Genomic DNA, 55,679 nt, shown 5'->3' on the forward strand with positions numbered 1-55,679 from the left:
GCCTGCGCTGTGGCAAGTGCAAGCCGGTGTGCTCCACCCATGTGCCGCGCGCCAACCTCTTGTACAGCCCTCGCAACAAGATCCTCGGCGTCGGCCTGCTGACCGAGGCCTTCCTGTACGAGGAGCAGACCCGCCGCGGCGTCAGCCTCAAACATTTTGAAGAACTGTCCGACGTGGCCGACCATTGCACGGTGTGCCACCGCTGCGTCAAACCCTGCCCTGTCAAGATCGATTTCGGCGACGTGTCGGTGGCGATGCGCAACTTCCTGCGCAAGTCCGGCCAGAAGAAGTTCAATCCCGGCACCGCGCTGGGCATGGCCTTCCTCACCGCCAAGGACCCGGCCACGGTCAAAACCCTGCGCGCCGGCCTGGTCGGCGTCGCTTACAAGGCGCAGCGGCTGGGCAACCAGGTCGGCAAGCGGCTGGGCTTATTGGGCGGACAAAAGAAACAGCCGCCGTCCACCGTCGGCCCGGCGCCGATCAAGCAGCAAGTGATCCACTTCATCAACCGGCCGATGCCGGGCGGCCTGCCCAAGAAAACCGCCCGCGCGCTCTTGGACGTGGAAGATCCGCACGTGGTGCCCGTGATCCGCAACCCCAAGGCCGCGGAAGACGCCGAAGCGGTGTTCTACTTCCCCGGCTGCGGTTCGGAACGCTTGTTCAGCCAAGTGGGCCTCGCCACCCAGGCCATGCTGTGGCACGTCGGCGCGCAGACCGTGCTGCCGCCCGGCTACCTGTGCTGCGGCTATCCGCAGACCAGCGCCGGCTACCAGGACAAGGGCGACGCCATCACCACCGAGAACCGCGTGCTGTTCCACCGCGTCGCCAACACGCTGAACTACCTGGACATCAAGACCGTGGTGGTCAGCTGCGGCACCTGCTTCGACCAGTTGGCCCACTACCGCTTCGAGGACATCTTCCCCGGCTGCCGCGTCATCGACATCCACGAATACCTGATGGAGAAAGGCGTGAAGCTGGACGGCATCCAGGGCCAGCAGTATCTGTATCACGACCCCTGCCACACGCCGATGAAGACCCACCAGCCGCTGAAGGTGGTCAACGAGCTGATGGGCGGCGGCGTGCCGCTGACCGACCGCTGCTGCGGCGAGGCCGGCACCTTCGCCGCCAGCCGGCCGGACATCGCCACCCAGGTGCGCGCGCGCAAGGAGGAAGAAATCAACAAGAACCTGGCGGCGCTGACCGGCGGCCAGCCGCCAGTCAAACCGGTGAAGATCCTGACATCCTGCCCGTCCTGTCTGCAGGGCCTGTCGCGCTACAACGACGACACCGGCACCGAGGCCGACTACATCGTGGTGGAGATCGCCCGTCACATCCTGGGCGAAAACTGGCTGCCGGAATACGTCGCCCGCGCGCGCGACGGCGGCATCGAGCGGGTGCTTTTATAAGCGCCAGCCCCGGCCGATCCGTGCACTGCTCTGGCCGGGGCCCACCCAATACAAGCACATCAACATAGTACGTCGCGATAAAATGGCGGATTGAACTGCCGCGGAAATCCGACCATGCTGCTGCGCACCGACCGCGATGCCCTGCTCTCGCCGCTGGCCACTGTCTGCGGCGTGGTGGAGCGCCGCCACACCCTGCCCATCCTGTCCCACGCCCTGCTGCAAGCCGACGGCGAAACGCTCGCCTTCACCGCCAGCGATCTGGACATCCAGGTGGAAAGCCAGCGCAAAGCCCATGCCGAACAAACCTTCCGGCTATGCGTGCCGGCGCGCAAGCTGCTAGACATCCTGCGCGCGCTGCCCGCCGGCTGCGAGCTGCAGCTGAAACAGCAGGGCAGCCAATTGCTGCTGCAGGCCGCCGGCAGCCGCTTCCAGCTGCAAACCCTGCCGGCCGAAAACTTCCCCTTGCTGGCGGCCGACGACGACGCCACAAGCGACCTGGCGCTGAGCCAAGGCGAGCTGAAGCGCAAGCTTGGCCAAATCCTCTATGCCATGGCCGACCACGACATCCGGCCCTACCTGAACGCGCTATTGCTGCAACTCGATGGCGAGGCGCTGCGGCTGATCGCCTCCGACGGCATCCGCCTAGCCTTGCAGCGCTACCCGCTGCCGCAGGCGCAAGCGCCGCGGCAAATGCTGCTGCCGCGCAAGGCCGCGCTGGAGCTGGCCAAACTGCTGGCCGATCAGGACGAAACGATAGTGCTGATGCTGGGCGCTCGCCAGCTCGACTGCCGGCTGGGCGACACGCGGCTGCGCTGCAAGCTGGTGGATGCCCGCGCGCCGGATTACCTGCGCCTGTTGCCGGACAAACATGACTGCGAACTGACCCTGCCCCGCCAGGCCTTGCTGCAAGCCGTGCAGCGGGTGGCGGTGCTGGCGCACGCCAAGATCCGCCAACTGGAGCTGGCGGTCCGCCCCGGACAGCTGGCGCTGCGCTGCCGCAACGCTGAGCGCGAAGAGGCGGAAGAGATTCTGCCCGCCGACTGGCAGGGCGAACCGCTAGACGCCAGCTTCAATCTGCAATACCTGCTGGACGTGCTGGACGTGCTGAGCCACCTTCCCGCCGAGCATCTGCGCTTCGGCCTCGGCGCGGGCCAGCGCGGCTTGCTGGTCACCAACCCAGAGGATCCGCACTTTCTGTATCTGGCGATGCCGCTGCGCGGTTGAACGACTACCTTAGGAGAACCCCATGTGCGTCATCCCGCTGCTGATTCCCGACGATTACCAGCGCATCGGCGCGCAACTGGCCGAACTGCAGCAAGACTCCGCCTACGCCTGCCGCAGCCTGGGCGACCTGTCCCGCGCGCCCGACGCCGACGAGGCCCTGGCGCAGGCCGAGGCGCAGCTGCCGATCCGCGAGCGCACGACGGAGGACGACGCCTGGCTGGCGCGCAATATCGACATGGCCGCCTGCAGCCGCGCCGGTCTAGCCATGCATATGCTGAATCAGCAAGCTTTGATCTGAAGCGCCGCGCCCAGGCGCGCCCACTCACTGGAGAATAAACATGCCCGATACCGCCCTGTTGATCATCGACGTCCAAGTCGGCGTCGTCGAAGGCGAGTTGCGCGCCGCCCGTCTCGATTCGGTGCTAGACAAGCTCAACCTCGCCATCGCCAAGGCCCGCCAGCGCGGCATGCCGGTGATTTTCGTCCAGCATGAGGAAGACGATCTGCCGCATGGCTCGGCCGCTTGGCAGCTGCATCCCAAGCTGGCGCGGCAAGACGGCGACCTGCTCGTATTCAAGCGCTACGGCGACAGCTTCTGCGAAACCGATCTGGCGCAGCTGCTGCAAGCTCACGGCGTCAGCAAGCTGTGGATAGGCGGCGCCGCCACCGATTTCTGCGTGGACAGCACGCTGCGCAACGCGGTGTCGCGCGGCTACCAGGTCACCGTCATCGGCGACGCCCACACCACGGTCAGCGCCTTCGCGCTCAGCGGCGAACAGGTGATAGACCACTTCAACGCCGCATGGGGCGCCTGCAGCGCCACCCCGCAGCCGCTGCGGGTGCTGTCGGCGGCCGAGCTGTGAATCCGGGCAGGCCATGAAAAACGGCGGGGCAAGCCCCGCCGTCTTCTCATCCGCGCCTGCTTACTTCTTCACCGCCTTGGCTTTCGCCGCGGCTGCGGCCTCCGCGCGACGCTTGGCGGCGGTGGCGACGTCCAGGCGCACCTCCGCGCTGGTCTTCAGCAGCGTAGCCTGGGCGTCGTCGCCGTCCAGCGACCAGCTGAATACGCCCCCCAGCTGTTGCGAGCGCACGTAGTCGAGCTTGCCGCGTATGGTGGCCGGATCGTCATAGCTCCAGAACTCATTGCCGTCGTAGGTCCACAGCTGCTTGGCCACCGGGCTGTTGAACTGCTTGGCGCTGCGCTTCACCAGGATGCGGTAATCCTCGATGCCCTGCTCGTAGGTGCCCTTGGCCGGGCCGGTGGCCACCTGGTACAGGCCGTCCCCCTTCGGACCGGCGGCGACGCCCGCCCAGCCGCGGCCGTAGAACGGCAGGCCGACGTTGATCTTGGCGCGCGGCACGCCGGCGTTCACCAGGGTTTTCACCGCGTCGTCGACGGTGTAATAAACCTGGTCGCCAGTCACCGGCGCGGCCGGATCGCGGTAGAGGTTGGACTGGAAGTTGGTCGGCCCCTTGGCGTCCCAGCCGCCGTGGAAGTCGTAGGTCATCACGTTGATCCAGTCGAGATAGCTGCTGTAGGCGGCCGGCTCGGTGTTGCGGATCTTGTCGACGCCTGAGCCGATGGCGGCGGTCAGGTAGTAGCGGCGCTTGTTGGCCGTGGACAGCGCGTTCAGCTGGTTGCGGAACTCGGCCATCAGCAGCGTGTAGTTCTGCTTGTCGTTGGGATCGACGGTATTGGTCGGCAGCCCGCCGCCGCCCGGGTATTCCCAATCGATGTCGAAGCCGTCGAACACGCCGAGCGCCGCCGCCTGTCCGCCGGCGTTCTCGCCCACCGGCAGATTGCCCTTGATGTAGAGGTCGATGCACGAGCTGACCATCGCCTTGCGGCCGGCGTCGGTGGCGGCGAACTTGCCGAAGTTCTTAGACCAGGTCCAGCCGCCCAGCGAGATCAGCACCTTCAGTTGCGGGTTGGCCAGCTTCAGCTTGCGCAGCTGATTGAAGTTGCCGCGCAGCGGATCGTTCCAGTTGTCGCCCTTGCCGTCCACCGACTCGTTGGCGGCGAAGGCGCGCTGATAGTCGGCCCAGGCGTCGCCTCCATCGCCATTGCCGTTCTCGGCGCGGGTCACCATGCCGCACTTGCCGTCGGCGTAGACATTGCCAAACGCGTAGTTGAGAAAGGTCAGTTGCTTGTCGCCGCCGGACTTCACCAAGTTGAAGACCTTGTAGTTGCGGTCGTAGATGCCCCACTGGGCGAAGTAGGAGCCGACATTGCGGCCCACGGTCGGGGTGGGTTCCGGCGGCACGCCGCTGCTGGGCTGGCCCGGATCTGCCGGCGAACACTCGCTGGCCGGGCGCTCCTGCCAGGCGCCCCATTGACTGCTGCCCGGCTGTTCGCCCTGGGTCCACCAGCTGGCGCGCCAGGTCTTGCCGCTGAAAGTGGCGTAATCGCCGGCGTTGTAAACCTGGGAGCTGCTCCACGGCGAGCAGCTGGGCGCGGCCCAAACCGCCTGGGTCAACGCGAAGGCGGCGCCGATAGCCAGCAGTGTGCGCGACAAGGGGAAATGCAGCATGGTGATTCTCCTCGATTCGATGATGATGCGGCGCATGCGGCGCCCTGACCCTGCAAACCCGATGCTGAACGCAGCATGTGGTATTACATTGGTATCAGAATCGAAAGTCCCACTGCAGAATACAAGGAGAAAGTAAACTACCTGTCATTTAGGTCAGATGGTCTGGAGTAGAAGCCAGGCAACAAAAAAGGAGGCTCGCGCCTCCTTTTTGCTGTTATCGAGATGGACCCGACCGTTTAGCCCGCCTTTTTAGCGTGGTGCGGCTTCTTGTGATGCTTGTGGTGATGGTGCTTTTTCGCAGCCTGGGCCTTTTGCGCGGCCGGAGCGGAGCTGGCCTTCTTGGCATGCTTCTTGTGATGATGCTTGTGGTGCGCCGGCGCGGCAGCCTTGGCGGCCGGAGCGGAAGCGTCCGCGGCGTAGGTGGCGACGGAGGTCAGGCCCAGGGCAGCGGCCAACAGGAGGGCGGTCAGTTTTTTCATGGTCAGTCTCCCGAATCCAGGTAGGGGATTGTTGTCTGGAGCGCCACTCGGCGCATCCTTGGACTCATCTTAGGCAGGCCGCCCTATTCCGTCTGTGAGTCCCATGTAAGCGGGTGTAACCAATCGTAATATCAGCGGGCGGATTCGACCTCGGCCACCGCCGGCGGTATCCGCGTCACCAGCAGCTGGTCGATGCGGTAATTGTCGATGTCCACCACTTCAAACTTGTAGCCTTCAAACTCCACGTTGTCGGTCCGTTTGGGAATCTTGCGCAGCATGTACATCATGAAGCCGGCGATGGTTTCGTAATTCTCATCATCCGGGAACGCCTCGATATCCAGCGCCCGCAGCACGTCTTCCACCGGCGTGGCGCCGTCCACCAGCCAGGAGCGCTCGTCGCGCTTGACGATCTGCTCCTCCTGGAACTGGCTGACCAGGTCGCCCATCACCGTGCTCATCACGTCGTTGAGGGTGATCACCCCCACCACCAGCGCGTATTCGTTCATCACCACCGCGAAGTCCTCGCGCGAGGCCTTGAAGCGCTCCAGCAGCTCGGACAGGGTCAGCGAATCCGGGATGATCAGCACATTGCGTATCGTCAGCTCGCGCTTCATCGACAGGCTTTGCTGGTTGATCAGCCGCATCAGGATGTCCTTGGAATCGACATAGCCGATCACCGAGTCGATCACGCCGTCGCACACCAGAAACTTGGTATGCGGATGTTCGGCGATCTTCTGCTTGATGCTGGCTTCGTCCTCATGCAGCGTGAAGTAAATGATGCTTTCGCGGGCGGTCATCGACGACGGCACTGTGCGGCTTTCCAGCTCGAACACGTTTTCGATCAAATGATGCTCGCGCTGCTGCAACACGCCCGCCTCGGCGCCAGCGTCCATCATCGCCACGATATCGGCCGAGGTGAGATCGTCCGGCCGGCCGGTGGGCACGCCGAACAGGCGGAAAAACACATTGGCCAGGCCGTTGAACAGCCACACCAGCGGGCTGCACACCCGCACGCAGAACAGCATGGGCCGCACCACCAGCAGCGCGATGCGCTCCGGCGCCACCATGCCCAGACGCTTGGGCATCAGGTCGGCGAACAACACGAACAAGGAGGTAACTGTGACGAAGGACAGGATGAAGCTCAGATGCTCCACCCATGGCGCAGGCGACACCAGATGCAGCATGGCGGAGAAATACGGCGTGAAGGCCGCCTCGCCCAGGATACCGGCCAGGATGGCCACGGCGTTCAGGCCGATCTGCACCACGGTGAAAAAGTGCCCCGGCTGTTCCTGCAGCTCCAGCACCCGCTCGGCGTTGGCATTGCCCTCCTCCGCCAGCTGGCGCAGCTTGATCTTGCGCGCGGCGGCCAGAGAGATTTCCGACACCGAGAAAAAGGCGCTGGCCGCAATCAGCAGCCCAATGACAAAAAGACTATTGGCAAAACTCACTTTGATTCCCGACTGTTTATGGTTCTGGAACGCCTGCCGGCGCTTGGCGCCGTCGACCGAACCCGATCCCGCGCCGCCCAGCCGTCATGATGGTACGGTTGGCGCGGACGCGCCTTGACGCAGATGCGCTGCCGGGCTGGATGGAGCGCCGCAACGCCCACTCTGTCAGTATAACAGACCGCCATGACTGCCCCATTGCGCATAGCGGGGGTAGAATCGACGCCACGATAGCAACAGGAAACGCATCATGGATTGTGAATTGTGTCAGGCTCCCGCCGGCGAGCTGCTGTTCGAAGACGCCTGGCTGCGGGTGCTTCTGGTCGACGAGCCCGGCTATCCCGGCTTCTGCCGCGTGATCTGGCGCGGCCATGTCGCCGAGATGACCGATCTCCCGCCCGATCAACGCCAGCACCTGATGGATTGGGTCTACCGCACCGAGACGGCGCTGCGCCGGGTGATGCGGCCGGCCAAGATCAACCTGGCCAGCCTAGGCAATATGGTGCCGCATCTGCACTGGCATGTGATTCCGCGCTTTGCCGACGACGCCCACTTCCCCAGCCCGATCTGGGCCGCGCCGCGCCGCGCCAGCGCCGATCACGGCCTGCCGGAGCTGGCCGCGCAATTGCGCGCCGCGCTGGCCGGCTGATGCCCGCTCAGGCGGTGCGGAAACGGCTGATCGCCTGATCCAGTCCATGCGCCAGCTGCGACAGCTGTTGCGCCATCTCGGACGAGGATTCGACGGACTGGCCGTTCTCCACGCCCATGCTGGCGATGCGCTCCACATTCTTGGCCGCGTCGTTGCTGGCGGTGCTCTGCTCGCGCATCGCGCCGGCGATCTCGCTGGTTTTTTCCAGCAGACCAGACGACAGCTCGCGTATCTGGGCCAACTTCTCGCTGACCTGTTCGCTCAGCGTCACGCCGCTGCCCACCCGCTTGGCGGCCTCGCGCATGCTGGTGACGGCGGTGGTGGTGTCGCCTTGCACCGCCTGGATCTTGGACGAAATCTCGCCGGTGGCCTGAGCGGTGCGCTCGGCCAGCTTGCGCACTTCGTCCGCCACCACCGCGAAGCCGCGGCCCATTTCGCCGGCGCGCGCGGCTTCAATCGCAGCGTTCAGCGCCAATAGATTGGTCTGCTCGGCGATTTCGTGGATCACCTCTACGATATTGCCGATCTCGTCGGAACGCTGGTTCAGCGAATTGATCACCGTCTCGGACTCGCCTATCACCCGCGCGATTTCCTGCATTTCCCTGGCGGCGTCGCCGGCCACCTGGCTGCCGCTGACCGCCTCCTGCATGCTGCTGCGCGCCTCGTTGGCCATTTCCACCGCGTGCTCGGCCACCAGATTGATGCTGACCGTCATCTGCTCCACCGCCGCGGCGGTAGACGATGAGGCGTCGGTCTGCTGCCGCGACGCCTCGGCGATGCGCTGCGATACCTGCGACAGCGAGGCCGCTGTGGAGTTGACTTGGTTGGAATCTTGCCGGGTGCGGTCGATGAAGGCGCGCAGATTGCCCAGCAGCTGCGCCAGCGCGCGGCCGGTTTCGCTGACCTCGTCGCGGCCATGCTGCTCTATCTTCACTGTCAGGTCGTTATGCTCGGCCGCAAAGCGCATGCGCTCCTGCATCGAATCCAGCGGCTTGGTGATGGAGCGGGTGATCACCCAGGCTAATGCCGCGCCGGCCAGCAGCACCGCCAGCAACAGCGTCAACAGGAAAGCGGCGGCGCGCTCCATCGCCGCCACCATGGCGTCTTCGGATTCTTTCGCGGTGTTGTCAGCGAGTTCGCGCAGCTTGATCAAAGTGTCCCGCGCCGCGTAGAGCTTGGGCTTGAAAGGCATGATATTGGCGTCGGCGACATTGGCCGCGGTAATTTCACCCTTTTCTATTTTCTGGTACAGCCCCGCCATGCCCTGGGCGTAGCCATCCAGGCCGGACAGCACGCCGTCGAACTCCGCCTGATGATCGCCGGCCATCGCCATGGCCTTGGCTTCGCCCACCTGATCTCGCAACTTGGCGATGCTCTTGTCCAGGGCTTGCTTATTGGTCTGGATGCTCTGATCGGTGTTCGCCGGGTTGCCTATGCTGATGAAGATATTCTTCTCGTCCTGGCGGATCTGCATCATGGTGCGTTGCATGCGGTCCAACTGATGGCGGAAGGCGATCTTTTCATTGACCAGCACCTTCAGTTCCGCCTCTAGATTATTCATCGTCCACCAGGTGCCGCCGCCCAGCACAAACATGGCGAGCAGCAAGCTGCATGCCAGCAGCAGAATGCGCTGGCCGATAGTCAAAGCGTTAAACATGGTCCATCCCCAATAATGGATTGTTTTGATTGGCGGCCCCTGAACATGGCGACAGCCTGTCATCTCAGCTTACTCTGCCAATTAAACAATCGAAATGAAGAATGTTAATGTTTTAGCACACTTGCCAGAATTCACATCCTGCCAGTAGCCTGAACGTCCAACGATTACGCTGAAAACGCCATGTACACCACGCTGATCACGCCGGAACAATTGTCCAGCCTGCCGCCTGCCGAGGTGGTGGTGCTGGACTGCCGTTTCCAGCTGGACAATCCCGACTACGGCCACGCCGCCTATGAGCAAGGGCATTTGCCCGGCGCCCACTACCTGCATCTGGACTACCACCTGTCCTCCAGCAAGAACGGCCGCAACGGCCGACATCCCTTGCCGGATGGCCAGCGGCTGGCGGTGGATCTGGGCGCGATAGGGGTGGATGCGGCAACGCAAGTGGTAGCCTACGACGACGGTCCCAGCCAATACACCGCGCGCGCCTGGTGGCTGCTGCGCTGGCTGGGACATGAGAAGGCCGCGGTGCTGGATGGAGGCCTGAAGGCTTGGCTAGCCGCCGGCCTGCCGCTGGATCAAGCGCCGCCGGCCCGCCGCTCGCGCCGCTTCGCCATCCGGCCGTCGCTGGCGGCAACCGTCGATGCCGACGCCGTGCTGGCCAATCTGCAAACGCCGGCCTTCACTGTGGTGGACGCCCGCAGCAATGAGCGCTTCCACGGCGTGGGCGAGACGATAGACCCGGTGGGCGGCCACATACCGGGCGCCGCCAACCGCTTCTTCATGAATAATCTGGACGCCGAACAGCGCTACAAGCCGGCCGCGCAATTGCGCGCGGAATGGGAGGCGCTGCTGGGCCAAGGTTTCGATCCCGCCGCCATCGTCCACCAATGCGGCTCCGGCGTCACCGCCTGCCACAATCTGCTGGCGATGGAGATCGCCGGCCTACCCGGCAGCCGGCTCTACCCCGGCTCCTGGAGCGAGTGGTGCAGCGACCCGGCGCGGCCGGTGGCGCGCTGACCTGCGCGCCATAAAGAAAGCCCGGCCTGGCCTGGCTCTCCATCGCAACCGCGCGGGGACAGGCTCACCGCTACCCCAGGATCAGCCGCTGCAGCAGGCGCTGCCCGGCCGGCCAGCTGCCCAGGCCGGCGTGGCTGCCCATGTGGCCGGCCATGCCGCCGTCGACGAATTCCGCGCCCCACAGCGCGGCCATCCGCCGCGCTTCCTCGAACTCGCAGAACGGATCATCGCGGCTGGCCACCAACAGCGCCGGCACCGGCAGCTTGCGCTCCGGCAGCGTTTCGAAGCCGGCGAAAGTCGGCAGCGGCGCGCCGTCCGGCAGTTCGCCGCTGGCGCGGGCGCGCTCGTCGGTCAGCGGAATCGCCGGCGGCGCCACCAGCAGCGCGCCCTTCACCTTGCGCTGCTCCAGCAGCGTGGCCTGCAGCAGCCAGGCGACCGTCGTATGGCAGCCCAGACTGTGGGCGGCGATCACCAGTTTCCCCGGAATCTCCGCCACCGCCGCGGCCAGACCGGCCACCCATTCGTCGCGGGTCGGGTATAGCCAGTCGCGCTGCTCCGCGCGGCGCGCCAGCGGATAGGTTTTTTCCCAGTAGCCGTGCCAGTGCGTGTCGCCGGAATTGCCCCAGCCCGGCACCGTCAGCAGCGTGACGTCATCGTCGTCCCACATCACAGCTCCCGGCGGTAGTCCACGATCAGCGGCGCGTGGTCGGAGAATTTCTCGTCCTTGTACACGCTGGCGGACTCGGCCAGCTCCATCAACGAGGGAGTGACGATGTGGTAGTCGATGCGCCAGCCCACATCCTTGGCGTAGGCCTGGCCGCGGTTGCTCCACCAGGTATAGCCCGGCGCATCCGGATACAGATTGCGCCACACGTCGCGCCAGCCGACGCGGCCCAACAGGTCGGTCATCCAGGCGCGCTCCTCCGGCAGGAAGCCGGAGTTCTTCAGATTGCCCTTCCAATTTTTCAGGTCGATCTCGTTGTGGGCGATGTTCCAGTCGCCGCAGATCACGATGTCGCGGCCGGCCGCCTTCAGCTTCTCCAGATGCGGCATGAACACATCGAGAAAATCGAACTTCACCTGCTGCCGTTCATCGCTGCTGGAGCCGGACGGCAAATACAGCGAAATGACGGACAGATTGCCTAAATCCAGTTGCAGGAAACGGCCTTCGGCATCGATCCAGTCCACGCCCAGCCCCTCCACCACCGCATCCGGCTGGTGGCGCGTATACAGACCCACGCCGCTATAGCCCTTCTTCTCTGCATAATGGAAATAGCCGGTAAGGCCGTCCGGATTGCGCATCCGGTCCGACAGATCGCCGGCCTGCGCCTTCAGTTCCTGCACGCAGACGAAGTCGGCGCGGATGGTGGCCAGCCAGTCGAAAAAGCCTTTCTTGTCCGCAGAGCGGATGCCATTCAAATTGGCGGAAACGATTCGAAGCAAGGGGGTCTCCCGTGGTATGCTTGCGGCAATTTAAGCCGCCATTCAAACAGTTAACGATTTCATCAAGGAGTAAAGATGAGCGATTTCCGTCAAGAGTTTATTCGTTTTGCGCTCGACAAGCAGGTTTTGAAGTTTGGCGAGTTCATCACTAAGGCGGGACGCAAATCGCCGTACTTCTTCAACGCCGGTCTGTTCAACGATGGCGAATCCACGCTGAAGCTGTCGCGCTTCTACGCCCAGTCCATCCTGAACAGCCAGGTTCAGTTCGACATGCTGTTCGGCCCGGCCTACAAGGGCATCATCCTGGCAGCCGCCGCCGGCATGGCGCTGGCCGAACAGGGCCGCAACGTGCCGTTCGCCTACAACCGCAAGGAGGCCAAGGACCACGGCGAAGGCGGCACGCTGGTCGGCGCGCCGCTGCAGGGCAAGGTGCTGATCATAGACGACGTGATTTCCGCCGGCACCTCGGTGCGCGAATCGGTGGAGCTGATCCGCGCCGCCGGCGCCACCCCTGCCGGCGTGGCCATCGCGCTGGACCGGATGGAGCGCGGCCAGGGCGAATTGTCCGCGGTGCAGGAAGTGGCGCAGCAACACGGCCTGCCGGTCGTGGCCATCGCCACGCTGAAAGACGTGCTGGGCTTCCTGGAAAACAGCCCGGAGCTGGCCGCCCACCTCGACGCGGTGCGCGCCTATCGCGCCCAGTACGGAGTCGACTACTGATGAAAGCGCTTGCCGGATTGCTGCTGCTGTTGTATTCGCTGGCTCACGCCGACGTGTACAAATGGGTGGACGAGTCCGGCAAGACGCATTATAGCGACGCGCCGCCGCTGCAAGGTCAAAGCCGCGGCGTGGCGCAGCTGAGCAAGCAGGGCATGGTAAAAAAGCCGGCCGAAACCGAGGCGCAGCGCCAAAGCCGCGAAGCCTCGGCCGCCGCCGCCAGGCAGCTGCTGCAAAAGCAGCAGGATGCCGCGCGCCATGACCAGGCGCTGGTGCAGAGCTACTCCACGCTGGCGGAGCTGCAGGCCGACCGCGAAAAGCAGCTCTCCGTTCTGCAGTCGGCCTATCGCGCGCTGGAGCTGCGCGCCCAGGGCCTGGCCATCCAGCAGCGCGACTTGCAGCAAGACCTGGAACAGCACAACAAGCAGCATCAAAAACCGCCCGCCGCCACGCTGCACAATCTGCAAGTGCTGCAACGCGAACAGAAAGACCTGCAGGCCCTGATGGCGTCCAAGCGCGCCGAAATCAACAACTACCAGCAGAAAATGCAGCAGGACCTACAGCGCTACCGCCAGCTCAGCGGCAAATAGCGCGGCTCGTCAGGCTTGCGCGGCGATTATTGCCCGCCTTCCTTGCGCTGCCAGGCCTGTTGCAGCGCCTGGGTAGCCTGCTGCAAGGTCTGCTGCGCGTTGCCCTGGGCCGTGGTGGCCTCGTTCAGATCGGCGCTGGCCTTGTCCAAGGCCGCCTGGGCGCCGGCGAGTTTTTGTTCGGCCAACGCCTTGGCGTCCTGCGCGTCCTTCAATCGCTTGTCGGCCGTTCGCTGCTGGCTCTCCGCCTGCTGAAACGCCATCTGCGCCGCCAGCAATTGCTCATCGACGGTTTGCGCCAGCGCGGCGCCAGACCACAGGGCCGCCAGCAACAGCCCGCTCTTCGTCAGCATCTTCATGGTTTCCCCTTCTTCGGCCAAACGGCCGCCAAGCCGACATTATGCGGCAAGCCCGCTTTTGACGACATGCTTGTATCTTCGCCGCGCATTCTTAGGGGCTGTTGAAGTGTGCTGGGTGGATTACGTTTGCGCCCGGCGCGACCGCTCACCAAACGTCAACAGCCCCTAGGGCTTCGACGGCCGGCTCAGCAGATACAGCAGCACCGACAGCTCGATCGCCGCCACCAGCCATGGCACCCAGTGCGGCGGCCTGGCCAGCAACAGGGCGACGAATCCGGCCCCCATGCCCAGCGCGGCGAAGCATTTGGCGCGCGCGGGCACGATACGCTGTTCGCGCCAGCGACGCAGGCCGGGGCCGAAGCGCGGATGGTCCAGCAGCCGCTGCTCCAGCCGCGGCGACGATTTGCTGAAACAAGCCAGCGCCAGGATCAGGAAAATGGTGGTGGGCATCACTGGCAACAGCGCGCCGATCACGCCCAGTCCGACCATCAAGACGCCGCTTAGCAGGTAAAACCAGCGCACCGCCGGATACTGCCCAGGGCTCAAGCGTACACCTGGTCCAGATGGCCATTCATGCAAGCGAAGGCCGCCACCGCGCCGGCGGTGACGCGGGCCTCCGCCGCCTCATCCAGCTGCAGGCCGTCCAGCACGGCGGTGAAAGCGCGCCAGTGGCGGGCGCGGCCATCCGGATGACCGGCCAGGTGGCGGGCGCCGCAGTGCTCGTCCAATCCGAGTTTGCCGGCCAGCTTATACAGGATGGCGGCGCCCAGCTTGGAGCCTTCCACCACATACAGCCAGCCCATCGCGGTGGCGACGTCCAGGGTTTCGCTGATCGGCGCATCCTGCAGCTGCGGCAGCGGCCGGCCCAGATAGGCCAGGTCGGCGGCGATGCTGTGGTAGCGGCGGCGCTCGGCCAAGTCCGGGAACAGCGCCGCCAGCTCGGGATTGTCATACAAAGCGTCGGCATCGCGCAGGAAGCGGTACTGCGCCTCCAGGAAGCGGCTGTAATTCTCGCGGTTGGCGAAAGGCTGATTGGCCATGATGCGCTGGTCCAGCTGGTCATGGGTGGCGTGAGTGCGGGCTTTCAGATCCTGGGTGCGGGTGGTGTCGATTACGCTGCTCATTCTGGGATTTCCTGTTGAATCGCCTCCCGCCGCCGGCGGGAAGGAAAGTGATGCGCTGGCGGAGGCAGGTCGGCCGACGCACAAAACGTAATGATAACCATTTTTATTTATTATCAAAAGCAGGAATTCGCCCGCCTCCCGCATCGCCCTGGCGCAAGGCAGGCCAGGCGGCATGAAGGCAATAGAAGCAAATCGACTCGAGAAACAGAAAAGCAAAAGGCCCGATCAGAGGATCGGGCCTGGCGCGTGAATTCTTGGTGGGTCGTGCGGGATTCGAACCTGCGACCAACGGATTAAAAGTCCGCTGCTCTACCAGCTGAGCTAACGACCCATAGGGTAATGCCGTGTCGGGGGTATGCAGGGATGGTGGTGGGTCGTGAGTGGCTCGAACACTCGACCTACGGATTAAGAGTCCGCTGCTCTACCAACTGAGCTAACGACCCATCCTAAACTGCATTGACAACAGAAATGAACTTGAATCGGCCACCCATCAGCATGGCTGATAGACGAAAGCTTGTCTGGATGGTGGGTCGTGAGTGGCTCGAACACTCGACCTACGGATTAAGAGTCCGCTGCTCTACCAACTGAGCTAACGACCCGTCCGGGACATGCTAATGCACTATATCAAGTTTTCTCTGGTGGGTCGTGCGGGATTCGAACCTGCGACCAACGGATTAAAAGTCCGCTGCTCTACCAGCTGAGCTAACGACCCAAGCGAGAGACCGCAACTATAATGAAACGCTTTATTGCAGTCAAGCCTAACGCAAAGATTTTTTTCAGCATCCCAGACTAGGCGGGAACGAAAGCGCTGCATCGACAGTCATAGGTCAACAGGAAATCAAGCTGCTCCGCCCCTTGAAACCACGCTGTCCGATACCCATGTCAGATAAGCGGGCAAGCCCGATGCAACAGGCAAGGCGATGATTTCCGGCACATCGTACGGGTGCAGCTGCAGCAGCCTCGCCTCCAGCGCCGGATAGGCGTCGCGGCGGGTCTTGATCAACAGCGGCACCTCGTCCGCCTGCTCCACCGCGCCCTGCCAGCGGTATACCGAACGGCAAGGCGCCAGAATATTGACGCAAGCGGCCAGCCGCTCGCCGACCAGCGTTGCCGCAATCTGTCCCGCCAGCTGCGAATCGGGTACATTGCAGACAACCATTAAACATTCGTCAGATGGAAAAGAATTCACGATGCGCGCACTCCCCTTGTTGTTGCTGATCTACCCGTTCGCCGAAATCGCCGCGCTGGTGGCGCTGGCCGATCACATCGGCGGACTGGCGGTATTCCTGCTGGTGCTGCTGTCCTCGCTGCTCGGCCTGTGGATGCTGCGCAACCAGAAACTCGGCGCCTTGCTGACCTTGGGCAGCGTGATGCGCCAGGGCGACAAGGTCTCGCTGTATTCTCTATTGTGGCCGCTGCGCTATGCGTTGGCCGGCCTGCTGTTCCTGCTGCCTGGCCTGCTCAGCGACATCGCCGCCATCCTGCTGCTGCTGCTGCCGCTGAAAGGACCGGATATCCAGCTGCGCACGCCCAGCGCCGGTCCCAGCGCAGCGCCGGCAGGCAACAGCGACATCATAGAAGGCGAGTACAGCCGGGTGGACGAGCAAACGCCGCCGGGCCGCCGCATTCAGTGAACACCGAACAAGGCCAGCACCGCGGCGGCGTCGAGATCGCACTGGATCTCCACCACCTTGTGCCGGTTCTTGTCGCCGGATAACAGCGAAACATCGCGCTTGGCCACGCCAAAGCGCTCCGCCAGCCAGGCCAAAAGCGCGGCGTTGGCCTTGCCGTCCACCGGCGGCGCGGCCAGGCGGATCTTCAGGCAGTCGCCATGCTCGCCAGCCGCTTCGGTCTTCTTGGCGCCAGGCTGCACATGCAGCGTCAAGCGCACGCGGCCGGCTTGGCACGACAACCAAGGTTTCATCGCCATTTCCTGTCAAAAACGGGGAGTGTAGACCAAAACGCGGCCAAGCTGCACGGCCGCCACACCGGAGAAAAGTATGGATATCGGCATCAACGAGCAAGACCGCCAACACATCGCAGATGGCCTGTCCCATCTGCTGGCCGACAGCTACACCCTGTACCTGAAAACCCATAACTTCCACTGGAACGTCACCGGGCCGATGTTCAACACCCTGCACCTGATGTTCGAGACCCAGTACAACGAGTTGTCGCTGGCGGTCGATGCCATCGCCGAGCGCATTCGCGCGCTGGGCCACTACGCGCCGGGCAGCTATGCCGACTACGCCCGCCTGACCTCCATTCCGGAAGCCGCCGGCGCGCCGCCCAAGGCAGATGACATGATCCGCCAGCTGGTGGAAGGCCACGAAACCATCTGTCGCACCGCCCGCAGCATCTTCGAAGTCGTCGAGCGCGCCAGCGACGAACCCAGCGCCGACCTGCTGACCCAGCGCCTGCAAGTCCACGAGAAAACCGCCTGGATGCTGCGCAGCCTGCTGGAAAAATAAGCGTCCGCCGCACGCCGCCCGACGCCGCGCCCCGCGCGGCGTTTTCGCGCGCGTCCGTGCTACACTCCGGCAAAGTCCGGAAACTTTACATGGCCGACCATCTGCACCGCTCTCGCCCCCTCGCGCCCAACAACCGTCCGCTGTGGCTGATGGCGGGCGTGTCGCTGCTGGCGCACGCCGCGCTGTTGAGCCTGTTTGGCGCGGCGCCGTCCGCGCCGCCTCCGGCCGCCTCCGGCCCGCTGCAGATCAGCCTGCGGCCACGGCATCTGCCTGCCCCCGCCGCGCCGGTGACCGAGCGGGTCGCTGAAGACAACCGCCCGGGTGCCGGCAATACCGTGGCCCCACGCCAGCTGATCAGCCGCAGCGATACCCCGAAACCGGCCGCCTCCCCCGCGCCGCCGCCGCAACAGCAAACCGCGCCGCTCACGCCCATCACCCGCGCGACGCCCAACGCGGCGCAGCTGGCATCGACGCCGCCAAGCGCGACGGTCAGCACCGGCTCGCTGCTGGCCCAGGTCGGGGCGCTGTCGCGCAGCGGCGACAACGCCGCGGCCGACAACGACCAGGAAAGCGGCCAGGCGGGCAGCAATCTCGGCGAAGCCGCGCGCGGCTATGCCTGGGCGCGCTACCAGGCGGACTGGCGGCTGAAGGTGGAGCGGATCGGCAATCTGAATTATCCGGACGAGGCGCGCCGCCTCGGCCTGCATGGCGCAGTGACGCTGGAGGTGACGATAGCGGCCGACGGCAGCCTGCATGGCATGCGCGTCAGCCGCTCGTCCGGCACGCCGGTCCTGGACCAGGCCGCCCAGCGCATCGTCGAACTGGCCTCGCCGTTCGCGCCGTTTCCGTCATCGCTGGCTGCGCGCAACCCGACGCTGCGCATCAGCCAGAAATTCGTTTTCACCCGCGACAATCTGTTGTCCAGCCATTGAACAAGGATGCATCATGTTTGAAGTCAACCGCAGTCTCGCGCTATTGCGCCCGCAGGCGCCGTTTCTCGCCTGGCTCAAGAGCCTGCCCGGCGCCATCGACCCGCAGCTGACGCTGGAGACGCTGGCCGCCGATTGCAACGCGCTGCTGATTCCGCCCGCGGATGACTACGACAGCGCGCGCCGCTTCGTGCTGCAAAGCTACCGCCAGCTGTTCGAGGCAGAACTCGCCGACTGGTGCGAGGACCAAAGCCTGTGGCCGCAAAACATCAGTCCGAATCTGTTCCAGCAATGGTTCAAGCTGGAAATCCATTCGGTGCTGACCGACCTGGCGCCGGAGCCGCTGGAGCGCGAAGCCTTCGTGCCGCTGGACCTGGACGGCCGCGGCGTCTAATCGCCACACACAACAAAGGGGAAACACATGGCACACCACACCCGGATCAAGGTCCGCGGCTATCATCTGGACCTGTTCGGCCACGTCAACAACGCGCGCTACCTGGAGTTTCTCGAGGAAGCGCGCTGGAACTGCTTCGAGGACAGCGGCACGCTGGCGCAATTCCTGCAAAGCGGCCTAGGCCTCGCCGTGGTCAACATCAATATCGACTACGCGCGCCCGGCCACCATGGGCGAAATGCTGCTGATTGAAACCGCCGTCAAGTCGATAGGCAACCGCAGCGCGGTGATCCACCAGCGCGTGCTGCTGGACGGCACGGACACGCTGGTCGCCCAGGCCGACGTCACCTTCGTGGTGTTCGACACCCGCGCCGGCAAGGCCGTGGTGCTGGAAGGCCCGTTGAAGGACGCGCTGGAATTGATACAGGCCCAGTCGGCCTGAAACGAAGGCGGGAACGCGAGATGAAGAAAGGTTTGCTGATCCTGGCGGCGCTGCTGATCGTGGCCGGCGTCGTCTACACCGTGCTGTTCGCGCGCCAGGCCGCGCCGGAGGTGAAACTGACCTCGCTGGCGGGCGTCACCACCAGCACCTCGGCGCTGAAAGGCAAAGTGGTGCTGGTGAACTTCTGGGCCACCAGTTGCCCGGGCTGCGTCGAGGAAATGCCGGAGATCAAGAAGCTGCATCAGGAGTACGCCGGCAAGGGGCTGAACGTGCTGGCGGTGGCGATGAGCTACGACCCGCCCAACTACGTGCAAAGCTTCGTCGCCAAGAACGAGCTGCCCTTCTTCGTCGCGCTGGATACCCAGGGCGATGTGGCCAAGGCTTTCGGCGACATCCAGCTGGCGCCCACCACTTTCCTGATCGACAAGCAGGGCAACATCATCAAGCGCTACGTCGGGGTGATGAACTTCCCCGAAGTGCGCAAGCTGATCCAGCAGCAGCTGTAATCCCCTGTAGGGCGGAAGCCCCTGACCGAGCGCGGCAAGCGTAGCGGCGCGAGGAAATCGGGGCGTTCCGCCGCCCGCCTAACCTAGCCACCTCGGCGGAACTCCCGGCTAAAAGCCGGGCTTCCGCCCTACGGCCCTTCAGATTTTGGTCCTCGGCTCCCACCGTCTAGGCAGCTTGTAATTCGTTCCCGACTGGATCTTCAGATGGACAGGAAGATAAGCGCCATAAACCGCTTTTGCTACCTGCTGTCGAAAATCACGCTTAGTCGCGTCCGGCATCGTCGGATGCCGCTGGATGGCTTCATCGATGTCATCAGCCATGGCGTACAAATCGTCCAACAAATCAACCACTGGCCTCCAACCTGCCTCATCCACACCATCCTCCAAGGCGGATTGTCCCTCGCTCTGCGCCGCTTGCGCCTGGCGGTGCAGCCTGTCCAGCTGCGCCTGGATGCTACGTTCCATCACACCGCTCTCCTTTATTCATCGTCACTAAAAAATACCAAACGAATAATAACAACAGAAAGCTGGTCAGATCACAAGTTCACGCGCCCCCGCATACCGCGCAAGCTGGATCGCGCGGCACGCGGATCTGCTTGAAGCCGCCGCCCAGCGCGTCGTACAGCGTCAGCTTGCCCAGCGCCGGCGCGATGCCGGAGAGCAGCTTGACCGCCTCCACCGCCTGCAGGCTGCCTATCACCCCTACCAAGGGCGACAGCACGCCGAAAGTGGCGCATGGGCCATCGCTGGCCTCCCCCTCGTCCGGAAACAGGCAGTGGTAGCACGGCGAGGCGGCGTCGCGGCGGTCGAACACCGCCAGCTGGCCGGAGAAGCGCACCGCCGCGCCGGACACCAGCGGCACCTTGGCGGCCATGCAGGCGCGGTTGACGGCGTGGCGGGTGGCGAAATTATCGCTGCAATCCAGCACCAGATCGTGCGCCGCCACTTCGTCCATCAATCGCTGGCCCGACAGCCGCTCGGCCATCGGCCGGACTTCAATCGATGGATTCAAGGCCAGCATGCGACGCGCCGCCGACTCGGCCTTGCCCTGCCCCAGGCTCGCCGTATCGTGCGCGATCTGGCGCTGCAAATTGGACAGTTCCACCGTGTCGTCATCGACGATGGTGATGCGGCCGACGCCGGCGCTGGCCAGGTACAAGGCAACCGGCGAACCCAATCCCCCGGCGCCGACGATCAGCGCCCGCGCCGCCAGCAGGCGGCGCTGGCCGACGATGTCGATCTCCGGCAGCAGGATGTGGCGGCTGTAGCGCAGCAGCGCCGCGTCGTCGAGATCGTGCTCGGATTCCATATGAGGCTCCCAATGCAAAACGCCAGCCCCTGGGCTGGCGTCGATAAACGATTTGCGACGAGCAAACGCCTGAAACAAGGCGCGCCGCCGCAGACAATACACATGGCGCGGCAAGGAGGCGCAACGCCGTATCGGGCGCGCTGCCTTATTCCTCGGCCACTTTGCGGGCGAACTTGATGCCCAGCTGCTTGAGCTTGCGGTACAAGTGCGTACGCTCCAGGCCCACTTTCTGCGCCACCCGGCTCATATTGCCGTTTTCCAGCGAGATGTGGTACTCGAAGTAGCGGCGCTCGAGCTGTTCGCGCAGCTCGCGCAGCGGAATGTTGAAGTCGAAGCCCGACTCTTCCACCGGCTTTTCGTGGCGGAACTGCGCCAGCACCTTGTTGACCTCGGCGGCGTCTATCTCGTCGGACTCCGCGGTCAGCGCCAGGCTCTTGATGATGCTGCGCAGCTGCTCCAGGTTGCCCGGCCAGTCGTACTGGCGCATCGCGTTCAGCGCAGCGGTGGTCAGCTTGCGGCCCGGCACCTGCTTGGACTCCACCAGTTCGACCAGAATCTGCTCGGCGATGAAGGTGATGTCCTCGGCGTGCTCGCGCAGCGGCGGAATCGGCACGATGACGCTGGACAGCGCGGTCAGCAGGCGGTTGTCGCACTCCGGGTCCACCAGCAGCTCCTGCAGCGGGCGGCTGCAGGAACAGATCAGGCGCACATTGAAGCGGTCCAGCTTGGACAGCAGGAACAGCAGGCCCTGCTGCACGCGGCGGCTGTACTGGCCGATTTCCGGCAGGTACAACACGCCGTTGTTGGCCTTCTGCAAGAGCTCCAGCGGCGCGTCGGCCAGCTGTTCCAGCTTGGCCGGCGTCACCCAGGGCGTATTGCCCTGATGGAAAAAACGCGCCACCAGCTCGAAGCCGGAACCGGACTCGCCGGTCAACAGCACCGGCGACTTGACCTTGGCCACGCGCTCCAACTGGCGCTTCAGTTCCTGGATGGGCTCGCTGCGTCCCAGCTTGTCCAGGTTCAGCGAGGTATTGGCCTGCATGTCGCCGTATTTCAGCGCGCGCTGCACCGTGGTCAGCAGCTTCTGCAGGGCGATCGGTTTCTCGAGGAAGTCGAATGCGCCGATGCGGGTGGCCTCCACCGCGGTGTCGATGCTGGCGTGGCCGGACATCATGACCACCGGCATGTTCAGCAAGCCGGACTTGGCCCACTCCTTCAGCAGGGTCACGCCGTCGCAGTCCGGCATCCAGATGTCGAGCAGCACCAGCGCGGGGCGCGTCTGGTTGCGCAACTGCCGAGCCACCTCGGCATTTTCCGCCAGGGCCACGGTATAACCTTCGTCCTGCAGGATCTCGGAGAGCAGTTCTCGAATACCGATCTCGTCGTCCACAATCAAAATATCGCTGCTACGCATTAGGCCTCCAGCAATGGCAGGGAAAGAAGGACGCGCGCGCCTTGCCGTTCGGCATTCCCCAAGATGACCTGTCCATGGTGCTCTTCCATAATCTTCTTGACCACGGCCAGTCCGAGACCGGTGCCCTTGGCTTTGCTAGTCACATAAGGCTCGAACGCGCGCCTGAGGATGTCCGGGCTAAAACCGGCCCCGTTATCCTCGACGCAGACGAGCGCGTTTCCTTCTTCTTGTCGGCTGCTAATTTGAATCATCGGGATGCCAACGTCAAGGACTGCGTCCTGGGCGTTCTGCATCAGGTTGTGCAGCACCTGGCGCAGCAGGGCGGCATCGCCCATGATCATCAGCGGCATATCGTCCAGCGCAATCTTAACAGCAGGATTGGATTCGTAAAGAGCCATCACTTCTCGAATCACCTGATTGAGATCAAGTTTGACCAGTTTGATCTTGGGCGCGCGGGCATAATCGCGGAAAGCGTCCACCATGCTCTTGAGCGCGCCCACCTGCTTGATGATGGTATCGGTGGAACGTTTCAGCATGTCGGCATCCGGGCCTTCCAGCTTGTCGGCCAGCTTCATCGCCAGCCGTTCGGCCGATAGCTGGATAGGCGTCAGCGGATTGCGGATCTCATGCGCCAGCCGCTTGGCCACCTCGCCCCAGGCCGCGTCGCGCTGGGCGCGGGCCAGTTCGGTGATGTCGTTGAACACCAGCACGTAGCCGTCGCTGGAGTGCTCCGGCAGCCGCGCGCCGCGCACCAGCAGGATGCGCTCGCCCTGGCTGGTTTCATAATTCAGCTGAGTCTGCCAATCGGTTTCGACGTCGCTGTCGGCGTGCTGCATCACGGTTTCCACCAACGACGTCACCGCCGGCATTTCCCTGCCCCACTCCGGGAAACGATGCTCCGCCAGACGGCCGAACTCCACCCCCAGAATGCGCGAGGCGCTGCTATTGGCGGCGCGGATCTGCCAGTTGCCGCCAAAGGCGATGACGCCGGCCGACAGGTTGGCCAGTATGCTTTCCAGATAAAGCTTGCCGCCTTCCAGCTCGCCGCGGCTTTTTTCCGCCTGCTGCCGCGCCTCTTCCAATTGCTGCGTCATGCGGTTGAACAGCGTGGTCAGCATGCCCAGCTCGTCGCGCCGATACACCGGATGGCGCTTGGAGAAGTCGCCCTGCGCCACGGCGCGGGTGCCGGCGGCCAGCTCGGACAGCGGCGCGGACAAACGCTCGGACAGGAACAAGGCGAAGGCCAGCGCGGCCGTCAGCGCCAGCAGCACCGCCAACGCCAGCGTCAGCATGTAGAAAGTGCGCAAGCCATGACGCGCCAACAGCAGCTGGCGGTATTCGGAACGGGCGCTCTCGATCTGCTCGGCGTCGCGGCTGATGTCGGCCGGCGCGGCCTGGCTCAATTGCAGCACCCGGGTTTCCTCGCCCGGCGTGCGGTAGGCCACCAGCACCCGTAGCGACAGCCCGCTGTTGCCATCGTTTTCTATGGTTTGCTGCGGATGTTGCAAACGCACGCCGCGCAAGGCTTCATGCGTCAGCGGCATTGGCTTGCCGGCGCCGGAAAACGCCACCATCTGGCCGCTGCCGCGGTTGAATACGGCGATCTCTGTCAAACCCAGTTGATCGCGCAAGCGGTTCAGCCGGTTCTGCAATTGCCCATCCGGCAGCGCCGCCACTTCTTCCTGCACCAGCCGTCCCTTGCGGCCGACATCGTCCAGCACGTAATTCAGCGCGCTGCGGCCCAGCACCAGGCCGCGGTCCAGCGCCGCCTCGACTTTCACGTCGAACCAGCTTTCGATGCTGCGCGTCAGGAACTGCGCGGAAACCGTGAACACCAGCAAGCCCGGCACCAGCGCCACCCCGGCGAACATCATCGCCAGCTTTTGCGTCAGCTTGGCGCCGAACACGCGGTTTTTCACCCGCTGCCGCAAGCGCAGCAACTGGCGCGCCACCACGCTGAGCAGCGCCAGCAGCAGCAGGCTGTTCAGGCCGAACACCCACCAGTAATAGTCGTTGAGTTTGGAAGCGTTGCCGGTAGCCACCGCCAGCAGGTAGAGCAGGATCGCCCCGACGGTCGCCATCGCGATGGAGGCGTAGCGCATCAGTTGGCGTCCTTGACGTCGAGCTTGATCCAGTCCGACTCCAACGTCCAGTCGTCGGAGCCCAGCGCATTCATCTGGAACGGCTTGGGCAGCTCGCTGATATCCAGCAGCAAGCGCACCTGGCCGGCCACATTGCCGGGCTTCTTCGGGTCAAGCGTGCCGGCATTCAGCACGCGCCAGCCCTGAATCGCGCCGATGGCGGCCAGCGCCTCGCGCAGAGTAGGATAGTAGTTGGACAGACTGCCGATGCTGACACGGTAACGGCCGGTCAGCGGTTGATACGCCAATTTAAAGCCGATCTGCGCGTGCGGGTCGAACCACTCGCGCAGGCTGAGGTAATAAGCGGTGGTGCGCGGCTTGGTCAGCTGGAACTCCAGGCGGAAGCCGAGCACCACGCCCTGCTGCAGCGCCTCGTTCAGGCTGGGCGTCAGCCGCGTCAAAAAGCGCGTGCTGACCGACAGCATGCCGTCCGGCATCACTTCGGCCTCGGCCCGGCGCGACGCGATGGTGTCGGCCCAGGCGGCGGTCGCCAGACAGCACAGCAGCAGCCCAATCAGGCTAATGTTTTTGAAGCAGCGCGTAATAAAAGCCGTCATGACGCTCACAGGGCAATAGTTGCTCCTCTTTCAGACGCACCGCATCCGGGTGACGCCGCAGGAAGCTCTCCAATTGCTGGCAGTTTTCTTCCGGAAAAATCGAGCAGGTAGCGTATAGCATTTTCCCGCCGCTGGCGAGCAGCGTCCACAGCGCGTCGGCCATCGCCGCCTGCTGCCGGCCAAGCGCCGCGAAATCGCCGGGACGGCGCAGCCATTTGATGTCCGGATGGCGGCGCACCACGCCCGAGGCGGAACACGGCACGTCGGCCAGGATGCGGTCGAACGGCCGTCCGTCCCACCAGTCCTGCGGCCGCGCCGCGTCGGCCTGGCGCAGCTCGGCGTTCAGACCCAGCCGCTGCAGATTGTCGCCCACGCGGGCGAGCCTGGCAGCGTCGATGTCCAGCGCGGTCAGCTCGACATCGGCCAGCTCCAGCATGTGGCCGGTCTTGCCGCCGGGCGCGGCGCAGGCGTCCAGCACGCGCAAGCCGGGCCGCAGGTCCAACCAGTGCGCGGCGCGCTGCGCGCCCTCGTCCTGCACCGACACCGCGCCGTCGGCGAAGCCGGGCAGATCGCGCACCGCCACCGGCTTGGCCAGTTGCACCGCCTCGTTCCCCAGCGCGCTGGCTTCCATGCCGGCCGCGGCCAGCTGCGCCAGATACTCCGCCACCGAGCCATCGCGGCGATTGACCCGCAGCGTCAGCGGCGGATGGGCGTTGCTGGCGGCCAGCACCGCCTGCCATTGCTGCGGGTAGGCCTCGCGCAGCCGCGCCACCCACCAGTCCGGGTGGTTGGCGGCGGCCACGTCGTCGCGCGCGGCGGCATCCAGGATTTCATCGCGGCGGCGCAGGAAATTGCGCAGCGCGCCGTTGACCAGGCCCTTGAACTTGCCGCGGGCGATGCCGCTGGCAGACGTCACCGCTTCGTTCACCACGGCGTAAGGCGCTGCGCGGGTGTGCTGCAGCTGATATAGCGCCACCAATAGCAGGCGCTCCAGTTGCGGCTCCGGCAGCGGCCGCGGCACCAGTTGGCGCAGGCAGTGGCGCAGCACGCCGAGGTGGCGCAGGCTGCCGTAGCTCAAGTCCTGCAGCGCGCCGCGCTCGGCCGGCGTCAGCTGTTCTTGCTGGCGCTGGGCGTCGGCCAGCGCGTCGGTCAGAGTGGTGCCGGCCTCGATGCGGCCCAGGATGTCGGCCGCCAGCCGCTGAATGTGATGCATGTGGATTCTTTCGATGAAGCAAGGCCAGTCCGCGGTGGACTGGCCTGGGGTCGGATACTCAATATATGCGTTCAGTAGACGCCGCGCGCCATGTCGTTCAGCCGCGCGATGCGTTCTTCAGTATGCGGGTGGGTGCGGAACAGGTCGCCTACGCCGCCCCCGCCGGACAGCGGATTGATGATCATCATCTGCGCGGTTTCCGGATGGGCTTCGGCTGTCGGCATGGCGATGCCGCGGGCGTAGTACTCTATCTTCTGCAAGGCCGAGGCCAAGGCCAGCGGGTCGCCGGAGATCTCGGCTCCGCCGCGGTCAGCTTCGAACTCGCGGGCGCGCGAGATCGCCATCTGGATCAGGCTGGCCGCCACTGGCGCCAGAAAGGCCACGGCCAGGCGCGGCAGCAGGCCCACCGGCTGGCCGTTTTCGTCGCGGCCGCCGAAAAACATGGCGAAGTTGGCCAGGGCGGAAATCGCGCCGGCCATGGTGGCGGAGATGGTGGAAATCAGGGTATCGCGATGTTTGACATGCGCCAGCTCATGCGCCATCACGCCGCGCAGCTCTCGGTAATCCAGCATGCGCATGATGCCGGTGGTGGCGGCCACCGCGGCGTTTTCCGGATTGCGCCCGGTGGCGAAGGCGTTAGGCTGCTCCTCGTGGATCACGTAGACGCGCGGCATCGGCAGGCCGGCGCGCTGCGCCAGTTCCGCCACCATGGCATAGAATTCCGGCGCGCTGTTGGCGTCGACTTCCTGCGCGTTGTACATCGACAGCACCATGCGGTCGGAATTCCACCAGGCAAACACATTCATGGCGCCGCCGAACAGCAAGGCCAGCATCATGCCACCCTTGCCGCCTATCATGCCGCCGATCAGGGCGAACAGCGCCAGGATCGCGGCCATCAGCACCGTGGTCTTCAACCAGTTGTCGTTCATGCTCTCCCTCTCGAAACCCGCTTGACAATCAAACAGATGCTTGGAGTCTCACACCCCCAGCCGGGTTCCCGCCAGGCTGGCGCGGCCGGCGACAAAGTCGCGCGCGGCCAGCCGCTTGCCGCCGGCCGCCTGCAGCACGCTGACGCGCACCAGGCCCTCGCCGGCGCCCACCAGCACGCCGTCGGCGTCGGCCGCCACCACCATGCCGGGTTCGGCCCGGCCGGCTTCGGCGCTGGCCATCCACAGCTTCAGCGGCTCGCCGTTCAGCGAGGTGAACGCGCCCGGCGCCGGGTTGTAGGCGCGGATGGCGCGGGCGACGGCCGCCGCCGGCAGCGTCCAGTCGATCTCGGCCTCGGCCTTGCTGAGCTTCTGCGCGTAGGTGACGCCGTCTTCCGGCTGCCGTTGCGGAACGACTTCATCCAGGCGGCCCAAAGTCTCGACGATGGCTTGCGCGCCGCAGGCGGCCAGCTTATCGTGCAGCGTGGCGGCGGTTTCGTCGCCGGCGATGGCCACCGGGTGGATGCTCAGCATGTCGCCGGTATCCAGGCCCACGTCCATCTGCATGATGGTGATGCCGGTTTCATGGTCGCCCGCCAGGATGGCGCGCTGGATCGGCGCCGCGCCGCGCCAACGCGGCAGCAAGGAGGCGTGGATGTTCAGACAGCCGCGCGCCGGGATGTCCAGCACGTCCTGCGGCAGGATCAGGCCATAGGCGGCCACCACCATCAGCTCGGCGCCGACGTCGCGCAGCATCTGCTGCGCCTCCAGATTGCCGCGCAGCTTCTCAGGCTGCTCGACGCGCAGGCCATGCGCCAGCGCCACTTCCTTGACCGGGCTGGGCTTCAGTTTCATGCCGCGGCCGGCCGGACGGTCCGGCTGGGTCAGCACCAGCGGGATCTCGTGGCCCGCGGCGATCAGCGCGCGCAAGGCGGCGGCGGCGAATTCCGGCGTGCCGGCAAATATCAGTTTCATCGTGATTGCTTCCCGCTCATGACAACGGCGCCGTCCCGCAGCGCCGTTGATCGCCGGCCTGCCGGCCGGTCTTACATATTTTGTTTTTCGCGTTTCTTCAGTTTGCTCTTGATGCGGTTCTGCTTCAGCTGCGACAGCCGCTCCACAAACACCACGCCGTTCAGATGATCCAGTTCATGCTGGATGCAGATCGCCAGCAAGCCGTCGGCCTCCAGCTCGAACGGCTTGCCGTCGCGGTCCTGCGCCTTGACCTTGACGCGCTCGGCGCGGGTCACCTTGTCGTAGATGCCGGGCACCGACAGGCAACCTTCTTCATAAACGGTTTCGCCGTCCTTCTCGACGATTTCCGGGTTGATGAACACCCGGCGCTGGTCGCGCTCTTCCGAGATGTCCATCACCACCAGCCGGTAGTGGTAGTCCACCTGGGTAGCGGCCAGGCCGATGCCCTTGGCCTCGTACATGGTCTCGAACATGTCGTCGATCTGTTGTTGCAGAGCGGCGTCAAAGACTTCCACCGGCTTGGCCACGGTGTGCAGCCTGTCGTCCGGGTAATGCAAAATGTTCAACAGCGCCATCGCTATCATTCACTCCAAGTTGTCGTATCGCCGCGCCCGCGTGGATAATAGAGCGGTTCGGCGCAGCTTCGTTCAGCCCCCGGCCGCGGCGTCTGTCGGCCGGCATCAAGAATTGGAACCATTCATGCTTAAGCGCATTATATCGCTTGCCCTGGCTCTGGCGATGTCCGTTACCGCATTCGCCGACGAATTGGCGATCAAGCCGGACGCGCCGTCGCGCTACACCGTGGCCAAAGGCGACACTTTGTGGGGCATCGCCGGCCGTTACCTGAGCAGCCCGTGGCAATGGCCGCGGCTATGGCGGATGAACCGCGAGCAAGTGCGCAATCCGCACTGGATCTATCCGGGCGACGTGCTGGCCCTGGACTACGTCAATGGCCAGCCCAGGCTGTCGCTGGCATCGGACGCGCCGCGCGAGGTCAAGCTGTCGCCGCAGGCCCGCGTCGAGGAGCTCGACCAGGCTATCGCCAGCATTCCGGCCGAAGCCATAGAACCGTTCATGGTTCGCCCTCTGATCGTCAATCCCGAACAATTCGCCCTTGGCCCCAAACTGGTGGCCGGCCCCGACGAGCGCCTCAGCCTCAGCCCGGGCGACCGCGTTTACGCCAGCGGCGTCAACGAGACCGGCAGCTGGCAGGCCTATCGCCTGGGCAAAGCGCTGGTGGACCCGGACAGCCAGCAAGCGCTGGGGGTTGAAGCGGTATATGGGGGCGATCTGGTGGTAGACAAGCTGCGCGCGGACATCCAGACCTTGCGCATCCGCAGCGTCGCCGGCGAAGTGCTGGTAGGCGACCGCCTGGTGCGCGCGCCCAAGGAGTCTTTCGTCAATTATGTGCCCCATCCTGCCGAAGACGGCATGCACGGCAAGATCATCTCCAGCTACCAGGGCGTGGACGGCGCCGCGCAGTATTCCACGGTAGCGGTGAACCTGGGCAGCGCAGCCGGCGTGGAGCCGGGCATGGTATTCGGCATATTCAAGAAGGGCGGCGCCATCGAAATCGCCGACGCCGCCGGCAAAAAGCGCCAGGCGCAGCTACCGACCGAGCAAGCCGGCAAGCTGTTCATCTACCGCGTCTTCGACAAGGTGTCCTACGGCCTGGTGCTGGACAGCGCCGGCGCCATCTATGTCGGCGACGGCATCGCCCCGCCGGACGCCGAATGAGCCCGACCCCGCGCGCCTGGCTGCGGCTGGCGCTGACGCCAGGCATCGGCCCCGTCGGCTTCCTCAAGCTGATCGAGGCTTTCGGCTCGGCTGACGCGGCCGCGTCGGCCCGGCCGGCGCAAACCGAAAAGCTGATCGGCCGCGAAGCCGCCGAGGCGCTGCATGGCGATGCCGCGGCCGAGTCGGTGGACGCCGCGCTGGCCTGGTCCATGGGCGAGGGCTGCCACCTGATCACCCTGCTGGACGAGGACTACCCGCCGCAACTGGCCGAGGCCGCCTCGCCGCCGCCGCTGCTGTTCGCGCGCGGCCGGCGCGAGCTGCTGGCGCGGCCCATGCTGGCCATGGTGGGCAGCCGCGCCGCCACGGCGCAGGGCAAGCGCAACGCCGAGGACTTCGCCGCCGCGCTGGCAGCGCACGGCTACACCATCGTCAGCGGCCTGGCCAGCGGCATCGACGCCGCCGCCCACCTGGGCGCGCTGGCGCATCCGGCCTCCACCATCGCCGTCATCGGCACCGGCATCGACCGCGTCTACCCGGCGTCCAACCGCCAGCTGGCGCATCAGATCGCCGAGCGCGGCCTGATCCTGTCGGAGTTCGCGCTCGGCATCGGTCCGCTGGCGGGCAACTTTCCGCGGCGCAACCGCATCATCGCCGGCCTGGCCCGCGGCTGCCTGGTGGTGGAAGCCGGCACCGCGTCCGGCTCGCTGATCAGCGCCCGGTTGGCGATGGAAAACAACCGAGAGGTCATGGCGATACCCGGCAGCATCCACAACCCGCAGGCGCGCGGCTGCCACCGCTTGATCAAGGACGGCGCGCGGCTGGTGGAGAGCGTTGACGAGGTGCTGGACGAAGTGGGCCGGCTGTCCGCCGCGCCATCCGCGCCGGCCGCGTCAGCCCCGCCGCCAGCCTCGCCCTTGTTGGACGCGATGGGTTGGGAACCGGTGCTGGCGGACGCGCTGGCCGACGCCGTCGGGTTGACGTCGGGGGAGGTTTACGCGATGCTGCTCGAACTGGAGCTGGATGGCCGGGTGGCCAGCGTGGCTGGCGGCCGCTTCCAGCGTCTGGCGCAAAACTGAACGCGCCGCGTTCAATCTCAGAAAACTAAGCCATGTTTGACGTACTCACCTATTTATTCGAGCAATACAGCGATCCGGCCGCCTTCGGCGACCGCGGCTCTCTGACCCGCCAGCTGAACGCCATCGGCTTCGAGGAAGACGAGATCGGCGAAGCCTTGGACTGGCTGGACAGCGTCAGCGAGGCCAGCGTCGAACCGTATCTGGGCGCCGACGACGGCAGCGGCATGCGCATCTACGCCGACAGCGAACTCGAGCATCTGCCGGCCGACGTGCGCGGCCTGCTGCAGTTCCTGGAGGACAACGGCGCCCTGACGCCTGCTCAACGCGAAATGGTGATAGACCGCTTGCTGGAACTGGACCACGAGGACCTTGACGTCAGCAACGCGAAACTGCTGGTGCTGATGGTGCTGTGGGCGCAACAGGCCGAATTGCCGATTCTGCTGGGCGAGGCGCTGCTGGAAGCGGTGCATGGCGAGCCAACCATGCAATAACTTGTCAGGCCCGGCCCGGCGGCTTAACATGCCGCCGATTGGTCAACCCCTTATTGTGTTCAAGAGCGCCCTTGCGCTCTTGTTTCGTTTGACGGATATAACAAGAAGTGTCGGCCGGGCGCGTCCGGCCTTGAATATCGCTGAAAAGATAATATGCCCACCAGCCTCCTGATCGTCGAATCGCCGTCCAAGGCGAAGACGCTGAAAAAATATCTTGGCCCGGACTTCGAGGTCCTGGCCTCTTACGGCCACGTGCGCGATCTGGTGCCGAAAAACGGCGCCGTCGATCCGGAAAAAGACTTCGCGATGAAGTACCAGCTGATCGCGCGCAACACCAAGCACGTGGACGCCATCGTCAGCGCCGTGCGCGAGGCTGATCACGTCTACCTGGCGACTGACCCGGACCGCGAAGGTGAGGCCATTTCCTGGCACCTGGTGCAGATCCTCAACAGCAAGAAACTGCTGAAGGACAAGACCGCGCAGCGCGTGGTGTTCCATGAGATCACCAAGAACGCGGTGCTGGACGCGATCCAGAACCCCCGCGCCATCGCCCAGGATCTGGTGGACGCGCAGCAGGCTCGCCGCGCCCTGGACTACCTGGTGGGCTTCAATCTGTCGCCGCTGCTGTGGAAGAAAATCCGCCGCGGCCTGTCCGCCGGCCGCGTGCAGAGTCCGGCGCTGCGCCTGATCTGCGAACGCGAGAACGAGATCAAGGCCTTCGTGCAGCAGGAATACTGGTCGGTCCATCTGGACAGCCACAAGAGCCGCACCAAGTTCTCCGCCAAGCTGACCACGCTGGCCGGCGTCAAGCTCGACCAGTTCGCCATCCCCAACGAAACGGAACAGGCTGCCGTGCTGTCCCGCCTCGAAGGCAAGCCGGCCCAGGTCGGCACCATCGAGAAGAAAAAGAAATCGCGCAGCCCGGCCGCGCCATTCACGACCTCCACGCTGCAACAGGAGGCCGTGCGCAAGCTGGGCATGACCACCGACCGCACCATGCGCACCGCGCAGCAGCTGTACGAAGGCATGGACATCGGTCATGGCACCGTCGGCCTGATCACCTATATGCGTACCGACTCGGTGGCGCTGGCCAATGAGGCGGTGGAGGAAATCCGCGGCTACATCGGCCTGAAATGGGACGCCGACTACCTGCCCAAGAACCCGGCGGTCTACAAGAGCAAGGCCAAGAACGCCCAGGAAGCGCACGAGGCGATCCGCCCGACCTCCATCCTGCGCACGCCGGAAATGGTCAAGCCCTTCCTGACCACCGACCAGTTCAAGCTGTACGACATGATCTGGAAGCGGACACTGGCCTGCCAGATGGCGCCGGCCAAATTCGACACCACCAGCGTGGACATCCTGGTGGGCGAAGGCGTGTTCCGCGCCAGCGGCCAGGTGCAAACCTTCGCCGGCTTCCTCGCCGTGTACGAGGAGGACGTGGACGATGCCGAGGACGAAGACAACGCCAAGCTGCCGCTGTTGACCGAGGGCGAAGACCTGCCGGTGGACAAGCTGTACGGCGAGCAGCACTTCACCCAGCCGCCGCCGCGCTATTCGGAAGCGTCCTTGGTAAAGGCGCTGGAAGAGTTCGGCATCGGCCGGCCGTCCACCTATGCCAGCATCATCTCGACGCTGAAGGACCGCGAATACGTCATTCTGGACAAGAAGCGCTTCCTGCCGACCGACACCGGTGACATCGTCAACAAATTCCTGACCGAGCACTTCTCGCAATACGTCGACTACAACTTCACCGCCAAGCTGGAAAACCAGCTGGATGAGATCGCCAGCGGCACGCGCCAGTGGGTGCCGGTGATGGACAGCTTCTGGAAGGGCTTCAAGAAGCAGATCGACGAAAAAGAGAGCATTTCCCGCGCCGAAGTCACCACGGAAAGCCTGGACGAAGCCTGCCCGAAATGCAGCAAGCCGCTGTCGATCAAGTTCGGCAAGCGCGGCCGCTTCATCGCCTGCACCGGCTACCCGGAGTGCGACTACACCCGCAATATCGGCGAAACCGCCGAGCAGGCGGCCGAGGAGGCGGAAGCGCCAACCGTGATCGAAGGCCGCGTCTGCCCGGATTGCGGCGGCGAGCTGCACATCAAGAAGGGCCGCTACGGCAAGTTCATCGGCTGCGCCAACTACCCCAAGTGCAAGCACATCGAGCCCTTGGAGAAGCCGCGCGAAACCGGCGTCACCTGCCCGGAATGCAAGACCGGCCAGCTGATCGAACGCAAGAGCCGCTACGGCAAGCTGTTCTACAGCTGCAACACCTATCCCAAGTGCAAGTACGCCACGTGGAACCCGCCGATCGCCGAGCCATGCCCGAAGTGCAACTGGCCGATCCTGACGATCAAGACCACCAAGCGCCGCGGCACCGAGAAGGTATGCCCGCAGAAGGAATGCGGCTACGCCGAACAGATCGCGCCACCGGAAGGCAAGGAATCCCCCGCCGCCGAAGAAGCGTAAAGCCTGTTCCCGCCATCGAGGCCGCTCTTGCCGGAGCGGCCTTTTTTGCGCCCGCCGTTGCGTTTTTGGCCTGCTCCAGCGCGCCTCGCCGGCATTAGCCTCACGCCAACATCATCATCAAGGATTTGATTTTATTGCATTAATTATGTTGCGCTGCGCTATGATAACCAAGAATCTGCCGCCGGATGTCCGGCGGTCCGCGCCACCAGGCATGCCGGACGCAACAGCCCTGCTCCGGCAGGCGGCGTTTATTTTTTGAGATCGCCGCATCATGAAATTCAGCAGCCACTTCCTGTTCACCGGCGCCGCCATCCTCACCCTGCTCGGCCTGGCTGGACACGAATACCTGATCCTGCCCGTCGCCTTCCTGCTCGCCTTCATCGGCCTGTCCGCCGCCGACCGCGAGCAGAACGCCGACATGGCTTCGCACGCCACCGCCATGCTGGTGCCCGCCTCGCAGCGCCCGCTGCTGCCGCTGGACGCCTTCCGCGGCCAGGATCTGATGTTCTACCGCGCCGGCAGCCCGGTATACCGCACGCTGATCGCGCGCGACTCGCGCTGGCAGCTCTTGGGCGAACAGGGCGAAGTCTCGGAGGAACCGGGCTGCATCCGGGTCTATCCAGGCTATTTGTATCGCCGGCAGCGCTGATATTCACGCGGCGCGGGCCGATTCGGTCTCGCGCATCTCGCGCGCCAGGAAGTAGTTCAAGGCCGTGCGCAGCACGGCGATGGCCCCGAGCTTGCCAATCTGGTCCCAGCTGGGCGCCACCGCGGTGGACAGGATGTCGGCCGCCAGCTGCAACTCCAGCGCCAGCGCCAAAAAGCGGGCGAAAGCCAGCCGCAGCTGGTTGTAATCGGGCCGCTGGCCGGACAGGGCCTGCCGCAGGTAGCGGCCGGCCAACAGCAACACCCCGGCGGCGATCACCAAGGCGCCGCAGGCCTCCACGCCGAGTTTCAGCCATAGCACCAGGCTTTGCACCCACTCCTCCACGCCGGCCTGCTGCGGGGACATCAGCATATCGCTCTCCTATTCCGGACAAGACAAAGGCCCCGCCAGCGGCGGAGCCTTCTTGTCAGAACCGGATCTGCCTGATCGGTTCCCTTGGAGCCTGTTCACGACCTTTTAGGCTTTGCATCCGCTTCGCGGATAACCTTCTTCATAGCCGGGGCTGCCCGGCGAGCAGGGAGGGGATATTTGCTTGGCCAAAGATCGTGGACACGTTCTTAGAGCCTGTTCCAGATCTTACCCAAACAACACGATGCCCCATACCAGCGCCAGATTGATCAGGCCCAAGAGCTGCGCCGCGCTGCCCATGTCCTTGGCCCGCTTGGCTAAAGGATGGCGCTCCAGCGAGGTATGATCCACTGCCGCCTCGATGGCGGAATTGAGCAGCTCGATGATCAGCGTGGCCAGACTGCTGGCCACCAGCAGCGCGCGCGCCAGCGGCGTGGCGTGGACGATGAAGGCCAGCGGGATCAGCACCGCCGCCAGCAGCACCAGCTGGCGGAAGGCGTCTTCATGGCGGTAGGCGGCCCGCATGCCGTCCAGTGAATACCCCAAGGCATTGATCAGCCGGCGGATGCCGGTCTTTCCCTTGAACGGGCTTTCTTCCATTTTTCCCATTGCCACTCCCTGGCGGCGCCAGCCAGCCTCAGTGCTGGCAGCGGCGCTCCAGCGCGTCGATGTACAGGCCAGCCACGTTGATGTCGGTCTGGTCCATGATCTCGCGGAAGCATGTCGGGCTGGTGACATTGACCTCGGTAAGGTAGTTGCCGATGACGTCCAGCCCTGCCAGCAGGATGCCGCGCTTCTTCAGCTCCGGCCCCACGGTCTCGGCGATCTCGCGGTCGCGCGCCGTCAGCGGGCGCGCCTCGCCGCGGCCGCCGGCCGCCAGATTGCCGCGCGTCTCGCCGGCGGCGGGAATCCGCGCCAGGCAATAATCGACCGGCACGCCGTCTATCACCAGGATGCGCTTGTCGCCGTCGCGGATTTCCGGGATGTAGCGCTGGGCCATCACTGTGCGCTTGCCGCGCAGAGTGATGGTTTCGATGATCACGCTGAGGTTGGCGTCATCCGGCTTGACGCGGAAAATGCTGTCGCCGCCCATGCTGTCCAGCGGCTTGAAGATCGCGTCCTGATGCTGGTTGACGAAGGCGCGCAGCCGATGCGGCTCGGCGGTGATCATGGTCGGCGCGATCAGCTCCGGGAAACGCAGGATGGCCAGCTTCTCATTGAAGTCGCGCAAGGCCTGGCCGCTGGTGAACACCTTGACGCCCTGTTCTTCCGCCAGCGAGAACAGCTGCGACGCGTACAGGTATTCCATGTCGAACGGAGGATCCTTGCGCATGACCACCGCGCTGAAGGCGCTCAGCGGCTGGCGCAGTTTCTGCCCCAGCTTGTACCAGTGAGGACGCTCGTCGGTGACGGTCAAATCCACCGCGTCCACCAGGATGCGGCCGCCCTCCACCGACAGCTGGTGGGCCTCGGCGAAGCTGATCGCGTGGCCGCGGCGGTGCGCCTCCTCCATCATCGCGAAGGTGGTGTCCTTGTAAATCTTGAAGTGTTCCAGCGGGTCGGCAATGAACAGGATGCGCATGTCTGTGCTCCAGCGGGGTTATTCGGCGTCCGGGTCGGTGGCTTCCAGCTCCAGCGAAGCCGCCAGCAGCGCCAGCCGCGAAATCACGCCGTAGGCGTAGAAACGGTTGGGCGCGCAGTCGGGCAGGCCCTTGCGGTCCGGCAGGCACGGCGTCTCGAACGACAGCGGCACGAAGTGCATGCCCGGGGCGTTCAGGTTCTCGTCGATGCCGCGGCCGGTGTGCACGCGGTAGAAACCGCCGATGACGAAGCGGTCCATCATGTAGACCACCGGCTCGGCCACCGCCTCGTTGACCGTCTCGAAAGTGTACACGCCTTCCTGCACGATCACCTCGGAGACTTCCAGGCCTTCCTTCACCACCGACATTTTGTTGCGCGCCTTGCGGTTGAGGCCGATCACCTCGTCCGGACTCTTCACGCTCATCACGCCCATGCCGTAGGTGCCGGCGTCGGCCTTGACGATGACGAAGGGGTCGTTGTCTATGCCGTATTCGCGGTATTTGACGCGAATCTTCTCCAGCATCTGCGACACCGTCTCGGCCAGTTGCTCCTCGCCGGTGCGGGCGTGGAAGTCCAGGCCGCCGCAGCTGGCGAAGTAGGGGTTGATGGTCCACGGGTCGATTGAGATCAGCTTGGCGAAATCATCGCAGACCTTGTCGTAGGCTTCGAAATGACGCGTCTTGCGGCGCACCGCCCAGCCGGCGTGCAAGGGCGGCAGCAGCGTCTGCTCCAGGTTCTTCAACAGATCCGGAATGCCGCCGGACAGGTCGTTGTTCAGCAGCGCCACGCAGGGATTGAAGCCATCGGCCAGCACCAGGCGGTTGCCGCGGCGCTCCAGCGGCTCCAGCGTCAGCTTGTCGCCATTCGCCGTGGCCAGCTCGGTCGGCTCGGTGATTTCCGGATTCAGCGAACCCAGGCGGACTTTGAGGCCGGCCTGCTCGAAGATGTGCACCAGGGTGGCGACATTTTGCAGATAGAAAGTGTTGCGCGTGTGGTTTTCCGGAATCAGCAGGATGCTGCGCGCTTCAGGGCAAACCTTGTCCACCGCGCTCTGCGCCGCCTGCACCGCCAGCGGCAGGAATTCCGGATTCAGATTGTTGTGGCCGCCCGGGAACAGGTTCATGTCCACCGGCGCCAGCTTGAAGCCGCTGTTGCGCAGGTCCACCGAGCCGTAGAACGGCGTGGCGTGGGCATGCCATTGGCTGCGGAACCAGTGCTCGATCTGCGGCTGGGCGGCCAGGATGCGGCTTTCCAGCTCGTACAAGGGAGCGGTGAGGGCGGTGGCCAGGTGCGGAACGGGTGGCATGATCTTCCCTTGGGCGTGTTTTAATCCACCTATGGTGGGGGTGTCGGCGCGCTTATTCAAGTGCGGCAAAACAAAAGGCACCGCGCGAGCGGTAATGCCGTTCACTTAAGAGAAAAGCACCGTCTCCGTGCATGGGAAACGGTGCTTTTTTTGTGGATTCCTGTGCTCTCAAGGCCAGAAAAGTCGCCCGAAAATCCTTAAGTGAACGGCATTACCGCGCGAGCGGTGCCTTGCAGATCAAGCGGCGGCGCTTACAGCGGCCATTCCTCGCCGTAAGCCTGCAGGTAGATATCCTTCAGCGAGTCCCAGTCGAAGTAGTGGTTCTGGCAACCGTGCGTCGTGACCTTGATCGCGCCGATCACATTGGCCAGGCGGCCGGTGACCTTCCAGTCCACGCCGCGGCTGATGCCCCACAGCAAGCCGGCGCGGAAGGCGTCGCCGCAGCCCATCGGGTCCACCGGCTTGATGGGCATCTGCACGCGCGGAATCAAGTGCACCGTGTCGTCGACATAGATTTCCGCGCCCTTGGAGCCGCGGGTGACGATCAGCGCCTTCACCTTCTTGCGCAGGTCGTCCACGGTCAGGCCGGCGCGCTCGCGCATCAGCTCGCTCTCGTAGTCGTTGATCGCCACATAGCTGGCCAGCTCGACGATCTCGCGGATCTCGTCGCTGGACAGCAGCGGCAGCTCCTGGCCCGGATCGAAAATGAAGGGGATGCCCGCCGCCGCCAGTTCGCGCGAGTGCTGGATGAAGGCGGTGTAGCCGCCCGGCGATAGAATCGCCAGCTCGATCGGGTCCGCGATATCCGACACGTGGTTCTCGGTGGCGAAATCCATCGCGCCCGGATGGAAAGCCATCAGCTGGTTGCCGTCCTTGTCGGCAATGCCGAAGCATTGCGGGGTATACTGCTTGCGGATCAGGCGGATGAAGCGATCGTCCACGCCCACGCGTTTCAGGTGCTGACGGTACGGCTCGAAGTCCTCGCCGACCACGCCCATCACGATGGGCTTCTCGCCCAGCAAGCACAAGCTGTAGGCGATATTGCCGGCCATGCCGCCGAATTCGCGGCGCATCGTCGGAGCGAGGAAGGTGGTCGAGATCTTATGCAGCTGATCCGGCAGGATCTGGCTGTCGAATCGGCCATGGAACGAGAACAGGGTATCGTATGCGAGCGCCCCGCAGACGAGGATAGACATGCCCACTCCGCAAAGTAATCAATCGAACATTTTAACATAAAGTTTATTTTTCGATCATCCCCGGATGCACGCAAGTTGCGGAAATCCAAGACAATTCCAATGACATCACAGGAAAAGCCGATGAACTCCAAACGCCTGTTCGCCTCCCTGCTGCTGGCCGCGCTGCCGCTGGCCGCCCAAGCCGCCCCCTCGCTGGAGCAAAGCCGCTTCGCCGACCTAGACGCCAAGCCGGTGGCCATGTCCGCCTACAAGGGCAAGGTGACAGTGCTGAATTTCTGGGCCACCTGGTGCGGCCCATGCCGCGAGGAAATGCCGATGCTGAACGGCTTGCGCAAGAAGCTGGCGCCCAAGGGCGTGGAAGTGGTGGGCGTGGCGCTGGACAACAAGGAGCAAGTGGCGCCCTTCGTCAAGCAGCTGAAGATCGGCTATCCCATCCTCTTGGGCAACGACGACACCTTGGACCTGATGCGCAGCCTGGGCAACAAGACCGGCGGTCTGCCGTACACGCTGGTGCTGGACCGCAGCGGCAAGGTAGCCGCCACGCTGACCGGCAAGCTGGACGAGAAGAAGCTGGAAGCGGCGGTCAAACCGTATCTGTAGGCCGGCATTCCGCCGCATTGGCCATGATGGCGGAACGCCCGGCCGTGCCGGGCTTCCGCCCTACTAGGCCGCTCTTCTCTGCGCGATTTGCGCCAGCATCTCAGCCATCTCCGCCGGCGCCTCAGGCGCCAGCAGCCAATAGCGCCGGCAATCGTCGGTGCGGCCTATCCAGCCGCCCTCGACGAGCTCGCGGCGGATCAAGACATGGTCGCCGAAGGCTTCCAACGCGCGGATGGCCAGGTTGACCGCCGGCTCATCCCATTCCTCGCCGCGCGGCAGGCCGGCCCACAGCGCCCACAGGCAGGCGCGCTGCTCGCTGAATTTCTTCGGCCAGCGGATCAAGCGGCCCCGCTCGTCGAAATGGCGCAGCAATCGCTGTGTCGGCGCGGTCACGGCGACCGATTCCGCGGCTGGCGGGCGATCATGCTCGGCGCGCAGGTGCTGGAAGTTCTGGAAGCCGGCGGCGCGCGCCAGCATATTGAGGATTTGCAGATGGCCTGGCGGCTGGGCCTGATCGGCCCATTGCTGTTTCAGGGAGCAGGCCAGCGACGAAATATCGCTGCTGTAAAACGGATAGTGCGTGCGAGACATGGTTCGAATCCTGTCTGCGTGCCAAAGTCGGGAAAGACTGCCGCGGTCGCCGTTGCGGCCTGGCACGAGGTTCGAGCCAAGCTTGGAAGGTATCCTGCTGCCAAGACAGGTTTAGCGTGGCGAAATCGCCGGCGACGCCTGGGTGAACTGTTGACCCGACGCCATACTAACACGCCGGCATAGCCTTGCAAAGCGCGGCGGCGGGCCATGGCAAACAAAAAGCCGACGCGAACGCGTCGGCTTTGTCGTGACCGCGAAATCAGGCCATCAGGCCAGCTTGCCGTGGCATTGCTTGTACTTCATGCCGCTGCCGCAGGGGCAGGGATCGTTGCGGTTGATGCGCAGGCCTTGAGCGGCCAGCGCATCCGGGGACAGCGGATTGTCCTCGTCGTCGCCCAGCGCGGAGCCGGGTTCGGCATGCTGCATTTCGAACTCGGGCAGTTGATGCGGCTCAACCGCGTCCACGTCGTCCTGGCCGCGGATCTGCACCGTCATCAGCACTTGCACCACGCTGCGCTTGATGCGCTCCAGCATGTCGGCGAACAGCTCGAAGGCCTCGCGCTTGTACTCCTGTTTCGGGTTCTTCTGGGCGTAGCCGCGCAGATGGATGCCTTGGCGCAGGTGGTCCATGGCAGCGAGGTGCTCGCGCCAGTGGTTGTCCAGCATCTGCAGCACCAGGCTGCGCTCGAACTGGCGCATCACGCCCTCGCCGGCCAGCTCCACTTTGGCCTGATAGGCGGCGGCGGCCAGCTCGATGATGCGCTCGCGGATCTGCTCGATGTCGAGGTTTGGTTCGGCCTTGAGCCATTCCGCCACCGGCGCGTGCAGCAGGAAGTCAGACGCTAGGGTCTTCTCCAGGCCGGCCAGATCCCACTGTTCCTCCATGGTTTCCGGCGGCATGTGCAGGTCGACCAGGTCGGAGATCACGCCTTCGCGCATGTTCACCACCACGTCGGACACATCGTCTTCCACCAGGATTTCGCTGCGTTGCTGGTAGATCACCTTGCGCTGGTCGTTGGCGACGTCGTCGTATTCCAGCAATTGCTTGCGGATGTCGAAGTTGCGGCCTTCCACCTTGCGCTGGGCGTTCTCGATGGAGCGGGTCACCCACGGATGCTCGATGGCCTCGCCTTCCGGCATCTTCAGGCGGTCCATGATGGCGGCCACGCGGTCGGAGGCGAAAATGCGCAGCAGCGGGTCCTCCAGGCACAGGTAGAAACGGGAAGAGCCCGGGTCGCCCTGGCGGCCGGAACGGCCGCGCAGCTGGTTGTCGATGCGGCGGGATTCGTGGCGCTCGGTGCCGACGATATGCAGGCCGCCGGCTTCCAGCACCGCGGCGTGGCGTTGCTTCCACTCGGCGCGGATCGCTTCCACCTTGGCGTTTTTCTCGTCGTCGGACAGGCTGTCGTCGGCGCGCACGGCCTTGATTTCCGGCTCGGGGTTGCCGCCCAGCACGATGTCGGTGCCGCGGCCGGCCATATTGGTGGCCACCGTGATCATGCCGGGACGGCCGGCCTGCACCACGATGTCGGCCTCGCGGGCGTGTTCCTTGGCGTTCAACACATTATGCGGCAGCTTGGCCTGGGTCAGCAGCGTCGACACCAGCTCGGAGTTTTCGATGCTGGTGGTGCCCACCAGCACCGGCTGGCCGCGCTCGTGGCAATCCTTGATGTCGGCCAGGATGGCGTCGTACTTCTCCTTGGCGGAGCGGTAAACCTTGTCCTGGGCGTCCTTGCGGATCATCGGCTTGTTGGTCGGGATCACTACGGTTTCCAGGCCGTAGATGCTCTGAAATTCATACGCTTCGGTGTCGGCGGTGCCGGTCATGCCGGACAGTTTGCCGTACAGGCGGAAGTAGTTCTGGAAGGTGATCGACGCCAGCGTCTGGTTTTCGCGGTTGATCTCCACGCCTTCCTTGGCTTCCACGGCCTGGTGCAGGCCGTCGGACCAGCGACGGCCGGCCATCAGGCGGCCGGTGAATTCGTCGACGATCACCACTTCGCCGTCCTGCACCACGTAGTGCTGGTCCTTGTGGAACAGCGCGTGGGCGCGCAAGGCGGCCATCAGGTGGTGCATCAGCGTGATATTGGTGGCCGAGTACAGGCTGTCGCCTTCCTTCAGCATGCCCAGCTGGGTGAGGATTTCCTCGCTGCGCTCATGGCCGGTCTCGGACAACAGCAGGCTATTGGCCTTCTCGTCCACCCAGTAATCGCCTTCGCCTTCTTCGGTTTCCTGGCGCTTCAACATCGGCGGCACCGCGTTCATGCGCTGGTACATGTCGATATTGTCTTCGGCCGGGCCGGAGATGATCAGCGGCGTGCGCGCCTCGTCGATCAGAATGGAGTCCACCTCGTCCACCACGGCGTAGGCCAGCTTGCGCTGCACCTTCTCGCCGACGCTGAATACCATGTTGTCGCGCAGGTAATCGAAGCCGAATTCGTTGTTGGTGCCGTAGGTGATGTCGCAGCCGTAGGCGGCCTGCTTGTCGTCGTGCGCCATCTGCGACAGGTTGACGCCCACCGACAGACCCAGGAAGTTGTACAGCGGCGCCATGATGCCGGCGTCGCGGCTGGCCAGGTAGTCGTTGACCGTCACTACGTGGACGCCGTCGCCGGTCAAGGCATTCAGGTAAACCGGCAGGGTGCCCACCAGGGTTTTGCCTTCGCCGGTGCGCATTTCCGCAATTTTGCCGTGATGCAGGGTCATGCCGCCGATCAGCTGCACGTCGAAATGGCGCATGCCCAGCACGCGGCACGAGGCCTCGCGGCAAACGGCGAACGCTTCGGGCAGCAGGTCGTCCAGCGTTTCGCCCTTGCTCAGGCGATCGCGGAATTCTTGGGTCTTGGCGGCCAGGGCCTCGTCGGACAGCGCCTGCATCGCCGGCTCCATCGCGTTGATGCGGGCCGCGGTTTGGCGATATTGCTTCAGCAGACGATCGTTGCGGCTGCCGAACACCTTCTTGAGTAGCGAAGAAATCATGTAGTCGAATCCAGAAACCAGCGGGCCGGAAAACGTGTCCGCAAAAAATGCTGAAAAGTGTAGCACATTCCCAGCCAAGGTTATGGGGGCATCCATGCGCCACATCAAGAGCAGGGTAACAGACAACTGTTGGATTTCGACCACGCCAATATAGAGCAAACGCTCGATTCAATTGACCGAACCATTCATACGATTTACATATTCCTTGGCGATAATCCGCGATTTTCATAGCGACAGCATAAATAACCCAGGAGCAGCGATGGATAGGCGGCAATTCCTCAAGTGGGGCAGTTTTCTGACGGTATCGGCAGCCAGCGCCGGGCTGAGCGCCTGCGGCGGCGGTGGCGATGGCAGCGCAAGCGCCGCGGCTGGGCAGAGCCAACTGGCCGCCGGCAAAGCCTTCGGCCTGGGCGTGGCCTCCGGCGATCCGCGGCCGGACAGCATCATTCTGTGGACCCGCGTAGACGGCGGAGACGGCGCCAACTCGCTGGGCGTCACTATTCAGCTTTCCGACAAGCGGGATTTCTCCAATCTGCTGGTCAACCAGGCGCTCAGCGCCGACCCGGCCTGGGACTATACCGTCCGCCACAAGGTCACGGGACTGTCCAGCGCCACCACCTATTACTATCGCTTCCTCACCGGCGGCACCAGCAGCGCCATAGGCCGCACCAAGACCGCGCCCGCCCCCGGCACAGCCGTTTCACAGCTGAAATTCGCCTACATCACCTGTCAGGACTGGAGCGTCAACCACTGGGGGGCCTTCGACGAAATCGCCCAGCTGGATCTGGATTTCGTGATGCACGTCGGCGATTACATTTATGAAACCGTCGGCGCGGGCTTCCAGAACGGCAACAACGAGACCCGGCACGCTGCGCTGACGCTGCCCAACGGCACCAAGCGCGCCGATGGCGCCGTCTACGCCACCACGCTGGCCGATTACCGCTATCTGTACAAAAGCTACCGCTCCGATCCGCGCATCCAGGCGGTGCACGCCAACTTCCCGGTGATCTCGATCTGGGACGATCACGAGTTTTCCGACGACTGCTGGCAAGACCGTCAGGTCTACTATCCCGGCGACGACAGCGTGCCCAACACCCCGCGTCGCCGCAGCGCCAGCCAGGCCTGGTTTGAATACACGCCGGCAGATGTCAGCATCGACTTGTCCAATCCCTCGTTCCAGAACATCCAGATCTACCGCAGCTTCAGCTTCGGCAATCTGGCCACGCTGGTGATGACCGACCAGCGCCTGTACCGCTCCGACCACATCATTCCAGAAACCGCGGTGCCGAATACCGGCCTGGCCAATCTGGGCAGCCGCTACTTTGTGCCGAAATCCGCGCTGGCTCAGGCCGAGGCGGCCAAGATGGCCTCGACCGGCGGCAATCTGCTGAATGTCTCCATTCTGGGCGAAGCGCAACGCAACTGGTGGCAACAGCAGATGCAGGGCGCGACGACTACCTGGAAGCTATGGGGCAATGAAGTGTCGCTGCTGCGCATGGGCGTGGACGGCACCAAGGCGGTGGCCGGCCTGCTGGCGCAAGGGCTGATCGCCGCCCTGGCCAAGCAGGGCATGGACTTCAGCGCGGCGCAACAGCAACTGGCCGGCGCGCTGTACCAAGACCTGCTGGCGGCCGACAAGAGCGGCGCCACGCCGGTGCTGAGCTACACCCACACCCAAGCGCTGCTGGCCACGCTCAGCGGCGGCGCCATCAGCGCAGGCGTGTTCGCGGCGGCGGTCAAACCCGTGCTGGACAGCAATTTGCCGCCGTCCATGCTGCTGGACCAGTACATTCTCAACGCCGACCAATGGGACGGCTACAATGCCGAGCGCAAGGCTTTGATGGGCTTCCTGAAGAGCAATGGCATAGCCAACGTGGTGGGCATCACCGGCGACATCCACGCCTTCTTCGCCGGCCCGGTGATGGACGATTACGACGCCACCAGCCCAACGCCGGTGATGGTGGACCTGGTCACCGCCGGCATCTCCAGCAACTCCTTCTTCAGCTACTTCAAGAACGTGGTGGACACCGTGCCGGCTTTCGCCAAGGCCGCGCCTTTGATCTACCAGACTGTGAACGGCCAGACCGTCAACACCTTCAACAACACGCTGAAGCAATTCAACGGCAACTGGCTCAAATACGTCGATACCGACGCCCAGGGCTATGCCGTGGTGACGCTGACGCCGGCCAAGCTCAGCTGCACTTTCCACAAGATGGCCAAGCTGGTCAACGGCCAGGCGCCGTCGCCGGCCACCGCCAGCACGCAAACGCTGGAAGTCGCGGCCGGCACCCCGGCCGTCAACGTGCTGTAACCCTCCGCAGCGCCGCGTCGCAGCGCCTTATAGGCGTTGCGGCGCGGCCGCTTCCGGCTTCAATTCCAGCTAGTACATTTCGTCACAAAATACCGCCCATCCCGCCGCGTTTTTAACAAAGGTTTTATGGCTTCTCTGGTAGCATTCATGCCCTGACCGGAACCTTCTCGGCAATCATCTGGCGCGTTTCCCGCGATGCCCGCCGCGGCATGGCAGCCGCCCCGCAGCATTCCAACAGGCGTCGGCAGTGCTACGGTTAAAATGACGCGCTTGACGCGTCCGGCGCCCCAGCAAAAAACGGCCCGCTCGCCGCAAGGCCGCGGACCACCGGAACAATCCTATAAAACCGGAGAGGCCTGATGACCACCGCCGTCCGCCACTTCATGCCCGCCACCGCCCGGCGGCTGATACCCAACCGCTGGGATTTGATCGCGTTTCCGCTGATCCTCGGCTTTTTATTGCTGGCCACCACCGGCATCCGCGCCACCTGGGCGCCGATCACCGCGCTGCAAACCGTCCCCATCACATTGGACCCCGACCATCTGCCGGAATACGCGCTGCGCACCACGCTGCGCATGCTGGCGGCGATGGTCGCGGCGCTGGTCTTCACGCTGATCTACGGCACGCTGGCGGCCAAGAGCCGCCGCGCCGGCCTGCTGCTGGTGCCCATCCTGGACATCCTGCAATCGGTGCCGGTGCTCGGTTACATCTCGTTCACCGTGACCTTTTTCATCGCCCTGTTCCCGGGCCGGGTGCTGGGCGCGGAATGCGCGGCCATCTTCGCCATCTTCACCAGCCAGGCCTGGAACATGACCTTCAGCTTCTACCAGTCACTGCGCACCGTGCCGCGCGACTTGCAGGAAGTATCGGTCAACTTGCGGCTGTCGCCTTGGCAACGCTTCTGGAAGCTTGAAGTGCCATTCTCCATGCCCGGCATGATCTGGAACATGATGATGAGCATGTCCGGCGGCTGGTTCTTCGTGGTGGCGTCCGAAGCCATCACCGTCGGCGACAAGACCGTCACCCTGCCCGGCATCGGCTCCTATTTGGCGATGGCGATCCAGAACAAGGATCTGCCCGCCGTGGGCTGGGTGATCCTGACCATGACGGTGGTCATCATCATTTACGACCAATTCCTGTTCCGCCCGATGGTGGCCTGGGCCGACAAATTCCGACTGGAAGACACCGCCAGTCAAACAGCGCCGGAATCCTGGGTGCTGAACCTGATCCAGCGCACCCGCGCCATCCAACAGCTGTTGAAGCCGTTCGGCAAGCTGATCCGCCGCATCGCCCAGCTGCGGCTGAACTTCAGCCTGCCCAAGGGCATCCACTCGGAAGACCATACCCCGGTGTCGCGCGGCATCGACGTGGTGTGGTGGTTCCTGGTGGCCATGCTGGCGATATATAGCGCCAATATCATGGTGCACTTCATCGCCAAGGAAGTGGGCGTGGCGGAAGTGCTGCGGGTATTCGGCCTGGGCCTGATCACGCTGGTCCGCGTCAGCCTGCTGATCGTGGTCGCCTCGCTGATCTGGGTGCCGCTGGGCGTGCTGATCGGCCTGCGCCCGGCTCTTGCCGAGAAAATCCAGCCGCTGGCGCAGTTCCTGGCCGCCTTCCCGGCCAACCTGCTGTTCCCGGTGTTCGTGGTTTTCATCGTCCACTTCAAGCTGAACCCGGACATCTGGCTGTCGCCGCTGATCGTGCTGGGCACCCAGTGGTACATCCTGTTCAATGTGATCGCCGGCGCCACCGCCTTCCCCAACGACTTCAAGGAAGCCGCCGCCAATTTCCGCATCCGCGGCTGGCAATGGTGGAAGAAGATCATGCTGCCCGGCATCTTCCCCTACTACGTCACCGGCGCCATCACCGCGTCCGGCGGCGCCTGGAACGCCAGCATCGTGTCCGAATTCGTATCCTGGGGCAACGACAAGGTGGTAGCCCACGGCCTCGGCGCCTACATCGCGCAAACCACCGCCGCCGGCGACTACCCGAAGATCCTGCTCGGCATCTCCGTGATGTCGTTGTTCGTCGTCCTGTTTAATCGTCTGCTGTGGCGCCCGATGTACGCCATCGCCGAAAACAAACTCCGTCTCAACTAAGGGGGCAAGCATGACTACCGAAACCACCACCCTGGGACAAGAAATCTTCACGCTGAAGAACGTCTGCCGCGGTTTCGCCAAGGGCGCCGATGAGATCCAGGTATTGGACGACGTCAACCTGACGCTGCGCGAAGGCGAGATCGTCGGCTTGCTGGGCCGCTCCGGCTCCGGCAAATCCACGCTCTTGCGCATCATCGCCGGCCTGATCCAGCAAAGCAGCGGCGACGTGAATTACCGCGGCAAACCGTTGAAGGGTCCGGCCGAAGGCGTATCCATGGTATTCCAGACCTTCGCCCTATTCCCGTGGCTGACCGTGTTGCAAAACGTGGAAGCCGGCCTGGAGGCGCTGGGCGTGGAGCCGAAGGAGCGCCGCAGGCGCGCGCTGGCCGCCATCGACCTGATCGGCCTGGACGGCTTTGAAAACGCCTATCCGCGCGAACTGTCCGGCGGCATGCGCCAGCGCGTCGGCTTCGCCCGCGCCCTGGTGGTGAACCCGACCCTGCTGCTGATGGACGAGCCGTTCTCCGCGCTGGACGTGCTGACGGCGGAAACGCTGCGCACCGACATGCTGGACCTGTGGAGCGAAGGCCAGCTGCCGATCAAGTCGGTGCTGATCGTCACCCACAATATCGAAGAAGCGGTATTCATGTGCGACCGCATCCTGGTGCTGTCGTCCAACCCCGGCCGCGTGGTGGCCGAGATCAAGGTGCCGTTCCCGCACCGCCGCAACCGACTGGACCCGGCCTTCCGCAAGATGGTGGACGACATCTACGCGCTGATGACCGCGCGCCGCAGCGCGCACACCCTGCACAAGCTGCCGCTGGAAATCGGCAGCCATCTGACCGAGGTGTCGACCAACCTGATGGCCGGCCTGATCGAGGAAGTGGCGCAGGAACCGTACTTCGGCAAGGCCGACATGCCGGAGATCGCGGAAAAGCTGCGCCTGGAAGTGGACGATCTGTTCCCGGTGGCGGAAATCCTGGAGCACCTGGGCTTCGTCGAGCTGAAAGACGGCGACATCCTGCTGACCACCGCCGGCAAGCTGTTCGCCGACTACGGCACCCAGGAACGCAAGGTGCTGTTCGCCGAACACCTGCTGCGCAATGTGCCGATGGCCGCCCATATCCGCAAGGTGCTGCAGGAGCGGCCGGGCCAGCGCGCGCCGCGCCTGCGCTTCGCCCAGGAGCTGGAAGACTCGATGTCCGACCAGTCAGCAGAGGAAACCCTGGACACCGTGATCAGCTGGGGCCGCTACGCGGAAATCTTCTCCTACAACGACCACACCGAAACCTTCAGCCTGGAAGACGTGGAAGGCGGCCAGTAAGCGGCCAAGCGGCGCCCGTTTGTTTTGCGGCGGCGGCGGGCCGCGCGCGCGATGCTACAATACGGCATCAACCGCCCTCCCCGCTCGCCTCATGTCCGGACGACCGCTCAAAGACATTACCCGCCAGGACAGCCATCTGTCGCGGCTGACCGCCGCCGCCCAGGAGCTGATGGCGCTGGACCGCGCCTTCAAAAAGCTGATTCCGCCGGCGCTGGCCGAAGCCTGCCGCGCCGTGCGCATCCGCGACGACGAGCTGGTGCTGCATGCAGACAACGGCATCGTCGCCGCCCGGCTGCGCATGACGGCGACCGGCCTGCTGCCGCAACTGGCGGAGCGCGGCTACCCGGCGTCCAAGGTCAAAGTAAAGGTGACGCTGCAACAGGCGCAACCGAAGAAAGCGAAGTGGCTGGCCATCAGCGAAAACGCGCTGGACGGCATGGAGCAGGCGGCGGACTGCATCGGCAACCCCGAGGTCAAGCAGGCGCTGGCGCGGCTGATCGCGCATCATCGCCGCGGCTGAACGCCATACAAAACGCTTAAACGCCTTCAGATGTTCATTGAAGCGGAGTAAAGTGTCGGCACTTTCCCATTCCAATCGCCAAGGATAGAGGACCCTGCCATGTCGGAACACGACCCGCTCAAACCCGCTCCCGAAACCACCCAGCCGCAAGACCCGTCGCGCCGCCGCCTGTTCGAAGGACTGGCAGCCATCGGCGCCGCCAGCGTGCTGCCCGCCGCCGTCAGCGCGAGCGCGGAAGCCGCGCCGGCCGCCCACGGCCCGCTCGACGCCAAGCTGCGCCAGCATGTGAAAAACGTGGTGGTGATCTATCTGGAAAACCGCAGCTTCAACAACCTTTACGGCAACTTCCCCGGCGTCAAATATCCGCTGGCGCAAGCCCCGGCCGCCGCTTGTACCCAGCTGGACCGCGACGGCGCGCCGCTGAAAACGCTGCCCAAGATCTGGGGCGGCCTGGTGCAGCGCGGCCAGAATGTGGGCGGCAAGTACTACCTGATAGACGAAAACGCCATCCAGAACCTGCCGAATGCCCCGTTCCCGCTGAAGGACGCCGAAGGCCAGCCGCTGCCGGAAGGCGTGATCACCCGCGACCTGTGGCATCTGTTCTACCAGAACCAGATGCAGATCAACGGCGGCAAGAACGACCAGTTCGTCGCCTGGGCCGATTCCGGCGCGCTGGTGATGGGTTACTACAGCGAAACCGCCAAGAACCTGAATCAATGGAAGATCGCCCAGCAATACACGCTGTGCGACAACTTCTTCATGGCGGCCTTCGGCGGCTCCTATCTGAACCACCAGTTCCTGATCTCGGCCCGCACTCCGGAATACTTCAACGCCAAGGACACCGCGGCAGCCAAGAAGATCGCCGTGCTGGACGACGGCCCTCAAGGCTACAAACTGAAAGTGAAGCAGGCCACCTCGGCGATGGACGGCCCGCCGCAATTCGTCAACAACGGCGCCATCTCGCCGGACGGCTACGCGGTCAACACCATGGCGCCGCCGTTCCAGCCCAGCTATGTCAAGCCGGCCGAAGGCGGCGACAAGCGCTACGCCGACCCGGCCGACGCCAACACCCTGCCGCCGCAGACTTACGACACGATCGGCGACCTGCTGTCGCGCAAGGGCGTCAGCTGGGCCTGGTACGGCGGCGGCTGGCAAGCCGCGCTGGAAGGCAAGGGCGGACCGGATATCCCCAACTTCCAGTACCACCACCAGCCGTTCAACTACTTCAAGAACTTCGCGCCTGGCACCGAAGCCCGCGAGAAGCACCTGCGCGACGGCGGCCTGGGCGACAGCCCGATCAGCAACCGCTTCCTGGCCGACGTGGTGGCCGGCAAGCTGCCGGCGGTGACGTTCTACAAACCGCAGGGCAACCTGAACATGCACGCCGGCTATTCCGACGTGGAAAGCGGCGACCGCCACGTGGCCAATGTGCTGCAGCACCTGATGAGCAGCCCGCAGTGGAAGAACATGGTGGTCATCATCACCCACGACGAAAACGGCGGCTGGTGGGACCACGTGGCGCCGCCCAAGGGCGACCGCTGGGGTCCGGGCAGCCGCATCCCCGCCATCGTGGTGTCGCCGTTCGCCAAGAAAGGCCATGTCGACCACACCTTCTACGACACCACCTCCATCATCCGCTTCATCAGCCGCCTGCACGGCCTGCCGGAGCTGGAAGGCGTCAAGCTGCGCAACCAGGCCTTCCGCGAACGCGGCGCGCAGCCTCCGGGCGACCTGACCGGCGCGCTGGCGCTGTAAACGGGCGCGGCCGGCATGCCGCGCCGGCCCGCCGTCTGCTATAGTGCATCCGCCCCCGCTGCCGGGGGCGTTTTTCCTTCGTACAGGCATATCGTCATGACCCTACGCACCACCCTGTCCAGCGCCCTGCTGCTGGGCCTGCTGTCTTCTCCCGCCTTCGCCTGCGGCGACGAGGCCGCGCTGTACAGCGGCGACTACGACCAGTGCATGAACCAGGCCGCCTCCACCGCGTCCATGCTGAACTGCATCGCCGCCGAACACGCGCGGCAGGACAAGCTGCTGAACGACAATTACCAGAAGCTGATGGCCCAGCTGTCGGCCAAGCGCAAATCCCGGCTGCTGGCGGCGCAGCGGCTGTGGCTGCAATACCGCGACGCCAACTGCCAGGCCTATGTCGATCCCGACGGCGGCAGCTCGGAGGCCATCGTCGGCGCCGACTGCACGCTGCGCGCCACCGCCGAACGCGCGGCCGAACTGGCCAAGATGCAGCCGGAAAATCACTGAGCATGCCTCTGCGGCTGGCGGCTATGCGATGATATAGGCATCGCCGGCCCCTACGGGCCGTTGCGCATCCCTACACCGGAGACGCCATGGCCCTGATTCGTTTCTGTCTGCTATTGCTGCTGAGCCTCCCGGCGCTGGCCGCCGAGCCCCGCGCCAATCCCTCGCCCCAGGACAGCGCCCGCACGCTGGAGCTGGAAAACCAGCCCGTCTTCGTCTTCCAGGCGGAACAGGCGGGCCTGACGCCGGAGCAGCGCCTGCAACGCACCCTGCAACGCATCCGCGGACTGGACGACGAAGACCTGAAGCAGACCGTGCGGTATCAGCCGCTGGCCGATCCGCGCCTGCGCGGCATGGCGCTGAGCATCAACGGCAAACCGCTCTTGACCATCTTGGATGGCGATCTCGACCCCGGCGATCAACTGACGCTGGAACAGGCGGCCGCCCGGGTGCAGGCGCGGCTCAACGGGCTGCGCCAGGCGGCGCTGGAACAGCGGTCGCCGGAACAAATCGCCACATCCACCCTGCTGGCGCTGCTGGCCAGCGCGCTGTTCGTCGCCGCGCTGGCGCTGATCGCCCGCATCCGCTCCGCTTCGCGCCGCAGATTGGCGCGGCAGCCTATCGGCCGCCTGCCTTGGCTGTCCGGCCGTTTCGACGTGGTACGCTTCCTGCGCGCGGCGGAGTGCCAGCTGGTGGACATCACCGCATTGCTGTCGGCGCTGGTGGCCGGCTATGTCTGGCTCAGCTATACCCTCAGCCGCTTCCCCGCCACCCGCCCGCTGGGACGCAAACTCGGCCAATCGTTCTGGCAGTTGCTGTCGACCATCGTCGACGACATCCTGTCAGCCCTGCCCGGCCTCGCCACCGTGGCGGTGATCTTCCTCCTGACCCGGCTGGCCAACCGCGCGCTGACGCTGCTGTTCGGCGCGGTGGAGCGCGGCCAGCTGGACCTGCCCGGCCTGCACGCGGAAACGGTAGGCGCCACCCGCCGGCTGGCGGCGGTGGTGCTGTGGTTGTTCGCGCTGATCGTCGCCTATCCCTACCTGCCGGGCGCCGGCAGCGACGCCTTCAAGGGCGTCAGCGTGTTCTTCGGCCTGATGGTCACGCTGGGTTCGGCCGGCCTGATGAACCATGCGATGAGCGGACTGGTGCTGATCTATGCCCGCGCCTTTCGTCCTGGGGATTATGTCCGCATCGGCGAGGTGGAGGGCACAGTCAGCGAGCTGTCCACGCTGTCGACCAAGCTGATCACCGGCCAGGGCTACGAAATCACCATCCCCAACGCCGTGACGGTGGGCGGCCGCGTCAGCAACTACAGCCGGCACCACGCCACGGCCGGCGCGATGATCGCCACCCGCGTCACCATAGGCTACGACACGCCATGGCGGCAGGTGGAGGCCCTGCTGGAGCTGGCGGCCCGCCGCACGCCCCGCATCGATCCGGCCTGCCCGCCGCAGGTGCGCAAGCTGGCGCTGCAAGACTTCTACATCGAATACGAACTGCAAGCCAAAGCCCTGCCGGACGCCCAAACGCCGCAGCTGCGCGACGCGCTGCACGGCCAGATACTGGACGCGTTCAACGAGTTCGGCGTGCAGATCATGTCGCCGCACTTCGTCGAACAGCCGGCCACGCAGGTCGTCGTGCCGCCGGTGCGCTGGCGAGAGCCGCCTGCCGGACAATAACCAATCCCGCCCATCCGGGCGGCTGGCCCGAGGCCCGGCTTTGGTTTAAGCTGCAAACAATTCGTAAATCGACAGCATCCAGGGCCATCCGCCATGAACGTGAAAGAATACATGCAGCAACTGGGCAAGGCCGCGCGCAAAGCGTCGCGGCTGCTGGCCCGCGCCGAAACGCAACAGAAGAACGCCGCCCTCCTGGCCATCGCCGACGCCATCGTCCGCGACCAGGACAGGCTGCTGGCGGCAAACCAACAAGACTTGGACGCCGCGCGCCGGGCTGGCCTGGAGGCCGCCATGCTGGACCGCCTGACGCTGAGTGCCAAGGGCGTGCTGGCCATGGCCGACGGCCTGCGCCAGATCGCCGCGCTGCCGGACCCGGTGGGTGAAATCGACGACATGTGCTACCGCCCGTCCGGCATCCAGCTGGGCAAGATGCGCGTCCCGCTCGGTGTAGTGGGCATCATTTACGAGGCCCGCCCCAACGTCACCGCCGACGCCGCAGGCCTGTGTCTGAAGTCCGGCAACGCCACCATCCTGCGCGGCGGCTCCGAGGCGTTTCACAGCAACCAGGCCATCGCCGCCTGCGTGCACGAGGGCCTGCGCGTGGCCGGCCTGCCCGCCGAGGCGGTGCAGGTGCTGGAAACCACCGACCGCGCCGCGGTGGGCGAGCTGATCACCATGCCGGAATACGTGGACGTGATCGTGCCGCGCGGCGGCAAGGGCCTGATCGCCCGCATCAGCGCCGAAGCGCGGGTGCCGGTGATCAAGCATCTGGACGGCAACTGCCATGTCTACATCGACGACACCGCCAATCCGGACAAGGCTTTCGACATCGCGCTGAACGCCAAGACCCACCGCTACGGCACCTGCAACACCATGGAAACGCTGCTGGTGCACGCAGCCTTCGCCGAATTCATGCTGCCGCGCCTGGCCGACGCTTATTGGGAAAAAGGCGTGGAACTGCGCGGCTGCGAGCGCACGCGCATCATCCTGGGCGACAAGGTGGTCGCCGCCAGCGAAGACGATTGGGCCACCGAATACCTGGCGCCGATTCTGGCGGTGCGCGTGGTGAAAGACATGGACGACGCCATCGAGCACATCAACCACTGGGGCAGCCACCACACCGACGCCATCGTCACCGAGGACTATGGCCGCGCCCGCCGCTTCCTGCGCGAGGTGGACTCCGCCAGCGTGATGGTCAACGCCTCCACCCGCTTCGCCGACGGCTTCGAATACGGCCTGGGCGCGGAAATCGGCATCTCCACCGACAAAATCCACGCCCGCGGCCCGGTCGGCCTGACCGGCCTGACCAGCCAGAAATGGATCGTGCTGGGAGACGGGCAGATCCGGCAGTAAAATCCAAGAAGAGGCCAGCGCCCTCGGCGCTGCCGCTTCGAATCCGTGCGCGGAGATGGCACGGCTGGCCAAGCCGCGCCTGCCAGGACACGCCGGCCGTTTCGCGCCATAATCGCGCTTTGTCATCCCGCTGGCTCCATAAAATGAAAACCCTGACCCAACAAGACCTGGCCGACCTGTCGGCCAAAGCCGCCTGTGCGCCGCGCCTGCGCGCCCATCACAATCTGCATGAACAGCTGGAGGATGGCATCCAACGGCTGGCCATCGCCATGGAGCCGGACACCTATGTCCGCCCGCACCGCCATCCAGGCAGCCCGGAGCTGCTGATCGTGCTGAACGGCGCGCTGGACTGGATAGAGTTCGACGCCCCAGGCGAAACCGTCGTCGCCCGCCACCGCCTGGGCGAAGACGGCGCGCGCGTGTTCGAGATGGCTGCCGGCACTTGGCACTCGGTGGTTTCGCTGCAGCCGGGCACCGTGGTGTTTGAAGTCAAACGCGGGCCGTATCAAGCGATTCCGCCGGCCGATCTGGCGGCCTGGGCGCCGGCGGAAGGCGATGCCCGCGTCGCGGACATGCTGGCTTTCCTGCGCGGCTGCCAACCGGGCGACCGCTTTGCGTAACATCGCTTAACACTTGCCGCCGCCGCGGCCGGAACCAGCGGCGGCGGCATGGGCACCAACCGGCATCGTCTACCACCATCCGATGCCACGCCCGATGTCCAAGTTGCGCCTGTTTTCCGTTCTATCTGTTCTGCTGATCAGCGCATTGCAGCCGCTGCGCGCGGCGCCCGCCACCCCTGATCTCGCCTCCCGCCACACGCCGGCCCAGGTGGCCGACTGCCTGCAGCAAGGCCTGAGCAAACTGCATATTCCGCCCGACTTCATCGAACGCGTGGACGCCAGCGACGGCAGCCACAGCCTGCGCATGCGCAATCCACAGAGCGACGCCTCCGGCACCGCGGTGGAAATCCTGCCCAACGGCGACGGCAGCAAGCTGAACGTGGAGTTGAACGGCTTGCCGCTGAGTCCGGCCTGGAAACGTCTATTGCGGCAATGCGGCGCCACGCCGCTGTGAATAACTTTCTTATCCCGCAAACCGCTGTGGACAATCTGGATAAGCCGGGAAAACCCTGTGCACAAAGTAGCCAAATACTGTGCACAAAGCGATTCATCCACAAGAGACTGT

57 protein-coding genes and 4 tRNA genes are annotated in these 55,679 nt (G+C 64.6%); 30 read left to right on the plus strand and 31 right to left on the minus strand.

What is annotated here, in order from left to right; genetic code table 11:
* The 4 genes from BI343_RS03085 to BI343_RS03100 form a co-directional block, all read left to right on the plus strand.
* A partial coding sequence (locus BI343_RS03085) for a DUF3400 domain-containing protein (protein WP_139165628.1) occupies positions 1-1,406 on the plus strand: 1,406 nt, incomplete at its 5' end.
* 114 nt (positions 1,407-1,520) lie between these two features.
* A complete protein-coding gene (dnaN, locus tag BI343_RS03090; protein ID WP_071108623.1) occupies positions 1,521-2,630 on the plus strand; it encodes a DNA polymerase III subunit beta in 1,110 nt (369 codons plus the stop codon).
* A gap of 22 nt (positions 2,631-2,652) precedes the next feature.
* Positions 2,653-2,928, plus strand: coding sequence for a Rossmann-fold NAD(P)-binding domain-containing protein (locus BI343_RS03095; protein WP_071108624.1), 276 nt, complete (start codon positions 2,653-2,655; stop codon positions 2,926-2,928).
* Positions 2,929-2,968: 40 nt separating this feature from the next.
* Positions 2,969-3,493: a cysteine hydrolase family protein gene (locus BI343_RS03100; protein WP_071108625.1), complete on the plus strand. Its 525-nt coding sequence runs from the start codon at positions 2,969-2,971 to the stop codon at positions 3,491-3,493.
* A gap of 60 nt (positions 3,494-3,553) precedes the next feature.
* On the opposite strand, the gene BI343_RS03105 is transcribed toward BI343_RS03100, so the two are convergent.
* From BI343_RS03105 to paeA, 3 genes are all read right to left on the minus strand, one after another.
* Positions 3,554-5,197 (minus strand): glycosyl hydrolase family 18 protein, encoded by a 1,644-nt coding sequence (locus BI343_RS03105; RefSeq protein WP_244886557.1) that lies wholly within the window; start codon positions 5,195-5,197, stop codon positions 3,554-3,556.
* A gap of 200 nt (positions 5,198-5,397) precedes the next feature.
* Entirely contained in the window at positions 5,398-5,640 is a 243-nt protein-coding gene (locus BI343_RS03110; protein ID WP_043624067.1) for a hypothetical protein, read from the minus strand.
* 131 nt (positions 5,641-5,771) lie between these two features.
* Positions 5,772-7,088, minus strand: coding sequence for a polyamine export protein PaeA (paeA, locus tag BI343_RS03115; RefSeq protein WP_043624064.1), 1,317 nt, complete (start codon positions 7,086-7,088; stop codon positions 5,772-5,774).
* Between the two features lie 247 nt (positions 7,089-7,335).
* Here paeA and BI343_RS03120 point away from each other — a divergent pair, with 247 nt between their 5' ends.
* Complete coding sequence (locus BI343_RS03120; RefSeq protein WP_071108627.1) at positions 7,336-7,734, plus strand: HIT family protein; 399 nt, start codon at positions 7,336-7,338, stop codon at positions 7,732-7,734.
* A 7-nt stretch (positions 7,735-7,741) separates the two neighbouring features.
* Here BI343_RS03120 and BI343_RS03125 read toward each other — a convergent pair whose 3' ends face one another.
* The gene (locus BI343_RS03125; protein WP_052246718.1) at positions 7,742-9,391 is read right to left on the minus strand and encodes a methyl-accepting chemotaxis protein; all 1,650 of its coding nucleotides are present in this window, start codon (positions 9,389-9,391) and stop codon (positions 7,742-7,744) included.
* Between the two features lie 180 nt (positions 9,392-9,571).
* Between BI343_RS03125 and BI343_RS03130 the strand changes: the two genes are divergently transcribed.
* Positions 9,572-10,411 carry a sulfurtransferase gene (locus BI343_RS03130; protein WP_071108628.1) on the plus strand — a complete coding sequence of 280 codons (840 nt, stop codon included), beginning with the start codon at positions 9,572-9,574 and terminating at the stop codon, positions 10,409-10,411.
* A 70-nt stretch (positions 10,412-10,481) separates the two neighbouring features.
* Here BI343_RS03130 and BI343_RS03135 read toward each other — a convergent pair whose 3' ends face one another.
* On the minus strand, positions 10,482-11,078 hold the full coding sequence (locus BI343_RS03135; protein ID WP_071108629.1) for an alpha/beta hydrolase: 597 nt from the start codon (positions 11,076-11,078) through the stop codon (positions 10,482-10,484).
* The gene (locus BI343_RS03140; protein ID WP_043624051.1) at positions 11,078-11,854 is read right to left on the minus strand and encodes an exodeoxyribonuclease III; all 777 of its coding nucleotides are present in this window, start codon (positions 11,852-11,854) and stop codon (positions 11,078-11,080) included. Before BI343_RS03140 ends, BI343_RS03135 begins: the two co-directional genes overlap by 1 nt.
* A gap of 75 nt (positions 11,855-11,929) precedes the next feature.
* Here BI343_RS03140 and pyrE point away from each other — a divergent pair, with 75 nt between their 5' ends.
* Both pyrE and BI343_RS03150 read left to right on the plus strand, forming a co-directional pair.
* Positions 11,930-12,574 carry an orotate phosphoribosyltransferase gene (gene pyrE / locus BI343_RS03145; protein ID WP_071108630.1) on the plus strand — a complete coding sequence of 215 codons (645 nt, stop codon included), beginning with the start codon at positions 11,930-11,932 and terminating at the stop codon, positions 12,572-12,574.
* Positions 12,574-13,161, plus strand: coding sequence for a DUF4124 domain-containing protein (locus tag BI343_RS03150; RefSeq protein WP_071108631.1), 588 nt, complete (start codon positions 12,574-12,576; stop codon positions 13,159-13,161). Before pyrE ends, BI343_RS03150 begins: the two co-directional genes overlap by 1 nt.
* Before the next feature lie 26 nt (positions 13,162-13,187).
* Here the strand turns inward: BI343_RS03150 and BI343_RS03155 are convergent, their stop codons facing one another.
* The 8 genes from BI343_RS03155 to cutA form a co-directional block, all read right to left on the minus strand.
* Positions 13,188-13,517 carry a hypothetical protein gene (locus BI343_RS03155; protein ID WP_103317479.1) on the minus strand — a complete coding sequence of 110 codons (330 nt, stop codon included), beginning with the start codon at positions 13,515-13,517 and terminating at the stop codon, positions 13,188-13,190.
* Positions 13,518-13,682: 165 nt separating this feature from the next.
* On the minus strand, positions 13,683-14,063 hold the full coding sequence (locus BI343_RS03160; protein ID WP_071108633.1) for a YbaN family protein: 381 nt from the start codon (positions 14,061-14,063) through the stop codon (positions 13,683-13,685).
* Positions 14,060-14,641 carry a biliverdin-producing heme oxygenase gene (locus tag BI343_RS03165; RefSeq protein ID WP_071108634.1) on the minus strand — a complete coding sequence of 194 codons (582 nt, stop codon included), beginning with the start codon at positions 14,639-14,641 and terminating at the stop codon, positions 14,060-14,062. The genes BI343_RS03160 and BI343_RS03165 overlap by 4 nt, the downstream gene beginning before the upstream one ends.
* A gap of 255 nt (positions 14,642-14,896) precedes the next feature.
* Positions 14,897-14,972: transfer RNA gene (locus tag BI343_RS03170), tRNA-Lys, on the minus strand.
* 36 nt (positions 14,973-15,008) lie between these two features.
* Positions 15,009-15,084 (minus strand) — tRNA-Lys (locus BI343_RS03175).
* 80 nt (positions 15,085-15,164) lie between these two features.
* A tRNA-Lys gene (locus tag BI343_RS03180) sits at positions 15,165-15,240 on the minus strand.
* Positions 15,241-15,277: 37 nt separating this feature from the next.
* Positions 15,278-15,353 (minus strand) — tRNA-Lys (locus BI343_RS03185).
* A gap of 126 nt (positions 15,354-15,479) precedes the next feature.
* A complete protein-coding gene (cutA, locus tag BI343_RS03190) occupies positions 15,480-15,800 on the minus strand; it encodes a divalent-cation tolerance protein CutA (RefSeq protein ID WP_071108635.1) in 321 nt (106 codons plus the stop codon).
* Between the two features lie 31 nt (positions 15,801-15,831).
* Here cutA and BI343_RS03195 point away from each other — a divergent pair, with 31 nt between their 5' ends.
* Positions 15,832-16,275 (plus strand): FxsA family protein, encoded by a 444-nt coding sequence (locus BI343_RS03195; RefSeq protein WP_071108636.1) that lies wholly within the window; start codon positions 15,832-15,834, stop codon positions 16,273-16,275.
* On the opposite strand, the gene BI343_RS03200 is transcribed toward BI343_RS03195, so the two are convergent.
* Positions 16,269-16,565 (minus strand): DUF167 domain-containing protein, encoded by a 297-nt coding sequence (locus tag BI343_RS03200; RefSeq protein WP_043624029.1) that lies wholly within the window; start codon positions 16,563-16,565, stop codon positions 16,269-16,271. The genes BI343_RS03195 and BI343_RS03200 overlap by 7 nt on opposite strands.
* A 76-nt stretch (positions 16,566-16,641) precedes the next feature.
* Here BI343_RS03200 and BI343_RS03205 point away from each other — a divergent pair, with 76 nt between their 5' ends.
* The 5 genes from BI343_RS03205 to BI343_RS03225 all read left to right on the plus strand — a co-directional run bounded on the left by BI343_RS03205 (position 16,642) and on the right by BI343_RS03225 (position 19,379).
* A complete protein-coding gene (locus tag BI343_RS03205; protein ID WP_071108637.1) occupies positions 16,642-17,109 on the plus strand; it encodes a Dps family protein in 468 nt (155 codons plus the stop codon).
* Between the two features lie 89 nt (positions 17,110-17,198).
* On the plus strand, positions 17,199-18,041 hold the full coding sequence (locus BI343_RS03210) for an energy transducer TonB (protein WP_071108638.1): 843 nt from the start codon (positions 17,199-17,201) through the stop codon (positions 18,039-18,041).
* A 13-nt stretch (positions 18,042-18,054) separates the two neighbouring features.
* Positions 18,055-18,432: a VacJ gene (locus BI343_RS03215; protein WP_071108639.1), complete on the plus strand. Its 378-nt coding sequence runs from the start codon at positions 18,055-18,057 to the stop codon at positions 18,430-18,432.
* A 27-nt stretch (positions 18,433-18,459) separates the two neighbouring features.
* Complete coding sequence (locus tag BI343_RS03220; protein WP_043624021.1) at positions 18,460-18,873, plus strand: acyl-CoA thioesterase; 414 nt, start codon at positions 18,460-18,462, stop codon at positions 18,871-18,873.
* A gap of 20 nt (positions 18,874-18,893) precedes the next feature.
* Complete coding sequence (locus BI343_RS03225) at positions 18,894-19,379, plus strand: peroxiredoxin family protein (protein WP_071108640.1); 486 nt, start codon at positions 18,894-18,896, stop codon at positions 19,377-19,379.
* A 138-nt stretch (positions 19,380-19,517) separates the two neighbouring features.
* On the opposite strand, the gene BI343_RS03230 is transcribed toward BI343_RS03225, so the two are convergent.
* From BI343_RS03230 to def, 9 genes are all read right to left on the minus strand, one after another.
* Entirely contained in the window at positions 19,518-19,844 is a 327-nt protein-coding gene (locus tag BI343_RS03230) for a hypothetical protein (protein ID WP_071108641.1), read from the minus strand.
* A 79-nt stretch (positions 19,845-19,923) separates the two neighbouring features.
* The gene (locus BI343_RS03235; protein WP_071108642.1) at positions 19,924-20,688 is read right to left on the minus strand and encodes a HesA/MoeB/ThiF family protein; all 765 of its coding nucleotides are present in this window, start codon (positions 20,686-20,688) and stop codon (positions 19,924-19,926) included.
* Between the two features lie 145 nt (positions 20,689-20,833).
* Entirely contained in the window at positions 20,834-22,102 is a 1,269-nt protein-coding gene (locus BI343_RS03240; RefSeq protein WP_043624010.1) for a sigma-54-dependent transcriptional regulator, read from the minus strand.
* Complete coding sequence (locus BI343_RS03245; RefSeq protein ID WP_043624007.1) at positions 22,102-24,204, minus strand: sensor histidine kinase; 2,103 nt, start codon at positions 24,202-24,204, stop codon at positions 22,102-22,104. Before BI343_RS03245 ends, BI343_RS03240 begins: the two co-directional genes overlap by 1 nt.
* Positions 24,204-24,800, minus strand: coding sequence for a DUF4390 domain-containing protein (locus tag BI343_RS03250; RefSeq protein WP_071108643.1), 597 nt, complete (start codon positions 24,798-24,800; stop codon positions 24,204-24,206). Before BI343_RS03250 ends, BI343_RS03245 begins: the two co-directional genes overlap by 1 nt.
* On the minus strand, positions 24,763-26,019 hold the full coding sequence (gene rsmB / locus BI343_RS03255) for a 16S rRNA (cytosine(967)-C(5))-methyltransferase RsmB (RefSeq protein WP_422614098.1): 1,257 nt from the start codon (positions 26,017-26,019) through the stop codon (positions 24,763-24,765). Before rsmB ends, BI343_RS03250 begins: the two co-directional genes overlap by 38 nt.
* Before the next feature lie 65 nt (positions 26,020-26,084).
* A complete protein-coding gene (htpX, locus tag BI343_RS03260) occupies positions 26,085-26,942 on the minus strand; it encodes a zinc metalloprotease HtpX (RefSeq protein ID WP_043624000.1) in 858 nt (285 codons plus the stop codon).
* A 48-nt stretch (positions 26,943-26,990) separates the two neighbouring features.
* The gene (gene fmt, locus BI343_RS03265; protein WP_071108645.1) at positions 26,991-27,914 is read right to left on the minus strand and encodes a methionyl-tRNA formyltransferase; all 924 of its coding nucleotides are present in this window, start codon (positions 27,912-27,914) and stop codon (positions 26,991-26,993) included.
* Between the two features lie 71 nt (positions 27,915-27,985).
* Positions 27,986-28,489: a peptide deformylase gene (def, locus tag BI343_RS03270; protein WP_071108646.1), complete on the minus strand. Its 504-nt coding sequence runs from the start codon at positions 28,487-28,489 to the stop codon at positions 27,986-27,988.
* A 124-nt stretch (positions 28,490-28,613) separates the two neighbouring features.
* On the opposite strand from def, the gene BI343_RS03275 reads away from it, so the two are divergent.
* The 5 genes from BI343_RS03275 to BI343_RS03295 all read left to right on the plus strand — a co-directional run bounded on the left by BI343_RS03275 (position 28,614) and on the right by BI343_RS03295 (position 34,330).
* Positions 28,614-29,651, plus strand: coding sequence for a LysM peptidoglycan-binding domain-containing protein (locus BI343_RS03275; RefSeq protein ID WP_071108647.1), 1,038 nt, complete (start codon positions 28,614-28,616; stop codon positions 29,649-29,651).
* A complete protein-coding gene (dprA, locus tag BI343_RS03280) occupies positions 29,648-30,727 on the plus strand; it encodes a DNA-processing protein DprA (RefSeq protein WP_071108648.1) in 1,080 nt (359 codons plus the stop codon). The genes BI343_RS03275 and dprA overlap by 4 nt, the downstream gene beginning before the upstream one ends.
* A gap of 32 nt (positions 30,728-30,759) precedes the next feature.
* Positions 30,760-31,218, plus strand: coding sequence for a Smg family protein (locus BI343_RS03285; protein WP_043623985.1), 459 nt, complete (start codon positions 30,760-30,762; stop codon positions 31,216-31,218).
* Between the two features lie 153 nt (positions 31,219-31,371).
* Positions 31,372-33,681: a type I DNA topoisomerase gene (gene topA / locus BI343_RS03290; RefSeq protein ID WP_071108649.1), complete on the plus strand. Its 2,310-nt coding sequence runs from the start codon at positions 31,372-31,374 to the stop codon at positions 33,679-33,681.
* A gap of 271 nt (positions 33,682-33,952) precedes the next feature.
* Positions 33,953-34,330 (plus strand): hypothetical protein, encoded by a 378-nt coding sequence (locus BI343_RS03295; RefSeq protein WP_071108650.1) that lies wholly within the window; start codon positions 33,953-33,955, stop codon positions 34,328-34,330.
* A 3-nt stretch (positions 34,331-34,333) separates the two neighbouring features.
* On the opposite strand, the gene BI343_RS03300 is transcribed toward BI343_RS03295, so the two are convergent.
* From BI343_RS03300 to BI343_RS03320, 5 genes are all read right to left on the minus strand, one after another.
* Positions 34,334-34,699, minus strand: coding sequence for a DUF1622 domain-containing protein (locus tag BI343_RS03300; protein WP_043623976.1), 366 nt, complete (start codon positions 34,697-34,699; stop codon positions 34,334-34,336).
* 225 nt (positions 34,700-34,924) lie between these two features.
* Positions 34,925-35,305: a diacylglycerol kinase gene (locus BI343_RS03305; protein WP_043623973.1), complete on the minus strand. Its 381-nt coding sequence runs from the start codon at positions 35,303-35,305 to the stop codon at positions 34,925-34,927.
* Positions 35,306-35,333: 28 nt separating this feature from the next.
* Positions 35,334-36,278: a glutathione synthase gene (gene gshB / locus BI343_RS03310; RefSeq protein ID WP_071108651.1), complete on the minus strand. Its 945-nt coding sequence runs from the start codon at positions 36,276-36,278 to the stop codon at positions 35,334-35,336.
* A gap of 18 nt (positions 36,279-36,296) precedes the next feature.
* A complete protein-coding gene (gene gshA, locus BI343_RS03315) occupies positions 36,297-37,583 on the minus strand; it encodes a glutamate--cysteine ligase (protein WP_071108652.1) in 1,287 nt (428 codons plus the stop codon).
* Positions 37,584-37,834: 251 nt separating this feature from the next.
* Positions 37,835-38,779: a carbohydrate kinase family protein gene (locus BI343_RS03320; RefSeq protein ID WP_071108653.1), complete on the minus strand. Its 945-nt coding sequence runs from the start codon at positions 38,777-38,779 to the stop codon at positions 37,835-37,837.
* Positions 38,780-38,899: 120 nt separating this feature from the next.
* Between BI343_RS03320 and BI343_RS03325 the strand changes: the two genes are divergently transcribed.
* Entirely contained in the window at positions 38,900-39,379 is a 480-nt protein-coding gene (locus BI343_RS03325; protein ID WP_083340776.1) for a TlpA family protein disulfide reductase, read from the plus strand.
* A 63-nt stretch (positions 39,380-39,442) separates the two neighbouring features.
* Here the strand turns inward: BI343_RS03325 and BI343_RS03330 are convergent, their stop codons facing one another.
* Positions 39,443-39,970, minus strand: a complete 528-nt coding sequence (locus BI343_RS03330) for a DUF2087 domain-containing protein (protein ID WP_071108655.1) — start codon at positions 39,968-39,970, stop codon at positions 39,443-39,445.
* A gap of 267 nt (positions 39,971-40,237) precedes the next feature.
* A complete protein-coding gene (gene secA / locus BI343_RS03335) occupies positions 40,238-42,949 on the minus strand; it encodes a preprotein translocase subunit SecA (protein WP_071108656.1) in 2,712 nt (903 codons plus the stop codon).
* Positions 42,950-43,208: 259 nt separating this feature from the next.
* Between secA and BI343_RS03340 the strand changes: the two genes are divergently transcribed.
* From BI343_RS03340 to BI343_RS03385, 10 genes are all read left to right on the plus strand, one after another.
* Positions 43,209-45,260, plus strand: coding sequence for an alkaline phosphatase D family protein (locus BI343_RS03340; RefSeq protein WP_071108657.1), 2,052 nt, complete (start codon positions 43,209-43,211; stop codon positions 45,258-45,260).
* A gap of 359 nt (positions 45,261-45,619) precedes the next feature.
* On the plus strand, positions 45,620-47,359 hold the full coding sequence (locus tag BI343_RS03345; protein WP_071108658.1) for an ABC transporter permease: 1,740 nt from the start codon (positions 45,620-45,622) through the stop codon (positions 47,357-47,359).
* A 10-nt stretch (positions 47,360-47,369) separates the two neighbouring features.
* The gene (locus BI343_RS03350) at positions 47,370-48,683 is read left to right on the plus strand and encodes an ABC transporter ATP-binding protein (RefSeq protein ID WP_043623940.1); all 1,314 of its coding nucleotides are present in this window, start codon (positions 47,370-47,372) and stop codon (positions 48,681-48,683) included.
* A 91-nt stretch (positions 48,684-48,774) separates the two neighbouring features.
* Positions 48,775-49,203, plus strand: coding sequence for a DUF721 domain-containing protein (locus BI343_RS03355; protein WP_071108659.1), 429 nt, complete (start codon positions 48,775-48,777; stop codon positions 49,201-49,203).
* A 99-nt stretch (positions 49,204-49,302) separates the two neighbouring features.
* Entirely contained in the window at positions 49,303-50,958 is a 1,656-nt protein-coding gene (locus tag BI343_RS03360; RefSeq protein WP_071108660.1) for an acid phosphatase, read from the plus strand.
* A 96-nt stretch (positions 50,959-51,054) separates the two neighbouring features.
* Entirely contained in the window at positions 51,055-51,462 is a 408-nt protein-coding gene (locus BI343_RS03365) for a lysozyme inhibitor LprI family protein (protein WP_071108661.1), read from the plus strand.
* An 86-nt stretch (positions 51,463-51,548) separates the two neighbouring features.
* The gene (locus BI343_RS03370; RefSeq protein WP_071108662.1) at positions 51,549-53,141 is read left to right on the plus strand and encodes a mechanosensitive ion channel family protein; all 1,593 of its coding nucleotides are present in this window, start codon (positions 51,549-51,551) and stop codon (positions 53,139-53,141) included.
* A 93-nt stretch (positions 53,142-53,234) separates the two neighbouring features.
* Complete coding sequence (locus BI343_RS03375) at positions 53,235-54,494, plus strand: glutamate-5-semialdehyde dehydrogenase (protein WP_071108663.1); 1,260 nt, start codon at positions 53,235-53,237, stop codon at positions 54,492-54,494.
* A gap of 143 nt (positions 54,495-54,637) precedes the next feature.
* Positions 54,638-55,114, plus strand: coding sequence for a WbuC family cupin fold metalloprotein (locus BI343_RS03380; RefSeq protein WP_071108664.1), 477 nt, complete (start codon positions 54,638-54,640; stop codon positions 55,112-55,114).
* Between the two features lie 94 nt (positions 55,115-55,208).
* Positions 55,209-55,568, plus strand: coding sequence for a hypothetical protein (locus BI343_RS03385; RefSeq protein ID WP_043623920.1), 360 nt, complete (start codon positions 55,209-55,211; stop codon positions 55,566-55,568).
* Positions 55,569-55,679: the final 111 nt, after the last annotated feature.

This window comes from Chromobacterium amazonense (assembly GCF_001855565.1).
In the GTDB taxonomy this organism is placed as follows: Bacteria; Pseudomonadota; Gammaproteobacteria; order Burkholderiales; family Chromobacteriaceae; genus Chromobacterium; species Chromobacterium amazonense.

Bases quoted from the DNA above. Each gene is read 5' to 3' on its own strand.
- BI343_RS03215 (WP_071108639.1), top strand. From the start codon at position 18,055: ATGTTTGAAGTCAACCGCAGTCTCGCGCTATTGCGCCCGCAGGCGCCG.
- BI343_RS03275 (WP_071108647.1), top strand. From the start codon at position 28,614: ATGCTTAAGCGCATTATATCGCTTGCCCTGGCTCTGGCGATGTCCGTT.
- BI343_RS03375 (WP_071108663.1), top strand. From the start codon at position 53,235: ATGAACGTGAAAGAATACATGCAGCAACTGGGCAAGGCCGCGCGCAAA.
- cutA (WP_071108635.1), bottom strand. From the start codon at position 15,800: ATGGTTGTCTGCAATGTACCCGATTCGCAGCTGGCGGGACAGATTGCG.
- gshA (WP_071108652.1), bottom strand. From the start codon at position 37,583: ATGCCACCCGTTCCGCACCTGGCCACCGCCCTCACCGCTCCCTTGTAC.
- gshB (WP_071108651.1), bottom strand. From the start codon at position 36,278: ATGCGCATCCTGTTCATTGCCGACCCGCTGGAACACTTCAAGATTTAC.
- secA (WP_071108656.1), bottom strand. From the start codon at position 42,949: ATGATTTCTTCGCTACTCAAGAAGGTGTTCGGCAGCCGCAACGATCGT.
- BI343_RS03340 (WP_071108657.1), top strand. From the start codon at position 43,209: ATGGATAGGCGGCAATTCCTCAAGTGGGGCAGTTTTCTGACGGTATCG.
- BI343_RS03220 (WP_043624021.1), top strand. From the start codon at position 18,460: ATGGCACACCACACCCGGATCAAGGTCCGCGGCTATCATCTGGACCTG.
- BI343_RS03385 (WP_043623920.1), top strand. From the start codon at position 55,209: ATGTCCAAGTTGCGCCTGTTTTCCGTTCTATCTGTTCTGCTGATCAGC.
- BI343_RS03380 (WP_071108664.1), top strand. From the start codon at position 54,638: ATGAAAACCCTGACCCAACAAGACCTGGCCGACCTGTCGGCCAAAGCC.
- BI343_RS03130 (WP_071108628.1), top strand. From the start codon at position 9,572: ATGTACACCACGCTGATCACGCCGGAACAATTGTCCAGCCTGCCGCCT.
- BI343_RS03350 (WP_043623940.1), top strand. From the start codon at position 47,370: ATGACTACCGAAACCACCACCCTGGGACAAGAAATCTTCACGCTGAAG.
- BI343_RS03150 (WP_071108631.1), top strand. From the start codon at position 12,574: ATGAAAGCGCTTGCCGGATTGCTGCTGCTGTTGTATTCGCTGGCTCAC.
- BI343_RS03325 (WP_083340776.1), top strand. From the start codon at position 38,900: ATGAACTCCAAACGCCTGTTCGCCTCCCTGCTGCTGGCCGCGCTGCCG.
- BI343_RS03250 (WP_071108643.1), bottom strand. From the start codon at position 24,800: ATGACGGCTTTTATTACGCGCTGCTTCAAAAACATTAGCCTGATTGGG.
- BI343_RS03100 (WP_071108625.1), top strand. From the start codon at position 2,969: ATGCCCGATACCGCCCTGTTGATCATCGACGTCCAAGTCGGCGTCGTC.
- BI343_RS03205 (WP_071108637.1), top strand. From the start codon at position 16,642: ATGGATATCGGCATCAACGAGCAAGACCGCCAACACATCGCAGATGGC.
- BI343_RS03125 (WP_052246718.1), bottom strand. From the start codon at position 9,391: ATGTTTAACGCTTTGACTATCGGCCAGCGCATTCTGCTGCTGGCATGC.
- BI343_RS03300 (WP_043623976.1), bottom strand. From the start codon at position 34,699: ATGCTGATGTCCCCGCAGCAGGCCGGCGTGGAGGAGTGGGTGCAAAGC.
- dprA (WP_071108648.1), top strand. From the start codon at position 29,648: ATGAGCCCGACCCCGCGCGCCTGGCTGCGGCTGGCGCTGACGCCAGGC.
- BI343_RS03200 (WP_043624029.1), bottom strand. From the start codon at position 16,565: ATGAAACCTTGGTTGTCGTGCCAAGCCGGCCGCGTGCGCTTGACGCTG.
- BI343_RS03370 (WP_071108662.1), top strand. From the start codon at position 51,549: ATGGCCCTGATTCGTTTCTGTCTGCTATTGCTGCTGAGCCTCCCGGCG.
- BI343_RS03105 (WP_244886557.1), bottom strand. From the start codon at position 5,197: ATGCGCCGCATCATCATCGAATCGAGGAGAATCACCATGCTGCATTTC.
- topA (WP_071108649.1), top strand. From the start codon at position 31,372: ATGCCCACCAGCCTCCTGATCGTCGAATCGCCGTCCAAGGCGAAGACG.
- BI343_RS03235 (WP_071108642.1), bottom strand. From the start codon at position 20,688: ATGGAATCCGAGCACGATCTCGACGACGCGGCGCTGCTGCGCTACAGC.
- BI343_RS03330 (WP_071108655.1), bottom strand. From the start codon at position 39,970: ATGTCTCGCACGCACTATCCGTTTTACAGCAGCGATATTTCGTCGCTG.
- BI343_RS03225 (WP_071108640.1), top strand. From the start codon at position 18,894: ATGAAGAAAGGTTTGCTGATCCTGGCGGCGCTGCTGATCGTGGCCGGC.
- BI343_RS03135 (WP_071108629.1), bottom strand. From the start codon at position 11,078: ATGTGGGACGACGATGACGTCACGCTGCTGACGGTGCCGGGCTGGGGC.
- BI343_RS03230 (WP_071108641.1), bottom strand. From the start codon at position 19,844: ATGGAACGTAGCATCCAGGCGCAGCTGGACAGGCTGCACCGCCAGGCG.
- dnaN (WP_071108623.1), top strand. From the start codon at position 1,521: ATGCTGCTGCGCACCGACCGCGATGCCCTGCTCTCGCCGCTGGCCACT.
- BI343_RS03245 (WP_043624007.1), bottom strand. From the start codon at position 24,204: ATGCGCTACGCCTCCATCGCGATGGCGACCGTCGGGGCGATCCTGCTC.
- BI343_RS03165 (WP_071108634.1), bottom strand. From the start codon at position 14,641: ATGAGCAGCGTAATCGACACCACCCGCACCCAGGATCTGAAAGCCCGC.
- def (WP_071108646.1), bottom strand. From the start codon at position 28,489: ATGGCGCTGTTGAACATTTTGCATTACCCGGACGACAGGCTGCACACC.
- BI343_RS03365 (WP_071108661.1), top strand. From the start codon at position 51,055: ATGACCCTACGCACCACCCTGTCCAGCGCCCTGCTGCTGGGCCTGCTG.
- BI343_RS03155 (WP_103317479.1), bottom strand. From the start codon at position 13,517: ATGAAGATGCTGACGAAGAGCGGGCTGTTGCTGGCGGCCCTGTGGTCT.
- BI343_RS03095 (WP_071108624.1), top strand. From the start codon at position 2,653: ATGTGCGTCATCCCGCTGCTGATTCCCGACGATTACCAGCGCATCGGC.
- BI343_RS03355 (WP_071108659.1), top strand. From the start codon at position 48,775: ATGTCCGGACGACCGCTCAAAGACATTACCCGCCAGGACAGCCATCTG.
- BI343_RS03110 (WP_043624067.1), bottom strand. From the start codon at position 5,640: ATGAAAAAACTGACCGCCCTCCTGTTGGCCGCTGCCCTGGGCCTGACC.
- fmt (WP_071108645.1), bottom strand. From the start codon at position 27,914: ATGAAACTGATATTTGCCGGCACGCCGGAATTCGCCGCCGCCGCCTTG.
- BI343_RS03240 (WP_043624010.1), bottom strand. From the start codon at position 22,102: ATGCGTAGCAGCGATATTTTGATTGTGGACGACGAGATCGGTATTCGA.
- BI343_RS03195 (WP_071108636.1), top strand. From the start codon at position 15,832: ATGCGCGCACTCCCCTTGTTGTTGCTGATCTACCCGTTCGCCGAAATC.
- BI343_RS03360 (WP_071108660.1), top strand. From the start codon at position 49,303: ATGTCGGAACACGACCCGCTCAAACCCGCTCCCGAAACCACCCAGCCG.
- BI343_RS03285 (WP_043623985.1), top strand. From the start codon at position 30,760: ATGTTTGACGTACTCACCTATTTATTCGAGCAATACAGCGATCCGGCC.
- BI343_RS03305 (WP_043623973.1), bottom strand. From the start codon at position 35,305: ATGGGAAAAATGGAAGAAAGCCCGTTCAAGGGAAAGACCGGCATCCGC.
- BI343_RS03120 (WP_071108627.1), top strand. From the start codon at position 7,336: ATGGATTGTGAATTGTGTCAGGCTCCCGCCGGCGAGCTGCTGTTCGAA.
- BI343_RS03345 (WP_071108658.1), top strand. From the start codon at position 45,620: ATGACCACCGCCGTCCGCCACTTCATGCCCGCCACCGCCCGGCGGCTG.
- htpX (WP_043624000.1), bottom strand. From the start codon at position 26,942: ATGAACGACAACTGGTTGAAGACCACGGTGCTGATGGCCGCGATCCTG.
- BI343_RS03320 (WP_071108653.1), bottom strand. From the start codon at position 38,779: ATGTCTATCCTCGTCTGCGGGGCGCTCGCATACGATACCCTGTTCTCG.
- BI343_RS03210 (WP_071108638.1), top strand. From the start codon at position 17,199: ATGGCCGACCATCTGCACCGCTCTCGCCCCCTCGCGCCCAACAACCGT.
- pyrE (WP_071108630.1), top strand. From the start codon at position 11,930: ATGAGCGATTTCCGTCAAGAGTTTATTCGTTTTGCGCTCGACAAGCAG.
- BI343_RS03295 (WP_071108650.1), top strand. From the start codon at position 33,953: ATGAAATTCAGCAGCCACTTCCTGTTCACCGGCGCCGCCATCCTCACC.